Source organism: Aliidiomarina sedimenti (assembly GCF_003986955.1).
Classification (GTDB): Bacteria; Pseudomonadota; Gammaproteobacteria; order Enterobacterales; family Alteromonadaceae; genus Aliidiomarina; species Aliidiomarina sedimenti.
This window is the reverse complement of record NZ_PIPN01000004.1, coordinates 57,672-115,342: the sequence shown is the minus strand read 5'-3', so window position 1 is coordinate 115,342 and position 57,671 is coordinate 57,672. Positions and strand designations below refer to the sequence as shown.

The window sequence follows — 57,671 nt, the reverse complement described above, 5'->3', positions numbered from 1 at the left end:
ATCTGCTCCCGCATTTGTTCAATCAGAACCTTCAGCTCAACACCGGCGGCGGTGATGTCGGCGTTGATTGACTTGGAGCCGAGGGTGTTCGCTTCGCGGTTGAATTCCTGCATCATGAAGTCGAGGCGGCGGCCGCAGGCGCCACCTTTGTCGAGGGCGATGCGTGCTTCTTTGATGTGGGAGTCGAGGCGGTCGAGCTCTTCGGCGACGTCGCTTTTTTGCGCCAGCATGACCATTTCCTGTTCGATGCGTTGCGGGTCGAGTTCGATCGACGCCTCCTTGAACTTGGTCAGTAAGCGCTCACGTTGCCACTCGAGTACGGTTGGCATGTGGCCGCGAACAAAGACGACTTGTTTGTGAATGCCGTCTAAACGGTCTTCAATCAGTTTGCGCATGTTGGCGCCTTCGGCGGCACGGGCGCTAATAAAGTCGTCCATGGCGGTGTCGAAACCGGCCATCAGTTCGCTTTGCAGGCTGTCCATGTCGAGTTCAGGGGCGTTGATAACGCCAGGCCAGCGCAATACGTCGATGGGGTTCATACTGCCGTTACCACCGCTTGACTGCACCCATTCAGCGCTACGAATCACGGCTTTGGCGAGGTCTTCGTTGATCACCAGTTCGGTGGACGCGCCTTCATTGGCATTAAAGCGCAGGTTGCATTCAACTTTGCCGCGCGCCAGGCGTTTACGCAGGCGGTCACGCAAGCCGGTTTCGAGGCCGCGGAATTGCTCGGGTAAACGGAAGAAGGTTTCAAGGTAACGCTGGTTAACGGAACGCAGTTCCCACACGGCGCTGCCCCAGTCGCCTTTGATTTCGTGGCGGGCGTAGGCGGTCATGCTGCAGATCATAAGAGGCTGTCCTTTTACTAAGTAGTATTGTAAGTCATCAACTTATGGCCACACTCGATTGGTTTGGGTGGCCGTAATGGGCTAAGTATACCTGCGTCAGGCGGGCAAAAACAGCAGTGGCATGGCGCTTGCTGGCCAAAATGCCTATAATGGGCGCGTTTTCGACCCCTATTCCACTTATCATCTGCAACGAGGTATCTTATGCGCCCTGACGGCCGTACAGCTCAACAAATTCGCCCGGTAACTATTACCCGCAACTACACTCGTCACGCAGAAGGCAGCGTGCTGATTGAGTTTGGCGACACCAAAGTACTCTGCAACGCTACCGTTGAAACCGGCGTACCACGTTTCTTAAAAGGCAAAGGCCAGGGCTGGATAACGGCCGAGTACGGCATGCTGCCACGCGCCACCCATACCCGCTCCGGCCGTGAAGCCAGCCGCGGTAAGCAAGGCGGTCGCACCCTTGAAATTCAACGTCTGATTGGCCGCTCACTGCGCGCCGCGGTCGACTTAAGCGCCCTTGGCGAGCACACCATCACAGTTGACTGTGACGTCATTCAGGCCGATGGCGGCACCCGCACTGCTTCCATTACTGGTGCCTGCGTGGCCCTGGTCGATGCGCTGAACCATATGCGCAACAAAGGTATGATTAAAGTGAACCCGCTGCAAACCATGGTCGCGGCGATTTCTGTCGGTATCTACAAAGGCGACGCTATATCTGACCTGCAGTATGAAGAAGACTCAGCGGCTGACACCGATATGAACGTGGTGATGACAGACACCGGCAAAATGATTGAAGTGCAGGGCACTGCAGAAGGTGAACCCTTCAGCATGGACGAGATGAATGCCATGATTGACCTGGCCCGCCACTCAATTCGTGAACTCAACGAGATCCAAAAAGAGGCGCTGAATTAATGAAAGACTATCAACGCGAGTTTATTGAATTTGCCTTAAGCAAAGGCGTGCTCAAATTCGGTGAGTTCACCTTGAAGTCTGGCCGCACCAGCCCGTACTTTTTCAATGCCGGGCTGTTTAATTCCGGCGCTGATTTAGCCCGTCTGGGCCGCTACTATTCGGCGGCCCTGCAGGACTCAGGTGTCGAGTTTGATGTCTTGTTTGGTCCCGCGTACAAAGGCATTCCTATCGCCAGTGCGACCGCAATCAGCCTGTTCGAGCACCACAACAAAGATGTCCCGTACTGCTTTAACCGCAAAGAAAAGAAAGACCACGGTGAAGGCGGTAACCTGGTGGGTGCGGACTTGAAAGGGCGGATTATGCTGGTGGATGACGTAATTACCGCCGGTACCGCGATTCGTGAGTCAATGGACATTGTGCAAGCCAACGGCGCCAGCCTGGCTGGTGTGCTGATTGCTTTGGACCGACAGGAAAAAGGCAAAGGCGAGCTGAGTGCGATTCAGGAAGTGGAGCGTGACTACAAGGCGAAAGTAATTGCCATTGTTACGCTTGGCGACCTGATTACCTACCTCAGCGAGCAGCCTGGTCAGGACGAAAACCTGGCGAAAGTCAGCGCTTACCGCGAGCAATACGGCATTTAGCCTGGCAGCATAAACCAGGCCCAGATGGCAACGAAGCTAACCACAGCGGCGGTGCCACAACAAATGAAGGCGGTGGTGCTGCCACCGCCTAATTTGAAATCATGAAACGCGTGACGAATGCGGTGCGCTGCATGAAACGCCGGTAAAAAAATCACCGCGCCGGTAAAAACCAGGCCCCACAGACTGCTGTAATACCCCTGCAACTGAGCCAGGCTGATGTCGATAATGCCAAGCGGCCATAACACCCCAAATATCAGCGCTACCGCCGGCACGAAAACGGCAAAGCAAACGCCCCCGGCACTAAATAACAGCCACCACAGCGGTTCAAAATGCAGGCCCTGGCGACGGGACGGTTTCGGCATATGGTTACTCACGACTGGCCTCCGAAGGCGAACAGCCAGATAAACAGCGCCACGACCAGCCACACCGCGCCCCACTGGGCGAGTACCAGATAGCGTGCCGGTAGTTGATAATTACCCACACGGATCGGCATCACCCGCGGAAATAACACGAAGAAGGTGGCTGCATGATAGAGGCTGGTCGTCAGCGCCAGGGTATGGACCAGGATCACCAGCGGATTGCTCATAAAAGCCTGCCAGTGTTGAAAGCGCTCTGGGTCCTGCAAACTGAATGCTCCGGCGAGCAGCGAGCAAAGCAAAAACGCCAGCGGTATTACAGTCGCTTCGCGCAGCATGTAGGCTTTAAAGAAACGATGCTTTAGCCACCAGCTACCCGTTAATTGCGGTTTGTAGCTCATTGCCCGGCGCCTCCAATGGCACGTCCGCTAAACAGCTGAATTAGCATGCTCTTCGCCGACTCTACTTTGCCCTGGTTTACCGCGGCAGCGGGATCGACCCCTTTCGGGCAGACCTCCGAGCAAAAACCAACGAAGGTACAGCTCCACACCCCATTTTTGCTGTTCAATGGCGCCATACGCTGGGCTTTGCCGCTGTCACGACTGTCGAGGTTATAACGGTGAGCCAGCGCAATCGCGGCGGGGCCGGTGAATTCGGGGTTTAAGCCAAACTGCGGACAGGCGGCATAACACAGACCGCAATTGATGCAATTGGCAAACTGCTGATAACGTGCCATTTGCGCCGGGGTTTGCCGGTTCGGTTGAGAACTGTCTGCTGCGTTCTTACCCTCAATCAGATATGGCTTAACCGCTTCGAGGTGCCGCAGAAAGCTGTCCATATTCACCACCAGGTCGCGCTCAACGGGCAAGTGCGCCAGCGGTTCAATGATAAGATCATTGGGGTAATTACGCAGGAAGTCCTTACAGCCCAGCTTAGGTATGCCATTCACCATCACCCCGCAGGAACCGCAAATCGCCATCCGGCACGACCAGCGAAAACTCAGCGTGGGGTCGAGGGATTCCTTAATGTAATTAAGCGCATCCAATACCGAGGTGCTGTCAGTTACCGGCACCTGAAAGCTTTGCAGAAAAGGCTGCGGCGACTCTTCCGGCAAATAGCGCAAGACCTGTATGCTACGCATGCTGACCTCCGTCGCTTCCCTCAGCACCACTTCCTTTCAAACCACTTCCTTTCGAACCATAGTGCCGCTCCCCCGGCGCCGACAAATGGGTATCGACATCCTGCCACTCGAGGCGGGCAGGCGCTGCTCCCTGATAAAACACCTGCGAATGCTTTAAATACTGCTGGTCATTACGTTGCTGGCAGCTGTCGTCCAGCCGCTGATGCGCACCACGCGATTCACGCCGTTGCAATGCCGCCAGGCAGGTGGCTTCTGCCACATCCAGTGAGCAGCCAAGCTCAAGGCAATGCAGCAGATCGGTGTTGTAAATTTGACTCTGATCCCCCAGCTGGACCCGCTCATAGCGTTCGCGCAAACCGCGTATGCTCTGCAATGCCTGAGTTAAGCCCGCTTCGTCACGGTAAATGCCACAACCCTCTTCCATCACCTTAAGCAACTCTGCTTTTAGCTCCGGCCAGCGTGGACGGCCGGGTTCACCGCCACGCATCATCGACTCAAGACGCTCCTGCCACTGGCTACCGAGCTGACGAATGCTCTCAGCGCCGTCCTTGCATGGACTATCACCGAGTGCCCGCTGCATGGCCTTCTTGCCAGCAAGATGGCCGAACACCAGGAGTTCAGTTAACGAGTTGGAGCCCAGCCTATTGGCACCGTGTAACCCGACGGAGGCGCACTCACCGGCGGCAAACAGGCCACGAATACTGGTTTCACAGTCGGCGTTGGTTTCAATGCCACCCATGGTGTAATGCACTGCCGGGCGGATCGGTATCGGTGATTTGGCGGGATCGACATTGACGTAGGCCTTGGCCAACTCGCAAATAAAAGGCAGGCGTTCCTGCAAATACGCCTCTCCGAGGTGGCGCAGATCAAGATAAACTACATCACTGTCACCATGCTTGCCGGTACGCCCGGCCTGCTGTTCGTGCCAGAACGCCTGCGACAGCTTGTCGCGCGGACCCAGTTCCATGTACTTGTTTTGAGGTTCACCCAGCGGCGTTTCCGGGCCTAAGCCGTAGTCCTGCAGATAACGATAGCCATCTTTATTGGTCAGCACGCCGCCTTCGCCACGGCTGGCTTCGGTGATCAGGATGCCTGAGCCGGGCAGGCCGGTTGGGTGGTATTGCACAAACTCCATATCGCGCAACGCCACCCCGCGGCGATAGGCGATGGCCATACCATCGCCGGTAACAATGCCGCCATTGGTGTTAAAACGAAACAGCCGCCCAGCACCGCCAGTCGCCATGATCACTGACTTAGCCCGCAGTAAATGCAATTCGCCGCTGCTTATCTCGAGGGCAATCACGCCACAGGCCTGATTATCTTCAACCAGTAAGTCGAGTACAAAATACTCATCGAAGCGCTGGATCTGCGGGTATTTCAGGGACGTCTGATAAAGGGTGTGGAGCATATGAAAGCCGGTTTTATCGGCGGCAAACCAGGTGCGTTCGGTCTTCATTCCGCCAAAGCGCCGCACCTGCACGTCGCCGCTGGCCTGACGGCTCCAGGGACAACCCCAGCGTTCCATTTGCACCAGTTCAGCGTGGGCATGGCGGACAAAATAGTCAACTACACCCTGCTCAGCCAACCAGTCACCACCGGCAACGGTGTCGTCAAAGTGCGATTGCAGGCTGTCATCGCCACGGGTAACTGCCGCTGCGCCGCCTTCCGCGGCCACCGTGTGTGAGCGCATGGGGTAGACTTTTGAAACCAGCCCCACCGCATTGCCGCCAGTCTCGGCTGCCGCAATTGCAGCTCGCAACCCGGCGCCTCCGCCTCCAACCACTACCACATCGAAAGTATGTACTTGCATTGTTTGTGTCCTTAGCGGTCAACCAACAAGCCTACGGTGATCAACAGCGGGTACAAATGGACGAACGCGACATTCAGCCCCAGCAGCCTGACATGCTCAGGAATATGCAATGCATAGCGCAACACGCCGCGTGTCAGCGGAACTAACAACACCAGGCTGCACAGGCCAAGTAAACTCCAGACCGGCAACCAGCCAAACCCCACTGCCAATGGCAACAGAGCGACTGCCAGCCAGTGGAAGACTGCAAATACTCGTGCGCTTATGCGACGGCCCGCAACAATGGGTAAATGGCGGCGACCTACACTGGCGTCTGCTTCAATATCCGGAAACTGATTCAGCAGCAACAGGTTGCTAACCAGCAACGTCATCATAGTAGCCAGAGTCCAGGCACCAGCGCTTAGCGTCGCGCTAAATACCCAGATAGCACCCAGCGTCATCAGTAAGCCGAACCCTATTCCGGGCGCCAGCAGGCAGGCCAGTGGTGAACGATTCAGATACTGAGTATAGGCGTAAATAATTAGCACGCCGGGGAGACCTATCAGCAGCAGTGCGGCACCATGCTGCCAGACCAGATACAAGCCGCCAGCGCTTACCAGCAGCAGCGCAGTCACGGCGATTAATAGCGCAGCGGATGCCAGATGGGGGGCAACCACCAGGGTGCCACTACCACCACTAAAGGGGGTCGGCCTGGTTTTGAAATCCAGTCCGGATTTGAAGTCGAAGTATTCATTGAAGGCGTTAACACTGACATGGGCCGCCAGCCCGATCACAACTACCAGAATGGCGTCCCACAGGGATATAAGGCTGCCTTGTTGCAGGCTAAAAGCCAGCGCAAGGGCAATACAGACCAGTGTCAGGGTTAAAAACCCCGGTCGTGCGACGGCGAAAACTCGATGCATAGTTAGACTTGATGGTTATTTAAACACCCCTCAAGTCTAACCCATCAAGGTAAGGCGTCCATTGATGCAGAACATAGTTCGGACGCCATGCCCGACCAACTGCTGGCTTTACTCAGCCTGCCGCGCGACACCGAGGGTGCCATTGGTCACCTGGCAACGTCCTTCGGCACGCAGGGTTTCCGTCGCCTCGCTCACTTGCATCAGGAACACGAATTCGTCCTGCAGCAGTTCCATTTTCTGACGCCCTTCACATAACCGCGCGATGTTGTCGTAGACACCGGTGTCGTCAAGAAACCGAGTGGTTACTGACGAGGGCCGTGAGCCTTCCTGTTGCGCCAACTGCACATCTTCTACCTGGTTCTGGCGCAGAGCTCCGCTGCTCTGGTCACGCAAAAAGTGGAACGCACCGCCAACCATCTGCTGATTACCGGTTGCCTGCTCAACAAACAGCACGCCGTTGTCACCCTGCACTTCAAACTCACCGCTACGGGTGTCAACCAGCAGCGCCGTGGCGCGATCAATACCTGTGGCGAGTGGCGTCGCTGTATCAGCAGCGAGGCGTAACATGCGCGCCTGACGACCACGCTCCGACACTTCGGTATCGATTAAACCAAACGGATAGAAGGCTAAACCACCCATCGCGTGATAGGTCAGGCTGTTCGGGCTGACCCCGCGCGGGCAACTGTCATCCTGATTACAGCCCACCGATGGCGCTGGGCGTGACAGCGATCCTTCTTTCATCGCCTGACGACTGCTGCCATTGGTCACCATAATCGCCGATGACATGGCGCTGGCTGAATTGCCGGCAGCCGCAATGGTTAACTGGCCGCTGTTGAATTCATCCACCAGCGCATTAAGCAAATCGGTCGCATTGCCATTGCGGTTAAAGAACGCCTGGCGCAATAAGGTCTGATTGCCATCGGCAAAGAACACACCATCGGCTTCGGCGATAGCGTCCTGCCAGGCATCTTTGTTAGTGCAAAATGCCATTTGCTGTTGATGCAAGTCCGCGTGGACGCGGGCGCGGTCATAAGTGCCAAGAACGTCCCGACGCAGCGAATCAAGGCTGTCACAGGCGTCGTTTTGCTGCGCTTCAAGCACGCTGGCATCAATTGGTAACCACTTAACGGTGGCGCCCGCTGCGCTCAACGCGCGCTGATAGCTTTGTAAACTGCCCAAGGGGTCACGCTGCGCGGCAGTTACCACATAGACAACCGGCCCGCCGTCGCTGTCACTGTTGGCCGCAGTCAGTTCTACATAGCGGCGCAGCAAGTTTGCACTGGCATCTTTCGTTTCATCCAGGTTCACATGCTCGACCAGACCTTCTAAGGTCGGCAGTTCAAGGCCATCTAAAACCCGGTGAAATTCGTTTTCAGACATGCGACTCAGCATATCCAGGTGAGCACGCGAGCGAAAGCGCTCAACCAAACGCTTTTCATTGACGACACCATAGCCAAAATAATCCGCCAGCGTTTCCAACGCTTCGTTCAGCTCGGCACGCATTTCGTCGCGCTCTTCCGGCCAGACGGACTGACGCATGGTCTGACGACGGCGGACATCACTGAGGTTAAAAAGCCGCGCGGTGCGCATCTCATTGGCCTCGATCCAGTCAACTGACTCACAGGCGTCCTGATTCATGCTTGAACAGATCTGCGGAGCACTCCCCATTAGCATCAGGTTGTAGTTCGCGGTCTCTTCACTGGTACTGGCGTTGGCGAATCCTGCCACCAGCAGTAAGCTCGCAGTACAGACGATGTGGTTCGCCCATTGTTTAATTGAATTTGTCATTACTACCTCGTTTTTGCCTGTCTGTGGGACTCTGCCAGCGGCTGTCAGTTCCCTCTTTCGCTGCATTCGCAGGGCTGATGTGAGTTTCTTACAGCGCTCCGGCGAAACCCTGTTGACGCCAGGCTTCGTAACTAATAATCGAAACTGAATTGGCCAGATTAAGGCTTCTTGATGTGGCCTGCATTGGAATGCGGATACGCATCTCCGGCGCAAAGGCTTCACGCACCTCATCCGGCAAGCCCGCGGTTTCTGAGCCGAACAATAAAATATCGTCCGCCTGGTACGCAACGTCGCTGTAGTTACGGCTGCCTTTGGTGGTGCAGGCAAACATGCGGCGCCCCTGCATCGCTTCACTAAACGCGGCGAAATCCGGGTAGCGTTTTACATTCGCCAGGTCGTGGTAATCCAGACCGGCGCGGCGCAATTTTTTTTCTTCAAAATCAAAGCCCAGGGGTTCAATCAAATGCAGACTACAACCATTGTTCGCGCATAAGCGAATGATATTTCCGCAATTGGCTGGCATCACCGGGTTATGAAGGGCAATGTGAAACATTAAAAGTATACCTTGTTTTAGGGTTCGGGTCAGACGCGCCGCTGTGCTCTTTTAGGTCGCCGTGGTGCTGAAAAGCTTTGTTCCAGTGGCTCTGCAAACTGATGCTCGCGCAAAAACTGCAGCGCCGTCGCCAGCGCTGGACCGCGAATGCTATCCGTTTCCATCAGAATTTCATGGTAACTGCCGTTGATCACCTCCAGCCGGGTCGCCGGGTGCGCTGACATCCCGACAAAGACCCGCTGAGGTTGCGGGCTGACGATGGGGTCCAGCTCAGCCTGCAGCACCAGCACCGGCACACGGATTAACCGCGCTGCCTCTGGCAACTCTGCCATTGCCTGCAGCGACTGCATCAGCCACTGCACGGTAGGACCACCCAATTGAATTTCTGCATGCTGCTGATACATAGCGCGAAACCAATTGTAACGGTTTTCGCTGTGGGTCAGTTCATTATCTGCGAAGGGCACGTCGGCATAGTCACGCATGCCGATGAAGTAACGTGGCCGATCACCAAACAGCTGCTTGTTGAACCAATGGCCAATGCGGATCAGCCAGTGGGCCACGCTTTGTGGCCAGGGCCGGGTATGCACGCCCATCATAGGGGCACTGAGTACCACACTACTAAAGGGGTGCGGGTAATGCGCCATGTACAGACAGGCTATCGCGCTCCCCATGGAGTGGGCCAGTAACTGGCAGCTTTGCTCGCCAATTCGCGGTTTTAGAGCCAGTATAAAGTCGGAAAAGTCGCGCACAAACTCGTCAAACTGAGTCACATGGCCATGCTGAGGGTGTTCACTTAAGCGGTCAGAAAAGCCTTGCCCACGATGGTCCAGTGTTGCCACCGAGTAGCCCTGGGCCGCCAATTCCAGCATTAGCTCTTGGTACTTTAAATAGGTTTCGATGCGGCCCGGCGAAATAATCATCCAACCCTTGCTCTGCGGATGTTCAAACACCGCGTAATGGAGCAAAACGTCATCCGCTGAGTACAGCGTTTCCACCACCACTTCCGACCAGAACTGGCTTAATACAGTGGCCGACCAATGCTGCCAGCCAGCGTCACTGTCTGCGGGCCGTGCATCCAGCCACTGCTGATACGGTGTTGATGGTGACGATGCGGACGCTGAATCGGTCATGGGCTCTCCCTGGCGGCAATCACGGAATTGGGGTGAATTAAGGCTTTAAGGGTAAACTTAAACGTACCTCAAGACCACCGTCAGGATGATTGCTCGCTTCCAGCTTGCCACTTAGCACCGCCGTGGCCCGTAAACACAACGCCAGGCCGAGGCCCACGCCAGCACCGTGGTGGCGCGACGGGTCAGCACGAAAGAAAGGCACAAATAGCTGATCCAGGGTCGCTTCATCCACCCCGGGGCCCTGATCATGAATGCTGAGTTGCAGATGATGTTTAGTAACGTCTGCGTCAATCAGCACTTTGCCGTCATCAGGACCATACTGAAACGCGTTGCGCACCAGGTTTTCAATAATCAGGCGCAGTAGGATCGGGTCTGTGGCTAGAGTCGGCAGCCCTTCATGGGGGTAGATAATACGGTTGCGATAGACGTCGTTTTCATAAATAAGGTCGCTTTCCAGCTCTTTTAACATCGCAGCTGGCGAGACGTCTTCCCGCTCCAGTTTGCTAATGCCGTTTTCAAGCCGCGATAACCATAAAATACTATCAATAATTCGCGATAAACGCAGAATATCCTTTTCCAGCATTTTCCAGTGCGTGGAACCGCGCAGCTCCGGAGTTTCGAGTAGATCCAGTGCCACTTGCAGCCGCGCCAGGGGTGAACGCAGTTCGTGCGAGACATCACTGAGCAGACGTCGTTGTGCATCACGCGAGGTGGCCAGCTCAACCGCGGTGGTGCGTAATGTTCGCGCCAGTTCACCCAGTTCGTCACGGCGCCGGGGCAACCGTGCCAGGTTCGGGTTGGCACTGCCCGCTGCAATTTCTCGTGTGGCCGTGCGCAACCGGCGTAAGGGGCGCACAAACCATATCCCGAGGATCAGCGCCCCTATGCCGCTCATGGCGACAGCCATCCACAGCAAGTTTGGCAGTAAGTCCTGATTATCCCGCGCTGCCAGCTCGGCAACTTCTTCACCCGTCATTGGGCGGCTGATAATCAGACGTGCCTCGCCCATAAAGAAAGGCCCGGCGACATATTGACCACGCACCGCTATCTGCAGCGGTTCGTTCTCTAAATCAATCAGACTGAGGGCCGCCCGCGCGACTGCCTGCGACAACCCCTGAGTCATTTCGAGACCGCCTTCGTCGCCCTCGTTTTTACGTGCAACGACACGGTACTCGCCCACCAGTAAGCGTCCCGGTTGCAGCAGGTTGTAGTTGTCGACTTCTTCAAGGATAGGGCGCAGGGTGCGCTCAAAATCAGTGCCCGCCGCTTCCGGTTGCGGCGGGCGGGTAAGGTAAAACGCAGACGTAAAGGCCGCTAAAGTAGCGGCCAGAAGTAAAAACCAGAAGAGTGCCAACAATCGCAAGGTCAGCGATTGATACCACCTCGTCGTATGATTTTTCATTAAGCCCGGTCTTCTACCCGATACCCCCGGCCCCGAACCGTCTGAATACGCTCGGGACGATTAGGCAGCTTCTTACGGATATTACTGATATGAACATCCAGCGAGCGGTCGAAGGGACCTAGTGCCCGGCCTAACGCAAGGTTGGAAAGGCTTTCTTTAGTCACCAGCTGACCATGGTGGGCGAGCAGGCAACGCAAAATATCAAACTCAGTCGGTGTCAGTTCAAGCGGTTTCTCGTCACAGCTGACTTCGGCCGCAACCGTATCCATGGAAAAACCAGAGAACACCAGCTTCTCGTCCACTGGCAATGTCTGATTACTGCGTGAACGGCGCAGTAGCGCTTTAATACGTGCTAATAGTTCACGCGGATAAAATGGTTTAGCCAGGTAGTCGTCAGCTCCCAATTCCAAACCAACAACCCGATCAACATCGTCACCACGGGCGGTGAGCATCAGGACATTGGTTTGGATTTGGCGCTCGCGCAACTTCTTCAGCAGTTGCAAGCCATCAATTTTCGGTAACATGATATCCAGCAAGATAAGATCGAACTTGCCTTCAGTCGCAATTTTTAAACCTGATTCGCCATCCTGAGCGGTGGTCAACTGCATTCCGTCCTTTGCCAGAAATTCAGTTAACATGGAGCCCAGGTCGACATCGTCATCAATTAACAATATATCTGCCACAACGGTATCCTTTTTAAAACCCTGCAGGTGCATTTCGATGAATGTCACCCTATCTAAATCGTCGAACTAAGCATAGCTCAATCAATCGATTTTACCGAAACTTTACGAATTCAGTTTGCGGCTCAAGGTGTTACGTCCCCAACCGAGAAGTTTAGCCGCTTTCTGCCGATGTCCGCCAGTTGATTTTAGAGCTATTTTAATCGCACTCGTGGTAAAGCGCTGCTCAAAGTCCTGGAAAGCCCCTTCTTTTCCATCATCAAAGGCCTCGGATAAGGCCTGCTCTAATGCTGACTGCCAGTCAGTTGTATGCTCCTGTTGCACATCGGTATCCAGATCCGGAGGCAGATCCTGCAACCGAATGTCATCGCCCGGTGCCATTACAGTGAGCCAGCGACAGGTGTTTTCCAGTTGTCGGACATTCCCCGGCCAGGGGGCGTTCTGCAACGCGATTGCCGCCTCCCGGGTTAAATTTTTTGGCCCGGTGCCAAGTTCTGACGCCGCCCGCTTCAGAAAGTGCCGCGCCAGCGTCGGAATATCTTCGCGCCGCTCCGAAAGGGTTGGTAAGCGGATATGGATAACGTTCAGACGGTGGTAAAGATCTTCGCGGAAGGTCCCTTGTTGCACGGCCTTACGCAGATCCTGGTGGGTCGCAGCAATAATTCGCACATCGACCTTAACCAACTGATGGCTGCCCACCGGATAGAACTGTCCCTCCGCCAAAACTCGTAGTAAACGAGTCTGAACCGCCAGCGGCATGTCACCAATTTCGTCCAGAAATAAGGTGCCACCATTGGCCTGCTGGAAGCGCCCCGAGCGTTTTTGCAAGGCGCCGGTAAAAGCGCCTTTTTCATGACCGAATAATTCAGACTCAATTAGTTCTGCCGGAATTGCCGCCATATTGAGGGCCACAAAAGGCTGGTCAGAGCGACTGCTATGTTTATGCAGCGCATGAGCGACTAGTTCTTTACCAGTGCCGGAGGCGCCGGTGAGCAAGACGCTGATACTGGAGCTCGCCAGCCGACCAATGGCGCGAAATACTTCCTGCATCGCAGGCGCTTCGCCGATAATTTCACTGACTTTGTCCTTCGCAAGCGCCTGAATCCGTTTTTGTGAGGGCTTCTGCTGCTTCTGCACGGCGCGCTCTGCAACCTGCAATACCTCAACTAAATCGAACGGTTTTGCCAGATACTCGAAGGCACCGCCTTTAAAGGCACTCACGGCGCTATCCAGATCCGAATGTGCCGTCATCACCAGCACCGGCACCTCCGGTGCCGACACCTTCAGTTGCGCCAATAACTCCATCCCATCGGTGCCAGGCATGCGTACATCCGTCAGTACCACGTCCGGGCCACTACCATCGCGTCGTGATTTTTCGCACGCAGCCAGCATCGAATCGGCCTCAGCAAACATTTTTACCTGCCAGTTGTTGTCGGCGAAGGCGCGCTCCAGCACCCAGCGCATTGACTCATCATCATCCACAATCCAGATTTGTTGGCTCATGCGTTGCTCTCCTGCATACCTTCGATGTGAGTGCTTTCTATGCGACTGTTTTCAGGATCCGTCGGCTGGGGATAGGGTAAGTAGATTAAAAATTCGGTGTGCCCCGGGCGACTCGACACTTCTATTTTGCCGGCGTGCTGATGAACCAGCGACTGTGCTATCGACAAGCCAAGTCCACTGCCTCCTTCACGCCCGCTCACCAGCGGGTAGAACAAGGTGTCTTTTAATTCAGCTGGCACTCCCGGCCCGGTATCCGTCACCGCCAGAAGCAAACACTGGCGATATCGTTTGCCATAGATAGTCTCCTGATGTGCTATGCGGGTTCGTACACTGACCTCACCTTGCGACCCGACGGCGTAGACCGCATTTTTAACAATGTTCAGCAGCACCTGTTCGATTTGATGCTCAACCACCGCGATGGGCGGTAAACTGGGATCGTAATCCTTGGTCAGCATCACCGCTTCAGGTTTGTCCAACTCCACCACCTGGATCACCTGTTCGATCAGTTGGTGGACATTGGTTTCCTCCCGTTGCCCCGGCTGGTTCGGCCCCAGCAAGCGGTCGACTAATTCCCGTAGTCGGTCCGACTGCTTGATAATCAGTGAGGTGTAGTCCTCCAGGCCCGGTTCTCTTAGCTTCAGACTCAACAACTGGGCGGCGCCGCGAATGCCCCCTAACGGGTTTTTGATTTCATGTGCCAACCCGCGGATGAGTTGCTGAGCGGCGGCCAGCTGGTGCTGTTGCACCTGCTCCTGATTCAGGCGCCGGATCAAATCGACCTGGCGCAGTTCCAGCAACTGACCGCCTGCACCATTGTCGAGCGTGCAGGGCGAAACCACTAACTCAACGGTCATTTGCTTGCCATCATGCAGCACCCAGACTACATCGGAATCAGACAGGCTTTGTTGATTTGCCATCGCATCATGGAGTAACTGGAATTCGAGACTGCTGTATCGTAACAGGCTCTCCAGTGGTGCTCCCTGCAAGCGTCGTGAACTACCCGCAAGCAACGACTCTGCCGCTGCGTTGGCAAACTGAATGTGGCCGCGACGGTCGAGAATAACCACTGCAGTTACCAGTTGTTCGAGGATAGGTTGCACAGGCATAACGGTCATTTATCCATTGATTCAGGTTGCACGGATTTAAGTGCACTATTTTGGTGCAAATTGCATTGGCAGGCAACACAGACAAAAAAACCGGCCGTACACGCGGGTGCAGGCCGGTTTTCTCTGTTACAGACTGGTAATTACAGGCTGTAGTACATATCAAACTCGACCGGATGAGTGGTTTTATTCAAGGTTTCCACTTCCTGCTGCTTAAGATCTACATACGCATCCAGCATGCTGTCGGTAAATACGCCACCCACAGTCAGGAACGAACGGTCTTTATCCAGTTCCTGCAATGCTTCTTCCAGCGACGTCGCTACCTTTGGAATTTCGGCGGCTTCTTCGGCTGGCAGGTCATACAGGTCTTTATCCATAGCATCGCCAGGGTGGATCTTGTTCTGGATCCCGTCGAGGCCCGCCATCATCAACGCAGCAAACGCCAGGTAAGGGTTTGCGGTTGGATCAGGGAAACGTGCTTCGATCCGGCGTCCTTTTGCATTTGGTACCACAGGGATACGAATCGATGCCGAACGGTTACGCGCGGAATAGGCCAGCATAACTGGTGCTTCATAGCCCGGGACCAGACGCTTGTACGAGTTGGTCGACGGGTTGGTAAACGCATTCAGTGCTTTGGCGTGCTTGATAATACCGCCAATGAAATACAGTGCCAGTTCAGACAACCCGCCGTACTTGTCACCGGCGAACAGGTTCTTACCGTCTTTGCCGAGCGACATATGCACGTGCATACCTGAACCGTTATCGCCTACGATAGGCTTTGGCATGAAGGTCGCTGTCTTGCCATATGCATGTGACACGTTGTGCACTACATACTTAAAGATTTGCATCTCATCGGCTTTCTTGGTCAGCGTGTTGAAGCGGGTCGCCACTTCGTTCTGTCCCGCTGTCGCTACTTCATGGTGATGCGCCTCAACCACAAGACCCATTTCTTCCATGGTTTCGCACATCAGGCTGCGAATATCATGCGACGAGTCGACCGGTGGTACCGGGAAATACCCGCCTTTAACGCCAGGACGGTGAGCCAGGTTGCCTTCAGCATAATCAGCACCTGAATTCCATTTCGCTTCTTCTGAGTCGATCTTATAGAATGAGCCGCTCATGTCGGTCTGGAAACGAACGTCATCGAAAATGAAAAACTCAGGCTCAGGACCAAACAACGCGGTGTCTGCCAGGCCGGTTGAGGCAAGATACTCTTCAGCACGCTTGGCGATAGAACGCGGGTCACGGTCGTAGCCCTGCATGGTGTCAGGCTCAAGAATATCGCAACGAACATTCAACGTCAGCGCGTCAGAAAACGGGTCTATGACCGCTGACTCTGGATCTGGCTTCAGCACCATGTCCGACTCGTTAATGCCTTTCCACCCGGAAATTGACGACCCGTCGAACATTTTACCTTCTTCAAAGAAGTCCTCGTCCACCAACGCGGCCGGGATAGTAACGTGTTGCTCTTTACCTTTGGTGTCAGTAAAGCGCAGATCTACGAATTTAATTTCCTGCTTTTCTATTTGCTTTAGAACGTCTTGAACGGACATGCCGATCCTCCAGGTGTTTATAAAAGTATTCTTTAAACAATTACTTAGCTTGGTGCATTAGCCTGACTAAAGCAATCCTCGCACCAACTTTAAGAATTCCTTAGAGAACAATAGCTTATTCAGAGAATAATGCCACATCTGTGATTCAAAACGGAGTGGATGCACCAAACAAAGCCAATCAATGCACCAATTTAGTGCGCATGTTTTCGTGGACTTTAGAAAATAATTTAGAGAAGTAGCGCGCTTACCTGTATAATCTGCGACCAGTTTTTCACCCGCTCGCCTGCTTAAGAACACCATTATGTTCTGACAGGGGCACAATGTAAGAAGTACTTTATGACCGATTTAGTAAACGGTAAAGAAATCAGTAAGTTACGTAACATCGCTATCATCGCCCACGTTGACCACGGCAAGACGACTTTGGTCGATAAGTTGCTCCAGCAGTCTGGTACTCTGGAAAGCCGTGGTGAATTAGTAGAGCGTATAATGGATTCAAATGACCTCGAAAAAGAGCGGGGCATCACCATTTTAGCTAAGAACACCGCCATTAACTGGCATGATTACCACATTAATATTCTCGACACCCCGGGTCACGCCGACTTTGGTGGTGAAGTAGAGCGCGTTCTGTCAATGGCAGACTCAGTCCTGCTGCTGGTCGACGCGGTTGACGGCCCAATGCCGCAAACGCGTTTTGTGACCCAAAAAGCGTTCTCGCACGGTCTTAAGCCGATCGTTGTCATCAACAAGGTTGACCGTCCGGGCGCACGTCCTGACTGGGTCGTCGACCAGGTATTTGATTTGTTTGATAACCTCGGTGCTACTGACGAACAGCTCGACTTCCCGATTGTATACGCATCAGCGTTACAGGGTTGGGCGTCAATGGAGCTGGAGAATCCAACTGAAGACATGACTCAGTTGTTCCAGGCGATTGTCGACAAGGTATCTCCACCAGCGGCAGATGCTGATGGTCCATTGCAAATGCAAATCTCGCAGCTTGATTACTCAAGCTACATGGGTGTTATCGGCATCGGCCGTGTAACCCGCGGCAGCATTAAGCTTAACCAGCAAGTGACTATTGTCAGCGCTGACGGCACCTCGCGTAACGGCAAGGTTGGTAAAGTATTTGGTTACCTGGGTCTTGACCGTATCGAGTCAGACGGTGCCGGTGCAGGCGACATTTGTGCTATTACCGGTCTCGGCGAACTGCGTATTTCTGATACCGTATGTGCGGTCGGTGAAGCTGAAGTGATGAAGCCACTGACGGTTGACGAGCCAACTGTGACCATGACGTTCCAGGTCAACACGTCACCATTTGCCGGTAAAGAAGGCAAGTATGTCACTTCACGTCAAATCCTCGAGCGTTTGCAACAGGAACTGAAGCACAACGTAGCCCTGCGTGTCGAAGAGACAGCAAACCCTGATAAATTCAAAGTATCAGGCCGTGGTGAACTTCACCTGGGTGTTCTGATTGAGAACATGCGTCGTGAAGGCTTCGAACTTGCGGTGTCACGTCCTGAAGTTATCGTCAAAGAAGAAGACGGCGTTAAACTTGAGCCTATCGAAAACCTGACTGTAGATATCGAAGATCAGCATCAGGGTTCGGTAATGGAAGCACTGGGTCTGCGTAAAGCTGAAATGACCAATATGCAACCAGACGGCAAAGGTCGTGTACGTATCGACTTCCAGGTACCAAGCCGTGGTTTGATCGGCTTCCAGACTGAGTTCATGAGCTTAACTTCAGGCACTGGTCTGGTTTACCACTCGTTCGATCATTATGGCCCGCACAAAGGTGGCCGTATCGGTCAGCGCGTTAACGGTGTACTGATTTCAAATGCTCAGGGTAAAGCACTGACGTATTCGTTGTTTAACCTGCAGGAACGTGGTCGCTTGTTCTCTGGTCACGGTGACGAAGTCTACGAAGGTCAGGTTATCGGTATTCATAACCGCGCTAACGACCTCACTGTAAACTGTCTGAAAGGTAAGCAGCTGACCAACGTACGTGCCTCTGGTACGGACGATGCGCAGGTCCTTAGCCCGCCAATCCGTTTGAGTCTTGAGCAGGCGCTTGAGTTCATCGACAACGATGAGCTGGTTGAAATTACGCCGCAGTCAATTCGTGTTCGCAAGAAGTTGCTGACCGAAAACGAGCGCAAGCGCGCTGGCCGCGAGAGTAAATAACCCGCAATAACTCGCTATAAAAACTAATGACCCGCCGTCAGCTGTATAACTGACGGCGGGTCATTTTTTTATGGGTGACGAAAACTTGGTTTATGCGTCGACCAGTATCACGCCAAAGAGCACAGCACAGTAGTGCAAGGCGCTTCCTGCCAGGACAAACAGATGCCAGACCGCATGGTGATATAACATCTGCTTGCGAACGTAAAAAATCACCCCCAGCGAATAACTTAAACCACCAGCAAGCAGGAACAACAGCCCCACCATAGGTACCATATCCAGCATGGGCTTGATTACCACCACCGCCATCCAGCCCAGCCCAAGATACAAGCTAAGTGATAACCACTTGATACGTTCTTTCTTTAACGTCTCCAGCAGAATACCCGCTATTGCAATCCCCCAGACCACACCAAACAGACTCCAGCCCCAGGGTCCGTGCAGACTGACCAGAGCAAAGGGGGTATAGGTGCCTGCGATCAGAACAAATATCATCGAGTGGTCAAGCAATTGGAAGAAACGCTTCGCTTTTGGGTGGGGAATGGCGTGATACAAGGTCGACGAACTGTACAGTAGTATCAGCGAGACGCCGTACACGATGCTGCTGATAAGATGCCAGTGATTGCCATACTCAAGGGAAAGCCAGATCAAAAACCCTAAGCCGACTGCACTTAAAATGACGCCAATGCCGTGTGAGACCGAGTGAGCGATTTCCTCGCCGATCGAATATTTAACCGAACTCATACTGCTTCCTTTTATTACCTGTTAATGCTGTTCACCAGATTGCCTGGCAAGGCTATCAAGTTTCAGCGTACAGGTGTTAGCTTAATTATATTCCTGATCGATGTATTTTAGTTTTTTTAGAAATAAATCGGCATCGCGCTGAGTGCTGTAATCCAGATTGTAGGTATTGTGAAAGCCAGTTTGCAGCTTGGTATTATGGCCTTCAAGATAGACCGTGTAGCCGTCATGGTCGGTAAACGCGGTAATACCTTCCAGCTGATGGCCAAGCTCGTTGCGTTGGCCATGTTCAACAATTTTCTCGTACACATTCAGAATCTGCCGCGTTTCCAGTTCGTTTTTCATACTCTGTTCCCCATCTGCTCTCAGAATAGCCCATTAAAAAAGCCAGGCCCATCCAACAAGATGGCACCTGGCTTATAGTCTTGCAAGCGAACTTTTATCCTCAGGACACTAGCTTTCGTTCGTTGTCTCTTTGCCGAAACGTTGCTCAATCCACTGATAAAAAACAGGAATAAAGAAAATCGAGACGAACGTCGCCAATAGCATGCCACCGACTACGCCGACGCCCACCGCGTTGCGTGCGGCCGCACCGGCACCTGAACTGACCGCCAGCGGCAACGAGCCAAGAATAAATGCCAGCGAGGTCATCAGAATAGGGCGGAAACGCTGACGACAGGCTTCCAGCGCGGCATCACGTACGTTCATGCCGCGTTTGCGGTTAAGCACCGCGAATTCGGTAATCAGAATCGCGTTCTTCGCCGCCAGACCAATCAACACCAGCATACCAACCTGGAAGTAAATGTTATTCTGCATGCCGGCCACCCAGGTCGCCAGGGCGGCCCCGAAAGCGGCAAACGGAATCGCAGTTAACACCACCAGTGGCAAGGTCCAGCGCTCATACTGAGCCGCCAAAAGCAGGAATACAATCAGAATGCCAAACAGGAACGCTGCAGCGCCCGCACCTCCACTTGCTTGCTCCTGTTGCGATGCACCGGTCCAGAACAACTGATAACCCGCCTGCGGGTCGAACAGGTCATCCGCTACCATTTGCAACGCACTGATCGCCTGACCCGTTGAATACCCGGGAGCAGGCTCACCAATAATCCGCGCCGCCGGCCGGTTATTGTACCGATGCACAGTATCGGGGCCTGTCGTCCGGTCAAGGCGGACAATGGCATTCAGTGGCACCATTTCCCCATCGCTGGAGCGTACAAAGGTCGTCGCTAAGTCTTCCGGGCCGGCGCGATAGGATGACTCCGCACTCATATAAACGCGCCAGGCACGGCCCAGATAATTAAAGTCATTAACATAAGAGCGGCCATACACACGGCTCATCGCAGAGAAAATATCAGTAATATTGACCCCCATGGATTTTGCCCGCTCCCGGTCGACCACGGCGATATAACGAGGTACATCAAGATTCAGCGTGGTGCGTACGCCCTGCAACTCTGGCCGCAGGTTGGCGGAGTTACTCAATTGCTCAACCCGGTTCATCAGCTCGTCGGTGTCGCCTTCCATCGACACCACCAGATAGGCTTCGATCCCCCCGGTGGTGGAGATGCCCGAGATGGGCGGCGGATTAAAGGCATTAATGGTCGCCTCAGGGTAGTCCTGGCCAAGCTGGTTAATATGCTGTGCAAACTGCTGGCTACTGTCCTCGCCAAGGTCTCGGTCGTCCCAGGCTTTCAGGGTTAAGAAACTGGCACCAACATTGGCCCGGGTATTGCCGTTGACCATGTCGTAACCGATAAAGGTCAGCGCGCTGTCAACGATCGCTTCGTTGCGGAGAACTTCATTCCACTCGATAGAAAACTCGGTGGTACGCTCCAGCGACGCACCTTCGGAAAGTTGGTGCGAGACCAGTATGTAGCCCTGGTCTTCATCCGGCACCAGGCCGCCCGGCAACTGCGAGAAAATACTGTAGGCGAGCGCCGACATAACGATGAAGATCGACACTGCTAATCCGGTTCGCTTAAGCAAAAAGCGGACGCCGTCGGTATAGCGATTAGTAACCTTGTCGAAGAACACGTTGAAGTGACGTAGCAACTTCGGCGGACGTTCTTCTTCCTGCTTCAGGATTTGTGCACAAAGTGCCGGCGACAGAGTCAGACCGACGATACCTGACAACACCACCGATACTGCAATGGTTAACGCAAACTGCTGGTACATTACCCCGGCCAGTCCACCCAAAAAGGCAACCGGAATAAACACCGACACCAGCACCAGGACCATGGTCACTATGGGACCGGAGACCTCTTCCATCGCTTCATGGGCAGCTTCTTTCGGAGTTAGTCCTTTTTCACGCATCAGGCGCTCGACGTTTTCCAGCACTACGATGGCGTCATCCACCACAATACCTATCGCCAGGACCACTGCCAGTAACGTCAGCAGGTTAATACTGAAGCCAAAGACAAACATTCCGGCGAAGGCGCCGATCAGGGCGACCGGAATGGCGACCAACGGAATTAGCGTGGCACGCCAGCGCTGCAGGAACAGATAAATAACCCCAACCACCAGCAACAGTGCCTGGATTAGAGTAATCAGCACCTGTTGAATAGAAACTTTAACGAATTCGGTGGTATCAAAGGCAATGTTGTAGTCGACCCCATCAGGGAAGTTGTGACTCATTCGCTCCATCACATCATCGACCGCTTCAGATACTTCAAGGGCATTGGCACCCGGGCGCAGGTTTATCCCAATCGGGACCACGGTTTCGCCATTCTGGATGGCATCGAAGTTGTAGTTCGACGCCCCCAGTTCAATCCGGGCGACATCCGACAGACGCACCACCGAGCCATCCGGATTAGCCCGTAAAATCACGTCTTCAAAGTCTTCCGGCGAAGAAAAACGGCCTTCAGTGCCAATCGGCAGGCTGAGTTCCTGCGGGTTTTCCGGGTTGGGCGCATCACCAAAGCGGCCGGCGGCAAACATCGCATTCTGCTCATTGATAGCGGCACTGACATCACTTGGCACCAGCCCATAGTTGGCCAGTTGATCCGGCCGCAACCAGACCCGCATCGCATAGGTTTTAGAGCCAAAAAAAGTGGCTGAGGCAACCCCGTTCACCCGGCTTAATTCGTCCTGCACGGTAAGGGTGGCGTAGTTATTCAAATACAACGAATCGCGGCTGCCATCCGGCGAGGTAATCGCAACAATCTTCAGGATAGCGGCGGACTCTTTGCTAATCCGCACACCACCGCGTTGTACCTCTTCCGGTAAGCGGCTCATAGCGCGCTGCACCGCTGAATCGACATCGATCGCCGCCTGGTCCACATCCGTACCGACTTCAAATACAACACGAATACTGACCGCGCCACTGTCATCTGCCGACGACGTCATGTACAGCATGTTTTCGACGCCGTTTATATACAACTCGAGAGTTGCAGCAACCGCTTCCGAGGACGCCTGCGCAGTCGCGCCTGAATAGCTCGCGCTAACCACAACCTGCGGGGGGACAATTTGCGGGTACTGCTGAACAGGAAGGTTACGAAGTGATAGCAGACCGGCAAGGACAATCAATATTGACAACACCGCCGCTGTAACCGGGCGGCGGATAAAGGTATTTGAAATCATTCCGCATCAACCTTGTCTGCCTGCACCCGGGCGCCTGGGCGCAGCATGGAAAGGCCTTCAACTACGACCCTGTCCCCTGCGGCCAGCCCTTGCTCAATCAGATGGCGACTACCGACACGAACCCCGAGAATGACTTCACGTACCTGAATACTGTCATTGGCATCGACAATGTACACGACCGAGCGACTACCGGACTGAATCACCGCACGCTGCGGCACCGCTATGGCGTCCGCAATATCAATCCGTGGCAGCTGCACACGAACGAACTGACCGGGCAACAAATCCATTTCCGGGTTTGGGATCACCGCTCGGACTTCAAGTGAACCAGTACTACTGGTCACCACCCGACTGACGTAGTCAATGTGGCCTTCCAGCGGGTGAGTGGTACCGTCCTGCAGGACCAGGCGGGCGCTTGGTTTGTCTTCTATGCTGCCGTCCACAGACGTATTGGCTAACAGGTAACGCGCCGCGATATCATTCTCAGCCACGGAAAAATTAACGTACAAAGGGTCCAGTCGGGTAATGGTGGCAAGCACTTCACCTTCGCTAATCACATTGCCCGGTGAAACCCGCTCCCGCCCGGCAACCCCTTCAATAGGTGCCCGCACGTCAGTGTAGTTAAAGCGCAGCTCTGCGTCGCGAACGCTGGCCTGAGCCGCGGTTAATTCAGCTTCCCCGAGTTCGAACGCTGACTGGGCCTGGTCTCGTTCACGGCCACTAATAGCCCCATCCGAAAATAAGTTCTCAACCCGCTGCCAGTCGCGTTGTGCCGCATTGAAGGTCGCTTCGGCACTAGCTAAGTCGGAGCGTGCCCGTTGCAATTCAACTTCATAAGGGGCTTTCTCGACGCTGAACATCAACTGGTCCTGCTGCACCAACTGGCCTTCTTCGAAATCGCGGGACTCGAGCAGGCCTTCCACCCGTGAACGGACTTCGGTCACCATGGAGCCCTGCGTGTTGCCAGGAAATGTGCGGTCAAGACGGAGGTCTTCAGTATCGACTTCAATCACCAGAACGCGGGGCAGGTTAACCGGATCCGGCTGCGGTGCCGCATTGCTGTCTGAACAAGCGCTGAGGGTGCATAGCAACACGCCACCCGCCAATTTAATGAGGTAGTTCAAGGTCATAGTGCTTCCTTAGCAAACTCTGATATAAGCGGCAGTCTACCGAGGTAACGCGACCAATGCCCTTGATTTTACGGCATCTTTACATTGAAACAGCGGATTTTTACTGGTCACGGTGCGGGTGATTGCTGCCTGAACTTTGCTGATAAAAGCGATGCGTGAAGACAAATGCATGAATAACTGACAGGACATACAACACGGGTCCGGCGGCGTAGCCACCCATAAAAGCACCACTATTGGCACCCACCATGGCTAAAATAGCCAGTACAAATAACAACAGGCTTAAGGCGACTTGCAGGCCTGCACGGGCAAGAAAAACTGCCAGCGGGGGCAGAATTAAAGCAATAAAATAATTCATCGGGCTTCCTTAAAGAAGTCTAAGTATACGCTGCGGTCTAATCATGAACCTTTTTCAGGCAGACGGCAACTAGTAGGGCAGCGGGCTCCCGTCCCAGAACCAGAAACCGCCGCTTTGCGCGGGCGTCAGACCTTCCGCGACCTTAGCAATTCGCTCAGCACTTTGCTCAGCGCTGTAAAGCTTGTCTGCGGCGATGCGTTGTTGAAACGGTTGGGACAGCCCGGTGTCAGTGGTTCCAGGGTGGACAACTGCAAGACAGAGCGCTTTGTGCGTACGCCGAAACTCAATGGCAGCGGTTTTATAGAGCATATTCAACGCCGCCTTGGAGGCTCGATAGCCATACCAGCCGCCAAGCTGATTGTCGCTAATGCTGCCTACTTTGGCACCTAGCTGAAGCAGTGTGCATGGGTGGGATTTGGGAAGTAATGGCTTGAGTGCCTGCAATAGTAATACAGGCAAGCTGGCATTGATTTCGAAGTAGGTCTGCAGCTGCTCCATCGTCAGTGCTTCAATCCGTCGTTCAGGCTGCCATTCGCTCTGGTGCAGCCAGCCAATCGCCGAAATAACCACATCCGGCTGCATCGCCTCGTCGCCGAGCGCTGAAAATACCTGCTGATATCCAGCCAGTGTACCCTCGACCTGCCACCAACGAGCTTCAGCCGGCAAGTCTGCCGGCTCAGCCTGTCTGCTGATCGCTTCAACTGAAGCGCCTCGCTTCAGGTACTCGTTAACCAGAGCACGCCCCAGGCCTCCACCGGCACCAATCACTATCACGCGCATAACCTTTCCTTTTGCAGTCATGTTCCGCTCATGTTCAGAAGGTTATACGCAATCAGGTCCGATTTAGCTTAAGAAACGTTTAATTCGAAGGTGACGGGGCCGTCATTCACCAGATGGACTTTCATGTCGGCGGCGAACTGCCCGCTGGCAACGGGGAGCCCAAGTTCAGTTAGCCGCTGACAAAAGACTTCATACATTGGCTCTGCCAGCGCTGGCTCGGCGGCACTGGAAAAGCTGGGTCGCCGCCCTTTGCGGGTATCGGCCGCGAGAGTAAATTGTGACACCACCAGCACCGAACCGTTGATATCCCCTACATCGAGATTCATTTTACCCTCAGCATCACTGAACATGCGGTAGGTCGCTACACGCTCTGCCAGGCGCCTTGCTTTGCTTTCGTCGTCTGCTTTTTCTACCCCAAGCAACACCAACAGACCCTGGTCTATCGCACCGACGGTTTGCTCCTCAACCACAACCCGAGCCTCACTGACTCGCTGAATCAGAGCTTTCATAGTTACTCCCTGCTCTCTTTTTCCCGGTCTTTTGATTTTTCTTCACTGTTTTCTATATCGTCTTCATCCAGATCCAGTAAATGGTGATGGTCTGTATCCGGATCCTTTTTTTCTTCCTCAGAGAGCTCTTCATCCGCCCGCAGATATTCCTCGACGGTTGCAGTGACCTCGGCGCCCAGCAAAATAATGTTCCACGACAGATAGATCCACACGATAAGAATCGGTACTGTCGCCACCGCACCGTATACCCGTTCGTAGGTAGGAAAGTACTGCAGATAAAGGCTAAAACCATTCTTGCCAAACTCAAACAGCACAGCAGCGACTAAAGCACCCCAGATTGCATGCCGTGCTTTAACCACTTTATTCGGTACCAGAACGTAAACCAGCAGGAATGCGACCGTGGTTGTAATCAGCGGGAGCAAGGTCAGCATCAATGAATTAACGCCGCGCACGTATTGATCGGCTGCCGCGGTTAAGGTTAGTAAGTACGAGCTTGCTGCGATACTGAGGCCAATCAGAATCGGCCCCATGGTCAGAATCATCCAATAGACCGCCAGCGACACGATGAGACGGCGCTTTTTGGTAATCCGCCAGATTCGGTTGAGTGATTTATCAATATTGCTCATCAGCATGATAGCGACGATGAACAGAAAGGAGACACCAATTGCCGAGAGCTGGCGGGCGTTCTCAACGAAGGTCGCAATATACTCTTCCAGCGCTTCACTGGTGGAGGGCACCAGATTAGCCAGCACCACCCTTTGCAAGGTGTCGCGTAAGTCTTCAAACGCCGGTAAACTTGCCATTACGGCCACGGTCACCGCCATCAACGGGACCAGCGAGAGCATGGTGACATAGGTCAGATGCCCGGCTGTGACCGTGACTTTATCGTGTCCGCAGCGCTCGACAAGTGACTTGAGGAACTCTACGCCATGTTTACTGCCGCCAAAGAAGTGTTTCTTTACCTTCTGCCAATCGGTCATAGGTATCCTTAGTCCAGACAACGTATGGTATGTATCTGATTGCCAAAACCAGGCACCCGATCCATGCTGTGCTGAAAGGTTCCTGGTGCCAGCAACTGACGGAAAAAACTCTCACTGTTATCGCCTTGTGGCTGCTTCAGCGCTAACCAGTTAACAACCAGCGTGCCACCCTCTGCAAGGTGGTTTAAGCACCTTTCCAACACCTCTGATTGTACTACATCATAGACATCACATAGGATCAGCTCAAACTTTCGCGTGCCGCTGAGCTTATTCAGAAAGGCGGTGCAGTCGGCCAGCACAATTTGCTGGCGTGAATTGAATTCGAAGTCTGCAGCCAGGCTTTGCGGTGAAAAATAGTCCCAGTACAGATTTATGATCTCAGCACTATGCTCCACACTGGTCCAGTGTAAGTCTGGTCGCTGGTAGTTAACATGACGCAACGCGCTGCCCCCGCCAAGACCCAGCTCAAGCACCCGCGCACCCTCAGGGAGATCATCGAGAACCTGCAGCATGCGCTGCTGGTGAGGAAATACAATAGCTTGCGGATCAGCCAACGCCATTACGCTTTGAATATCTCCATTCATTAGCATAAAGCGATACACTTGATTCTCCAGCACCACTACTCTAACCTCAGGGTCCCTGGAAAGGTACACCAGCGTAGTCGACGCGAGCTCATGTTCGAAATCTGCGGCCTGCACTAAAACACGTTCCGTATATAAGACTAAACTCAGGGCATCAGTTTACGGTATTCATCTGCGATCAGGAAGCTATGCGTTACACCATCATCACTCCCTCAACTCCCCAGGAACTGGAACAGTATTTCCAGTTACGCTGGAAAATATTGCGCCAGCCGTTTAAGCGCCCGCGTGGTTCTGAGCATGACGAATATGATCAGGTCAGCGAGCATTGTATGCTGCTGGACGCCGACAAAGCTCCAATTGGCATCGGCCGTCTTCATTTTAACAGCCCGGAAGAAGCGCAGATCCGTTTTATGGCGGTCAAACCGGATATTCAGGGCGAGGGGCACGGCGTACGTATTATTCAGCATCTGGAGCTGCGCGCACGTGACCAGGGGGCGGCGCGGGTCATTATTAATTCACGCGATACCACCCTGGGCTTTTACCTCAAATGCGGTTATGAGCTAAAAGAAGAAGCGGACACGATGCAAAACCCGATGGCGGAGCATCAGCTGGTTAAATACATTGATGCTACCAATCATATTATTTACCGACCGCAATGGTGCCATGAGCTGCAGCAAACCTGGCAGCAACGCATCCCCATTAGTGATGCCATGGGTATTCGTATTTTCCAGTACACGGGCCGCGAATTCGAATGCCGGGCGTTACTGGCACGCAATATCAATGTGCATGACACCATGTTCGCTGGCAGCATTTATTCGTTAGCGACATTAACCGGCTGGGGCATGGTCCAGCTGCAACTGCAGGAAAAGGCATTGCAAGGTGGCGTGGTGCTGGCGGAAGGGTCAATCAAGTATCTTAAACCGCTGGGTGAAGAACCTCGTGCGGTGGTGGAGCTGGACGATATGCACGGCGACATGCAATTGCTTAAGCAGGGTAAGAACGCGCATATAAACGTGGATGTCACTGTCTATGACAATGACACCCCCGTGGCGTATTTTAATGGCCGTTATGTGGTGATGGCGCCTCGCGATTAAGCCGTCGCCTGCCCGAGACTGGGGCCCATACTGATGTACGAGCTTAACTCACCACTTAAAACTAAGCGACCAATCGCTTCGATATCCGGCGAAAAGTAACGATCTTCACTATAAAAGCTCACTTCGCGGCGAACCGTCGCATGCACTTTTTCGAGCAGCGGTGACGAGGTTAACGGACGACGGAAGTCGACCCCCTGCGCTGCCGCTAATAATTCGACCGCCAGTATGTGTGCAGTGTTGCCAGCAATGTCCTGCAATCGACGTGCGGCAAAGGTCGCCATCGACACATGGTCTTCCTGGTTCGCACTGGTCGGTAAGCTATCTACGGATGCCGGGTGCGCCAGACTTTTGTTTTCAGACGCCAGCGCGGCGGCAGTTACCTGCGCCAGCATAAATCCTGAATTGACTCCACCGTTTTCAACCAGAAATGGCGGCAGATTACTCAGGTTCTGGTCGATCAGCAGCGCCATCCGGCGCTCCGACAGGCTACCAATTTCACTGCAGGCAATCGCCAGGGCATCCGCAGCCAGCGCCACGGGTTCAGCGTGGAAATTACCGCCCGACAGAATATCGTTGTCATCGGCAAACACCAGCGGGTTATCGGTGACTCCGTTTGCTTCACATTCCAGTACACTGGCATTAAAGCAAAGCTGGTCGTAAATAGCGCCCATAACCTGGGGCTGACAACGCAATGAATAGGGGTCCTGAACCTTGCCGCAATTCTCATGCGACGAGCCAATCTCACTCTCTTCAGTGAGGATCTCGCGCAACGCGGCCGCGACCTTAATTTGTCCGCTCTGACCACGCACCGCATGAATTCGCGGGTCAAATGGAGTACGTGAACCCAGTGCAGCCTCGACACTCATTGCACCGGTTAACACAGCGGCGTTGAAAATATCTTCAATCGCAAACAAACTGTGTAAAGCCAGAGCGGTCGACGCCTGAGTCCCGTTTAGTAACGCCAGACCTTCTTTCGGCGCCAGCTCCATCGGCTCAAGTCCGGCGTGCTTCAGGCCTTCGGCGGAGCTCATCACTTCACCTTTATAACGCACCTTGCCTTCACCTAATAACGGCAGTACCAGATGCGCCAGGGGTGCCAGATCGCCACTTGCGCCGACCGAGCCTTTTTCCGGAATACAGGGGTAGACCTCATGCTCAAGCAGAGCACTCAGTGCATCCATCACCTGCAGTCGCACACCGGAATATCCACGCGCCAGCGAGTTGATTTTTAGCACCAGCATCAGACGCACTACGGCATCTTTCATAAAATTGCCAACGCCCGCGGCATGCGAAAGCACTATCTTACGCTGCAGTTCGGTTAGCTCTTCCGGTTTAATCCGGGTATTCGCCAGCAGTCCGAAGCCTGTATTGATTCCGTATACCACGCGCCCTTCGGCCAGCACCCGGGCAACCGTTTCTGCCGATTGCTGAATGCTGGTGCGTGTTTCGTTATTGAGCGTTAAGGTGACCGCTTCGCGGTCAAACTGACGTAACTGACTTAAGGTCAGCGCACCAGGCTGTAATTCAAATTTAATCATGATTGCTTACTCTTTGTCTTATTCAGCATTGGTAAATCCAGGCCCTGCTCGTCTGCGCAGCGCTTCGCAATATCGTAGCCGGCGTCGGCGTGGCGCATAACGCCGGTCGCAGGGTCATTCCATAACACCCGCGCCAGACGGGCGTCTGCTTCATCGCTGCCATCGGCAACAATCACCACTCCGGCATGCTGGGAATAACCCATGCCGACACCGCCGCCATGGTGCAGGCTGACCCAGGTGGCGCCTCCTGCTGTACTTAATAACGCATTTAATAATGGCCAGTCAGATACCGCATCAGAGCCATCAAGCATGGCTTCAGTTTCGCGGTTCGGGCTGGCTACTGAGCCGGAGTCGAGGTGGTCACGGCCGATCACCACCGGTGCTTTCAACTCGCCGCTCTTAACCATGTCGTTAAAAGCCCGCGCAATACGCGCCCGGTCTTTTAAGCCGATCCAGCAAATTCGTGACGGCAGGCCCTGAAACGCAATACGCTCTCTGGCCATGTCCAGCCAGTTATGCAAATGGGCATCATCGGGGATAAGCTCTTTCACTTTGGCATCGGTTTTGTAAATATCTTCCGGGTCACCTGACAGCGCCACCCAGCGGAAGGGGCCAATCCCTTCACAAAACAGCGGGCGAATATAGGCGGGTACGAAACCGGGGAAGTCGAATGCATTTTCAACCCCTTCGTCTTTCGCCATCTGGCGGATATTGTTGCCGTAATCAAGTACCGCGGCGCCGCGATCCTGCATGGTCAGCATCGCTTTAACCTGCACCGCCATCGATTGCTTGGCAGCTGTGACCACAGCAGCCGGGTCGCTTTCGCGCTTATCCGCCGCCTCCTGCATGCTCCAGCCTTGCGGCAGGTAGCCATTTAAAGGGTCATGAGCTGAGGTCTGATCGGTCACTACATCCGGCGTCACATTGCGTTGCACCAGTTCATCGTAAACATCTGCAGCATTCGCGACCAGACCGACTGAAATCGCCTTGCCGTCGGTTTTTGCCTGCTCCAGCTTGGCCAGTGCATCATCCAGATCCGTCGCTTTGACATCGACATAGCGGGTCCGCAGACGAAAATCGATGCGGCTCTCATCGACGTCACAGGCGAGCATCGAAAAGCCTGCCATGGTCGCAGCCAGTGGCTGCGCGCCACCCATTCCACCAAGCCCACCAGTAAGTACCCACTTACCTGAAGCTTCTCCATTAAAGTGCTGCCGCGCTACCGCGCCAAAAGTCTCGTAGGTGCCCTGCACAATGCCCTGAGAGCCAATATAGATCCACGAACCAGCGGTCATCTGGCCGTACATCATCAAACCTTTTTTATCCAGTTCGTTAAAGTGGTCCCAGTTCGCCCAGTTCGGCACCAGATTCGAGTTAGCAATAAGCACCCGTGGCGCGTCTGTATGGGTTTTGAAGACACCCACTGGTTTGCCGCTTTGCACCAGTAACGACTCATCGTCTTCAAGCCGATCCAGCACTTCAACAATGGTATCAAAACACTGCCAGTCGCGGGCTGCACGACCAATACCGCCGTACACCACCAGACCTTGCGGATGCTCGGCAACCTCTGGGTCGAGGTTATTCATTAACATCCGTTTGGCGGCTTCAGTCAGCCAGCTTTTCGCGGTTTTTTCAGATCCGCGCGGCGCTCGTACCACACGCGTGGGGTCAAAACGGGAATCTTTCATGGTTACTCCTGCTGCGGTTAGCTCCGCTTACTTTTTTGTTTGTGTTTTCAGCACTTTGGCTTTCTGAGAAAAGGTCATATGTCCGCCTAGGCGGAAACGGCTGCCTGGGTGGGTGAGCACGGCCTGACTGACCATGCCTTCGCGCGCCCAGGTGCGCCGCTGAATTTGTAAACAGGGTTCTGCCTGATCCAGATCCAGCCATTGCTGCTGCATACTGGTCGGCGACACCGCTTCAATCTGGTGACTGGCCTCGGTTAACGGGGTCACTTCACACAGATATTCATGCGGCGTACGCAGGGTAAAGTCCTGCTCAAGGTAGTGGGGCACCAACGCTGGATTTATATGGCGGTCTTCGACCTGCACCGCATGCCCATTTTCAAAATGGGTGATCACCGAATGCCAGACTTTAGCGCCCTGCTGCAGACCGAATAGTGTGGCTAAGCCTGGTTCCGCATCAACCTCTTCCAACAACCGGACCACCGCATGGTGACGGTGTTTACGCAAACGGATCTCATCAGCAATGTTGCGAATGGTCAGCAAGGCCGACTGAGATTTCAGCGGGGCAACAAAGGTACCGGCGCCACGGGTCCGGACCACCAGCCCTTCATCGGATAATTCCTGCAGTGCCCGGCGCGCCGTCATCCGGCTCACCTGGAACTCTTTAGCTAGCTGGTTTTCTGAACTGACAGGGTGATGTTCCGGCCATTCACCCGATTCAATCTTGCGATACACAGCTTGTTTAATATGATCATATTTCATCGGTTCTTTACCCTGGCAAACAAACTTGTCTTGATGTTGTATATACAATAGCATGTAGCAACGATGCAGGAAAAGCAAATTAGGAGACATTATGCCGCGCACAGTTATTCACAACGTGACCCTGGCCACCATGCAGCAGGGAGCTGACCGTTCAGCCGGTTTCGGTCTGGTAGAGAACGGCGCGCTGGTCATTGAGGGCGAACAGATTCTTTGGTGCGGTCCGCAGGACGAGCTCCCGCAGCAACCTGAAGACGCGACGAACGTGGATGGTCACGGCGGTGTATTGAGCCCCGGTCTGATTGACTGCCATACCCACCTGGTGTGGGCCGGTTCACGCGCCAATGAGTTTTCGATGCGCTTGCATGGTGCCAGTTACGAAGAGATCGCTAACGCCGGGGGAGGCATCTTATCGACCGTCCGCGCCACCCGCGCCGCCAGCGAAGATGAGCTGTATCAGTTAGCCGCCGTACGCGCCGCAGCATTAATTGACCAGGGGGTGACGGAGCTGGAGATCAAGTCTGGTTATGGTCTTGATACGGAAACCGAGCTTAAACAGTTACGGGTCGCGCGGCGTTTGGGCGCGACGCTGCCGATTAACGTGCATACCACCTTCCTCGCCGCGCATGCGTTACCGGAAGAATACAAGGACAACAGCGACGGCTACATTGAATACATTTGTGAGCAGATGCTGCCACAGGCGGTCGCCGAAGGTCTGGTCGATGCGGTGGATGTGTTTTGCGAACGAATTGGTTTTTCCAGAGCGCAAACCGAGCGTGTATTTAAAGCGGCACAAGGCTTTAACCTGCCAGTCAAACTGCATGCCGAGCAGCTCAGTGATCAGGACGGCGCAGCGCTGGTGGCTGACTACCAAGGGCTCTCCGCCGACCACCTTGAATACCTGTCAGAGCAGGGTATAGCTGCGATGAAACAAGCCGGTACGGTCGCTGTGTTATTACCCGGTGCGTTTTACTTCTTACGTGAAACCAAATACCCGCCGATCGATGCCTTGCGTGCAGCGGGAGTGCCTATTGCGATTGCCACAGATGCCAACCCAGGCTCGTCGCCGATTCATAACGCTCAGTTAATGCTGCACATGGCGTCGACAATTTTCCGCCTGACCCCGGAAGAAGCCCTGGCCGGCATGACCTGTCACGCAGCCAAGGCGTTAGGACAAAACGAAAGTGGAGTGTTGCAGGCAGGTAAGCAGGCGAATCTGGTGTTGTGGAATGTCGCAGAGCCTGCCGAGCTATGTTACCAGTTTGGCGTGAACCCGTTACGTCAGCGCTGGTTTAAAGGGCGCGCTGTTCACGACCAAACAAGTACGCCAGGGTAAGCTCCGTCAGTAACTGACCACTTGCCATTAAGCCAGCCGCTTGCCCTGCCGGATGCCGCGCTGGCGCTGCCTCAGCAAGGTGTACGTAATGAACCTGAGGCAGGCTGGCGAGGCGGGAGACAAAGCGATACCCCTGGGCCATGCTGACACCTGTGTAGTTCAGAGCGCTGGCCGGGGCCTGCATAATAGCATCGACATCGACTTCAATACCGGTCGGCTGGTCCCAGCTTTTCGCCAGGGCGCTGACCTCTTCGAGTGCGTCGACAAACTGCATATCATAAAGACGATGAATGCTGTGGTAGCTAAACCCTGCATCTGCCATTTGCTTAAGGCTGGTTGCGGAGTTTTTCCCTTCATGCAGCGACACCACATGATAATTCGACAATGCCCCTTCCATGTACGCATAGCTAAAGCCGTTGCCGCTATGGCGTCCTTCACGGGGGCGAAAATCAGCGTGCGGGTCCAGATTTACACTGCCGCAACGCTGCTTCTGACTTTCATACAAGGCGGTTAGTAGTGGGTAGGCATTGTTATGCCCACCACCAATTAAGATCACTTCATAGCCGGCGTCGAAGAGCGGTCGTAAAACCTGCAGCACACGCTGGTCAACCTGCGCACAGAGTTCACGTAAACGATTCAGATCCTGTGCGTCGGCAGCATCCAGATCGGCCGCCTCAGCCATCAGATCGTCGCAGTCAACATGGCCCAGCAAAAGTAGTTCGTGTACCGGCATGGCGGGAGTCGCCTGCAAGTTCAAAAAGGAAGTTAAAAATGCCTGCCAGCCCCCGTCAGAGCCACCCCGGCCACAGTTAGCCCGCGGTCCAATCGACTCAGGCACGCCGAGCAACGCCACTTTGCAACCATCAGCAAGGTGGCTGGTCAACAGGTCGTTGAAGTCATCGCCTTCACGCAGGCAGGCGATAGCCTGACCAATTTTGGTCTCCTGCTCGCGTGTTTTAACGAAGGGTTGCGGGTTAGTGCGCCGAAGGTACTCAGCCATGTCGCACCCGATTACTCGAGATCGAGTGGCTCAGGAGACAAAATAACCCCTGTGGTGTCGGCGTAGATGTGATCGTCCGGTAAAAAAGTTACACCACCAAAGTTAACCGGAAGGTCGCTTTCTCCTGTTCCCTCTGCCGGGGCCCCCACCGGAATTGAGGCAATTGCCTGGACGCCAATATCAAGATCTTCAATAGCATCTACGTCGCGTACACAGCCATAACAAATAATACCTTCCCAGTCGTTCTCCAGTGCCAGTTCAGCGATGCCGATATCAATCAGCGCACGCCGCAGCGAACCACCGCCATCAACCAAAAGCACTTTACCGAGGCCGTTTTCCTGTAACGTGGATTCGATAAGCCCTTTATCTTCATAACACTTAATGGTGACGATTTGCCCGCCAAACGAAGAGCGACCACCATAGTTAACAAACATGGGTTCAACTACATCGACTGCGTCAGCGTATAAGTCACAAAGTTCTGAAGTATTGTATTCCATAGTAATGGCTACCTAATGCACAAGGAGGAAGGCCCTCAGTATAAACCCTATAGGAAGCAGATATAAACCCATCCACCGAATTAAAGATGTTGGTTGATTTTACTGGCGAAACCTCTGTACAGTCGGGGTATACAAAAAAATAACAACCAAAGACTCTATGATGTTTCAGAACCTGGCTATGGCAACTGTCAGTTACTCGGCCCAAGCGCTTTTGCTGCTTGGCTTTGGTCTGTTGTTGCGTCACTATTACAGGCACTACCACCGCAGCTACCTGCGGTTCTGGTCCTATGCCTCGTTCTACTACAGTGCCAGTACCTGTTTTGCCCTGGTGCGCATGGGTGCGCTGGGCAATGCTGACATTGCCGCCGCACTCACCCCTTATTTTATCCTCGCCCAACTGGCGTCACTCTATGTGGCCTTAAGTTTATTGGCTATTGGGGTCTTTGACATCGTTCACGAACGTCCACCGGCGACACGCAAACGCCGTTATTTCTACCTCACCAGCATTCTCCTTGCCGGGCTGCTCATGCTGCCAGCGGCGTTCAGCGCAGAGACTACGTGGATGTGGTTTCTTCGTGACACCATGATGTTCTTAGTCAGTGGTGTGTCATTGCTGAGCATTGGCATGCTGATATATACCCAGGGCCCGGCGTCAATAGGACCTCGACTGATTGCCGCCGCCTTTGCTCTAATTGGGGTTAAAAACCTGACGCTGGTTCAAATCAGTCTGTTCAGCGCCGACTTCAGTATCAGTAGTGCGCTCTGGGCATTGCAGGGGGTTTTCAATCTGGCCTGCATCGCTGCTGCTGCAGTGGGTATCATTATCTGGCTACTCGAAGCTGAACGAACGCGCACACTCTCGGCCTTACAGCAGGCCGAATACCTCAACACCCACGACGCACTGACCGGCATCGAAAATCGCGAAGAACTAATGAGTAAAATGCCGTCTTTCATTGATGCCAGTCGCAGCAATGGTCGTCATTTAAGTATCTTCCTGGTCGGTATTAACCGCTTTAAAGCCATTAACGATACGCTCGGTATCCGCGGCGGCGACCGTGCTCTGATCGAAGTGAGTCAACGCCTGCAGGGCATTACCCCGCGGCCTCTTGCCATCGCCCGGATGAGCGGGGATGTGTTTGTGATCCTCTTCGACCACCTTAAGCGACGCAGCCTGATTGAAGGACTTGGCGCACAAATTCAGCGCCACGTTCAGGCGCCCATGCAGATCGACAAACGCGCAGTCACTTTAAGTTGTGGTGTCGGTATTGCACGTTATCCGCAAAACGGGGTGCATGCTGATACTCTGCTAAGCAAGGCCAATATGGCACTGGCCCAGTCCAAACAAAGCGATACCAAACCCGTGGTTTTTTACCGCCGCGGCATGGATGACAGCTACATCCGTCTGATTGATATTGAGCCGGAACTGAAGCAGGCGTTCGCCAACAACGAATTCACCTTGCATCTGCAGCCGCTTTTCAACAACAGCGGCAGCCTGTTATCCAGTTTCGAAGCGCTGGTTCGCTGGCAGCATCCGCAGCGTGGCCTCATCGCTCCGAGCCAGTTTTTACCCTTTATTGAAGAGCTGGGCCTGGCCACCCGGCTCGATGACTGGGTTTTAGAACACTGCGCGCAGCTACTCTCGCGGTGGCGGGCCCTGGGCAATGAGGTATTGCCGGTGGCGGTGAATATCAGTGCTCGCCATTTTCAGAACCCTGAGCTGGTAATTAAACTCAAATCCCTGTTTCGTCGTTACCAGCTGAATTACAGCGATATTGAACTGGAAATTACTGAAAACGTCGCCATGACCGACCTTCAGGCCGGGCTCAACGTGTTGCAGCAATTGCAGGAACTAGGGATCAGGGTTTCCATCGACGACTTCGGCACCGGTTATTCATCACTTGCTTATCTGCGCCGCTTACCGGTCGACAAGATAAAAATTGACCGCAGTTTCATTAACGAATTACTTGGTGAGCACCAGGACTCGGGTGGCAATATTGTCAGAACCCTGATCGAACTCAGTCATGGTTTAAAGAAGCGGGTTGTGGCCGAAGGCGTGGAAAGCGCAGCGCAACTCGAATTGCTTAGCCAGATGCAATGCGACCAAATGCAGGGCTACCATTTGAGCCCACCTATCAACTTAAAAATGGCGCTGGAAATGCTCCAGTCGCATTGGAAAACTCAGTCCGCTAACGAAAAAATGGCGCCCACCGGCGCCATTTAGAAAGTCTGCCCACCCTCGTAAATTAGAGGATAAAGCGACTCAGATCTTCGTTATCAGCAAGCTCATCAAGCGACTTATTAACGTAGTCAGTATCAATAACCACTTTCTCGCCACTCATTTCGCTGGCCTTAAAGGAGACCTCTTCCATCAGGTGCTCGAGCACCGTATGCAGACGTCGGGCCCCAATATTCTCGGTTTTCTCGTTAACCTGCCAGGCGATCTGAGCAATTCGCTCGATACCATCCGGAGTAAATTCAATCGACACCCCTTCAGTTTGCATCAAGGCCTGATACTGCATCGTCAGTGATGCTCTTGGCTCTGTCAGAATGCGTACAAAGTCACCCGTGGTCAGCGCTTTTAACTCAACCCGGATAGGTAAACGGCCCTGCAATTCAGGGATCAGATCCGAAGGTTTCGACATCTGGAACGCACCGGAAGCAATAAACAAAATATGATCCGTTTTTACCATGCCGTGTTTGGTGTTGACCGTGGTGCCTTCGACCAGGGGTAATAAGTCGCGCTGGACGCCTTCACGGGATACATCCGGCCCACTACCGCTGTCCCCACGCTTACAAATCTTATCCACCTCATCGAGAAAGACGATACCGTTCTGCTCGACTGACTCAATTGCCTTTTCTTTCAGCTCTTCCGGATTGACCATTTTGGCGGCCTCTTCTTCGACCAGCTGTTTAAAGGCATCTTTAATCTTAACTTTGCGCTTCTTGGTCTTGCCGCCGGACATGTTCTGGAACATATTCTGCAACTGGGAGGTCATTTCTTCCATCCCCGGAGGGGCCATAATCTCGACCCCCATCTGCGGCATGGCTAAATCGATTTCGATTTCTTTATCGTCGAGCTGACCTTCACGCAACTTCTTGCGGAACGCCTGGCGGGTACCAGTGTCTTCCTTCGGCGCTTCTTCCTCGTCTTCGCCCCAGGTATTCTGCCGTGCTTTGGGTAACAGCGCATCGAGAATGCGCTCTTCGGCAGCGTCTTCTGCACGATGACGAACACGGCCCATTTCCTGCTCTCGCACCTGTTTAATCGCAGTGTCGGTTAGATCACGAATAATCGAGTCTATTTCCTTACCGACATAACCCACTTCGGTAAACTTGGTCGCTTCAACCTTAATAAAGGGGGCGTTGGCAAGTTTCGCCAGGCGTCGCGCGATTTCCGTTTTACCCACACCGGTCGGACCGATCATCAGAATATTCTTCGGCGTGACTTCCTGACGCAAATCCTCGCCCAGCTGCATCCGGCGCCAGCGATTACGCAACGCCACCGACACGGCGCGCTTGGCATCGTCCTGGCCAATAATAAATCGGTTCAGTTCATCAACTATTTCACGGGGTGTCATATTCGACATCAAAACTACTCCTTCAAGTGGGGCTAGGCCGTGGGATCGTTCTTAGCAGGCTCGGCATCAAGAACTTCAATGGTCTGGAATCGGTTAGTATAGACACAAATGTCGCCGGCAATGGTTAAGGCCTTCTGCACAATCTCCGGCGCGGCTAACTCGGTGTTTTCAAGCAGTGCACGGGCAGATGCCTGGGCATAGGGACCACCGGAACCGATGGCAATCAAATCGTCCTCAGGCTGAACCACGTCGCCGTTACCGGTGATAATTAATGAAGTGGTTTTATCGGCGACTGCCAGCAATGCTTCTAACTTGCGCAGCGCTCGGTCCGTTCGCCATTCTTTAGCCAGCTCAACCGCAGCGCGGGTTAAATGGCCCTGATACATTTCCAGTTTGGCCTCGAAACGCTCAAACAGGGTGAAAGCATCGGCGGTACCACCGGCAAAGCCGGCCAATACCTGGTCGTTGTACAGACGACGCACCTTGCGTGCGTTGCCTTTCATTACGGTATTACCGAGGGAAACCTGGCCGTCGCCGCCAATCGCAACTTTGTCGCCGCGGCGTACTGAAACTATCGTTGTCATAATCCGTCCTCTCTCTTCACATTGATTAAAAGATGAGGACGACCGGCAGAAAAATCAATGGCAGCGTGTTAATCGAGGTTCCACAACCAGATCTGGCAGCCATGAATGCCACCACGACGAAGCTGGTTATTGACCGACTGAGCGGAGCGTAAGTTCTCAAATGGCCCCAGAATAACCCGGAACCAGATCCCATGCTCTGCACTTTCGGTGCGTCTGACCTGAGACTCAAAACCGTTCATAGCAATGCTTGCACGCAGAGTCTGCGCATCGTTTTCGCGCCGGAAGGAGCCGCACTGCATTAAACGCCGCGCCGATTCTGCACGCTCTGGCACAATCACTTCAACTTCATGGTTCTCAAGCTCTTCAATGTAACGCCAGCGTTCCTGTGGCGCCTGGGGTAAGTCTTCCAGAGTGCTTTGTGCAGGCACCTCAACGGCTTCGACCTCACTACTTTCCTGCTCTTCCTGCAGCAGGAATGGCGCATCCGGCCCGCTTGGCTCGCCGCTACTGCGGAGCCAGAGTAGAAACGCGATAAAAGCCGCTATAAAAAGCAGCAGAGCAACCAGAGTGCGGCGCTGCCGGGCACGTGCTAACTGCGCCTGACGCGCTTTGCTAGACCCGCGCGAGGCAGGTTTGCGCCCCGGCTTTTTGCCTTTTGGCTTGCCCTTGGGCTTTTTATCGGCGTAGTCGATAGCCACCTGATTACATCCGTTTCAAGGTTGGAATGCCGAGTAACTGCAGGCCTTGTTGCAAGGTTCGTGCGGTTAACGCAGCCAGCTTAAGGCGGCTCGCCTTAAGCGCTTCGTCTTCGTTACTCAGAATCGGGCAGGCTTCATAAAACGACGAAAAAGCACCAGCCAGTTCAAACAGATAGCCACACAGGAAATGCGGCATGCCTTTGTTAGCAACACTGGCAATAATTTCCGGGAACTGCGCCAGCTTGTTAGCTAGTGCAGTGTCCTGCTCGGCCGCCAGAATAATCGCACCATTCACATCATTCAGTTGCATACCGGCTTTGTGGAAGATACTGCTGACCCGGGTAAATGCGTATAAAAGGTAGGGCGCTGTGTTTCCTTCGAAACTGATCATGGTGTCCCAGTCGAAGACGTAGTCGCTGGTCCGGTTTTTCGACAGATCGGCATATTTAACGGCGGCAATACCCACCACCGAAGCCACCTCAGCCTGCTCGCTTTCACTGAGGTCAGTGCCTTTCGCTGCAATCAGTACCTGCGCGCGACGCTCTGCTTCGGTCAGTAAATCTGACAGCTTGGTGACACCACCGTCACGGCTTTTGAACGGGCGCCCGTCCTTGCCCATTACCATCCCAAAGCCCATGTGCTCGAGCTGCAAACTGTCGCTGGCCAAACCGGCTTTGCGCGACAAGGTAAAAATTTGGTTAAAGTGCAGCGACTGGCGCGCGTCGACCACATAAATGGCGCGATCCGCCTTTAAGGTCTGAGCACGGTAACGCACCGCGGCCAGATCCGTGGTCGCATAGAGGAAGCCACCATCTTTTTTCTGCACAATCACTGGCAGCGGCTCGTCTTCTTTGCCCTTAAATTCATCCATAAAGACGCACTGAGCGCCCTGGTCTTCGACCAGCAGCCCTTTCTCACGCAGCACCTCAACGATATTGTGGAGCTGATCGTTATAGGCACTTTCTGCCATCACATCATCGCGCGTCAGCTTCACGCCCAGCCGGTCATAGACCTGCTGGCAATGGGTAAGCGAAATATCGATAAACTGCCGCCACAGGCTCAGGCAATAGTCATCCCCACCCTGCAATTTAACCACCAAGGCGCGGGCACGGTCAGCGAATTCAGGCTCCGCGTCAAAGCGCTTCTTCGATGCTTTGTAAAAAGTTTCCAGATCTGACAGCTGCAGCGCCACGTCATTGGACTCACTCTGCACGTCTTCCATATGCGCCAGTAACATGCCGAACTGGGTGCCCCAGTCACCGACGTGGTTCTGTCGGATAACGTTGTGCCCCTGTAATTCCAGAGTTCGCGAGACAGCGTCACCAATAATGGTTGAGCGCAAATGGCCCACGTGCATTTCCTTCGCCAGGTTTGGTGACGAATAGTCAATCACGATAGTTTGCTGGGTACCGGCACTGCCCACGCCTAAACGCTCGTCCTGCCAGGCGTTCTCTAACTGGTCGATAATTCGTTGATGATTAATTTTAAAGTTAATAAAGCCCGGGCCTGCAATATCACATTGCGCCAGCACGTCGTTTTCAGGCAGCGCGTCAATAATCGCCTGGGCCAGCTCCCGCGGGTTCTTTTTCGCAGGTTTTGCCAGGGTCAGGGCGAGATTACAGGCGAAGTCCCCATGACTTTTGTCACGCGGCCTGTCCAACTGAATCCGGGGCGTGACGTCAGCGTCCAGCATGCCTTGATCTTTCAGTGTCTCAACGGCAGCCTGTAAGAGGGCTTCAATGTGCTGTTTCATGGCAGCTTACAACCTTAAAATTAGTAGAATCGATTAAAAATCAGCGGCCGCTAGTTTAATCGCTACGCTGTTTAAAAAAAACCTGCGGCGGCGTAAAAAAGCTATCAAATCCGTTTAAGCACACGGATTTAGGTGACCTTTGCCAGCTTTAGGTAAAGTCCTGGGGGTCAATATCCAGTGACCAGCGCGCTTTGCGTGTTTGCGGTAATGTTTCCAGAGTACCACGCGCCTGCTGCAATAACGCATGCAGATCTTTTCGCTGCGCGGCATGCAGTAGCAACTGGTAGCGAAAACGTCCGGCACGGCGCGGCATCGGCGCAGGCATCGGCCCCAGTACATGGACCTGCGGAGTTTTCTGCTGCATGGCCGCCTGCAAAACCTGCGACATAGCTTGCAACAGATTCTGCGCGTCCATTTCCTGCGTCGCTTCAGCCCGGATCAGCGCCATACTCGCGGCGGGCGGAAGCAGCGCCAGCTGTCGTTCGCTTAAGGCGCTACGGGCAAAGTCATGATAGCCGTTATTAACCAGCTCCTGCACCAAAGGGTGTTCCGGATGATGGGTTTGCAGTACCACCACACCCGGTTTACTGGCTCGTCCGGCTCGGCCCGCGACCTGCGTATACAGCTGGCCGAGGCGTTCAGCGGCGCGAAAGTCATTGCTGTACAAGGCGCCATCGACATCCAGTAAGGCCACCAGAGTCACATCGGGAAAATGGTGCCCTTTGGCCAGCATTTGGGTGCCAATCAGGATCGGGTATTCACCGCTGGCCGCCGCGTCCAGATGCGCTGCCAGCTGGCCTTTGCGTCGCGTGCTGTCGCGGTCAATCCGCAGTACCGGGTAATCCGGCAGCCGCTCCTGCAATGCGCTCTCCAGCTGCTCCGTGCCTAGCCCCTGAGTAATCAGCTGAGGGCTTCCACAGCTATGACACTGACGTGGAATGGCCCGCTCAGCGCCACAATGGTGACATTGCAATTTATGCGCCTGTTGATGCACGGTAAAAGGGCGCTGGCAACGCGCGCATTCACCAACCCAGCCGCATTCGTGGCACAGTAAAGCGCTGGCAAAACCGCGACGGTTCAAAAACAGCAGCACCTGATTGCCTGCTTTAAGGTGCTGCTCCATTCGCGCCAGCAGGCTTTCACTCAAACCATGCTGCAAACGCTCCTGCTTAAGGTCAATCAAGGCATGGCGCGCCATTTGCGCATTCCCCGCCCGCTGCTTCAGTTGCAAATGACGATATTTCCCCGCCAGCGCATTGGCCAGGCTTTCCAGCGATGGCGTGGCGCTGCCCAGGATCAGGTTAACCTTTGCATCGTGGGCCCGCTTAACCGCCAGATCACGCGCATTGTAGCGAAAGCCATCCTGTTGCTTGAACGAACTATCATGCTCTTCATCCAGAATGATCATGCCCAGCGCTTTGCACGGGGTGAAAATTGCTGAGCGGGTACCAATAATAATCGCCGCTTCGTTATCCCGGGCCTGCAACCAGCCCTGCAAACGCTCGTTGTCGGTCAGGCCCGAATGCAGGGCTACCACCGGCACGTTAAAACGCTGTTCGAAGCGGCGTACCGTTTGCGGAGTCAGGCCAATTTCAGGCACCAGCACCAGGATCTGCTCGCCGCGTTCAAGCACCTTTTGCATCGCTTGCAGGTAAACCTCAGTTTTCCCGCTACCGGTTACTCCTTCGAGTAACCAGACATGAGCTTCCCGGGCGGAAATACTTTGTGTCAGCGCAGCCACCGCCACCGCCTGTTCCTGGTTCAGCGTGAGCGCGTCCTCTCCAGCAGCGAAGCGCCAGCCGGTTAAGTCAGGGGCGTGCTCTTCCGCCACTATCAACCCTTTGTTTTGTAATGCTTTAAGGGCTGATGCGCTGAAGTCCTGGCGACGGATATCAGTCGCGCTTAACGGTTTCTCACGCAGGGCGGCGAGTAGCCGTTGTTGTTGCGCGGCTCGTTTGAAGTCATCCAGACTGACCTGTTCACCTTCATGGCTGAGGCGAAAACGTCGTACTGTCTGATAGCTTGCGGCCTCGCCCTGGCGCAAAGCCGCGGGTGCTGCGTGGGTCAGAACTTCGCCTAAAGGGTGATGATAATAACTGGCGGCAAACTGGAGCAGTTTCCACATAGCGGCCGGAAACAGGCTTTCCTGCTCCAGAACTGCAGTCACAGCCTTTAATTTTTCCACCGCGATATCCGGCGTTACGTCGAGTGCAACAACGAAACCAATTAACTGGCGTGAAGCAAATGGCACTTTAACCCGCGCCCCGGGCTTTACGCCCGCCAGCAATGCGCTATCTATCTGATAATCAAATAAACGCATCATGGGAACCGGCAACGCTATCCGGATAATGGTCACAACGTAATCCTCAGTTAACTACAGGAATCCATGCTATCGCGTTCCTGCGATGCGTGCACTTTGCTATGCTGTTGCATGATCAGGATAAAAACAGGAAAGCAGTCTATGCAAGGGGCTAAGCGTCAGTCATTGTACAAAATTTTGCTGGCATTACTGACAATTGTTGCACTTAGCATGCTTTGGCGCTGGGCTATTGACCATGGCTGGATGGATCAGGCGCAGCTTACTGACTGGTTAAGTCAGTGGCAGCAGCAACCCTATTGGTTAATTGGTCTTTATCTGACTGCACTCTATGTGGTATTGCTGCAACTGTTCTTCCCGCTGACCATTCTGGTGGTGGTGACGGGAGCGCTGTTCGGCCCGTTCTGGGGCTCTGTGTTCGCCAGCCTGGGCACGCTCAGTTCATCTGCGCTGTGTTACTGGGTCGGTCTCGCCGTCGGCGAGGCACCGTTACGCCGGCTGCAAGGCCGCTTAATCAAGCGGGCGTCAAGCTACATGAGTCAGCGCAGTGTGCGCACCATGATTATCATTAACCTGTTGCCGATCGCGCCGTTTACCCTGACGAACCTGCTCGCAGGTGCAGTCAAGATGCCATTTATGCGCTACATGCTGGGCTCCGCTATCGGCATCGTACCCGGGCTGATTGCCGTCACTGTTTTTGGCGCACAACTGACCCAACTGGCCACCGCTGCGTCCAGGCGTGAATGGTTAGTCGCCCTTGGCACCGGTGTACTGGCTCTGGCGGCGCTCTGGCTGATTAATTTTTATGTTCGTCAGCGGCGCGCGCCGCCATCACCTCAGCATAAAACTGATTGATGTTCTCGGCGAAAATACGGATATCGTACCCAGCGGCATAGTCGCGCGCGGCAGCAGCACAGGCGCTGTAATGTTCAGCGTCGGTGAGCAGCGTGGTCGCTGCGCCGACCCAGCGATCGACTCGTTCCGGCACTTTGTAGCCCGTTTTACCATTGATGACGACATCGTCAATGCCGCTCGCACGCACAGCCACCACCGGCAGGGCACAGCTCATTGCTTCGAGAATAACCATGCCCTGAGTTTCAGATTTCGAGGCGAAGACAAATAAATCCGCCAGGCGATAATGCAGCGCCACTTCCTCCGGTGGCACCGCACCACAAAAGATCACATGGCTATCGATCGCATATTCCGCCGCCAGCGCTTCCAGTTCAGCTTGCTGAGGGCCGCTGCCTACCAGCAATAAATAAACAGGCTCGTCGTATTGTTTAACCAGCTCAGCAAAGGCGAGCAATAAAAATTCAAGGTTCTTCTCAGCGCCCAGGCGCGACACACTAACCAGCACCCTGGCATCCGTCGGCAGCTGGTAGCGGGTCCGTAATGCATTTACTTTGTCGTCCGCCAGACTCTCGCAGGCCTTGCTGTCGATACCAGTCGGCTGCACCATAATCCGCGTCTTCACGCCGATCATGCGCAGATACTCTTCAACCGACCAGGTTGGTACCACGACCCCATCGCAACGATTACAAAAGTGCTTCACCAGTTGGTGCGAGATCAGATTGCGGAACAACCGGCTCGGCAGCGGGACGTAATGGGCGTACATTTCGAGCCGCGTATGGTAGGTGTAAATGACCGGTACTTTCAGCCGTTTACCTATCCACAGGCCCAGCCTGCCGAGTCCGAACGGGTGATGAACATGAATAAGATCCGGTTTAAACCGCCGCGCCGCCGTCCGTGCCGAGCGGGATAAAATATTCGCATAACGAAAATCGGCATTCTTGCCGAAAGCAAACAGGGTACGGACCCGGGTTACTTCATGGTCATGGCTGCTTTTTTGCGCATACTGCGGTGCCATAACTGAAATTGCATGCCCTTGCTTGCGCAGGCCGTTGACCAGACGCTGAATAGAGACAGTGACCCCCGATACAAAGGGAAAATAATTATTGGTCAGCATTAGCACCCGTTTGCTCTGATTCAGATAGGGCGAGGTGTCGAGGGTGAAATCAGGATAGTAATTGCGCTCAACGAAGATCAGCTGATACAGCTTCACACCGATTGCTATCAGCAGCGCTAAAATGAGCAGAAAGCGGATATAACTGACATACAGAAAGGTTAACAGCGCCGACCAGGCACTGCCCAGTGAGCGTTGCCAGCTGGCTTCGACCACATTGACTTCAACCGGCTCGATATCAAGCCCTTGCGGGCCTGAGCGGACACGAACATAGTGATGATAGCTGTCTTCCTGATCGAGGATCAGGCCACCCGCTCCACCAGTGGTGACGTAGCGCACCCCCTCATCGGTAAAGTCGCGATACAGCGGCAAGTTTGCCGAAAATACCGCATCGACCTGATGCTCACGGAACAACTGGCGTAACGCGGACAACGACTGTGCATCAATACTATGTTCAGCGTAATGCTCCGCATGATCGTCATCGCCTTTCTCAACCACCCGATGTACCGGCAAACCAGTAAAAACGATATGGAAACGACTGTCACTCTGGCTCAGTAATTGATCCAGCCAGCGTAACTGCCACTGCATGCCAGTGGTGCCGGTCAGATCAAGAAATATGAGCTGGCTCAGGCCCGCCTGCAGTGAGAAAAAGTGTGGGCCGAGCTTGTCGTAGTAACGCATACTGCCAAACGCGGTGGCTTCGTTTTCACCGAAACTGAGTACATATGGCAAGCGCAGCTCTTGAAACACTTCGTAGGCCTGGCGGTAACTTTCCTCGCTGCCGCCTGCCACGGCATTGCCCGCCGAGACCACAAACTGAGCAGAACTGGAATTAATCTGCGGCAGAATTTCCTCTGCAAAGGTCCGTACCGAGCTTTTAACATCGCCTACCACAACAAATTCGATGCTGTCCGTGTCGGCAGTGTCGTGTTCTATGGTGCTAATGGCTTCTGCCTGGGCGAAGCGAACCTCATTGTCAATCAGGTTGAGATAGAGCCAAAACGCACTCATCAGTATAATGAGACTCCAAACCACGTAATAAACGACTCTCAAAGGTGTTTTTTTGTTCATTAACTGATTAGTTTCCTTCGCTACATCAATGGCGTATAGGCTAGACGTTAGCGGCCGCTTTGGAAAGCTTGATCATTGGCCCCGCTCAGGGTAAAATCCGCCGCTCTTTTAACCAAGCTAGTTGCGCATGGTGTTCGTGGAAAGCACGGATGGCGATGCGGCCCATTATATGAGGTAATCCCATGCAACAAGGTATTCATCCAAAGTACGAAGCCATCAAGGTAACTTGCTCTTGTGGCCATGCATTCGAAACCCGCTCTACTCGTTGCGAAGATTTGCACGTAGACGTATGTTCAGAATGTCACCCGTTCTACACTGGTAAGCAGAAAGTTCTGGATACTGGTGGACGCGTCGACCGCTTCAAGAAACGTTTTGGTGCACTTAAGTCTAAGTAAGCCAGAGTTTCAGCGAAAAAAGGTTGCCTCCGGGCAACCTTTTTTTGTGTCTGTTTTACGCCCCTCGGCATGCAGGTAAGATTTGTTATGGCAGACAAAAGGACTACACTAGGCCATATAGACTTAGCTCCCAACCTCTTGTTGGGCTTTGAATTCTTAACCACAGCAGGCGCATTCCATGACCGATTTTCGTCAACAAGCTCTCGACTACCACGCCAAACCCGTTCCCGGAAAAATTAGCATTGAACTGACGAAACCCGCTGAAACCAGTAAGGATCTAGCCCTGGCCTACAGCCCCGGGGTCGCCGAACCGGTGCGGGCCATTGCCGAGAACCCAGATGATGTCTATCGCTACACCGCCAAAGGCAACATGGTAGCGGTGATTAGCAATGGAACCGCGATTCTCGGCCTGGGGAATTTAGGCCCGCTGGCGTCCAAGCCAGTGATGGAAGGTAAAGCATTGTTATTCAAACGTTTTGCCGGACTTGATTCGATCGACATCGAAGTCAAGCACCGAACCACCCAGGACTTTATCAACACCGTGGCCAATATCGCCGATACCTTTGGTGGCATCAACCTGGAAGACATTAAAGCGCCGGAGTGCTTTGAAATAGAGCAGGCGCTCATTGAACGCTGTGATATTCCGGTGTTCCATGACGACCAACACGGCACCGCCATTGTCACCGCGGCTGGTTTGCTCAACGCACTGGAGATCCGCAACAAGTCGCTCGAACACGCGAAAATTGTCTGTATGGGCGCCGGCGCTGCGGCTATTGCCTGCATGGAGCTACTGATAAAATGCGGCGCGCAGCGTGAAAATATCTACATGCTCGACTCGAAAGGCGTGATTCATACTCGTCGCGACGATCTTAACCAATACAAACAATTGTTCGCCAATAACACTGACAAGCGTACTCTGCAGGAAGTCATTGAAGGCGCTGATATTTTCGTCGGGGTTTCGGGGCCAGACCTGTTTGGTGCTGAGGATTTGCGCTTAATGGCTGAAAACCCAGTGGTCTTTGCCTGCTCGAATCCGGACCCGGAAATCCGTCCGGAGCTGGCACTGGCAACCCGCAGTGATGTGATCATGGCAACTGGCCGTTCGGATTATCCGAACCAGGTCAACAACGTGCTGTGCTTCCCATTTATGTTCCGCGGCGCGCTGGATGTAAGAGCGAGTGCTATTAATGATGAGATGAAGCTGGCCGCGGTCGAAGCAATTCGTCAGTTAGCGAAAGAGCCGGTGTCTGCGGAAGTGGTTAAAGCGGCAGGCGCGGAGAAGCTCGAATTTGGCCCGGAATACATCATTCCGAAGCCAATTGATCCGCGGCTTTGCGCCCGGGTTGCAAAAGCGGTCGCCGAAGCGGCCGTGGCCTCGGGTGTCGCCCGCATCGATTTACCTGCGAACTACATGCAACGTTAGTCACCGCACGCCAGGGCATGCGGTGCATGCCCTAGGCTTCGCCTTCGTCCCTGCCAAGGTGATCATCTAACCCGTCCTGCATACCATGCGGAGCGAATATTTCTATCCAGTAACCATCCGGGTCCTGAATAAAGGCAAGGTTATTCATTTTGCCATCTTCCGGGCGTTTTACATATGTCACCCCGAGTGCGTCAAAGCGGGCACAGGCCTGGCTTAAATCCGGTACTGCGAAACCAATATGACCAAAGCCTTTCGGCTCACTATTGCCATTATGGTAGGCCACCTCGTCGTTCTCTTTATCGCCCCAGTTGTAGGTCAGCTCAAGCATTGCCGGACGGCCGAAGGTTTGTTCCAGCCGCGTCGCATCATCCGATGACCAGTTGCTCAGCTCATCCTGTGGAATGGCGGCGAGAAAATACAGGGTAAACTTCATTTCAGGAAACGGCAGCTTCTTCACCAGCGTCATGCCGAGGACCCGGCTGTAAAAGTCCAGGGTACGTTCGGGATCTTTAATCCTAAGCATGGTCTGGTTAAACACGTAGTCGTTGGTTTCACTGTCACGCGCTTCACATAGGCCTGGTGCAGTTTCAAAATGCCGACTCATCGCAGTCTCCTTTTTCGGTATCGTCGTAGTCACTATGGGATCAGTATACTACTCGTCATCACCGTATAGATCATCCGGGCCAATCTCGATACCACGCTCAGCCAGAATTTTGCGCACGTCGGCAGGTATTTTATGCGGGTTGTCTTTGCGCAGGTCGTCATCTTCCGGCAACGGCTGGCCAGTGAAGGCATGCAAAAAGGCTTCACAAAGCAGTTCACTGTTGGTGGCGTGGCGCAGATTGTTGACCTGACGACGGGTGCGTTCATCGGTAAGAACTTTAAGTACCCGGGTGGGAATGGAAACCGTGACTTTCTTCACCTGCTCGCTTTTTTTACCGTGCTCAGCGTAAGGATATATGTACTCACCATTCCATTGCATGGACTTAACCTCTTTTGTTATAAGCTTATGACAACGCAATTATCGCTTTTTTTGACGCTTCTGGCCATCTAAACTTCTATTTAACTTTAGCTTTGGGTATCCTTTCGCCTACTATTATCCCTTTCGATTTGTAATATGTGAGTGCAGTAGATGAGCAAAAGCCCAGCGGTAACCGATGAACGTGTAGCAGCCATTGCCGACCAGGTTCAGGTACATAAGTTTGGTGGCAGTAGCCTGGCTGATGCATATTGTTATCGTCGCGTGGCTCGTATCGTCACTGAATACGCCGGGGCCAATGATCTGGTGGTGGTATCCGCCGCCGGAGATACCACCAACCGCATCCTCGCATTAATCGACGCCAGACAGCATCAACCAGACTATGCGGCGACCCTGTTGCAGGCGCTAAAAAGTTATCAGCAAGGGTTAATTGAAGAACTGCTGTCAGGGCGCAGCCAGGATGATGTATTCAACCTGTCCGACACCGATTTTCAACGCCTGCAACGGTGGCTGGTGGGTGAGGAAAGTATTCCGACTGCCGAGCTCTGTGCCTACGGTGAACTCTGGTCCGCGCGCTTGCTCGCAGCGTTATTGCAAAAGCAGGGCACCCGCGCCGATTACATCGACAGCCGCACATTTCTCGCGGCCACAGATGCCGCTGAGCCGGTTATTGATGTAGCGAGTAGCCGACAGGCGCTGCTCAAACGCATTGCCCCTCATGCGGGCACCCGGTTTATTGTGACTGGTTTCATCTGTGCCGAATCCGGCAGCGGACGCACGCTGCTGCTGGGTCGCAATGGCAGCGATTATTCAGCCACCTTGATTGGCAGCCTGATCGACGTGCGTCAGGTTACGATCTGGAAAGATGTCGCCGGCGTGTATTCTGCCGATCCGCGTAAAGTGGAGCGGGTGGTGAGCTTGCCGTCGCTGGACTGGTCCGAAGCAGAGGAGCTGGCGCGCTTAGGCAGCCCGGTACTGCATCCAAGAACCTTTCAGCCAGTTAATCGCGAACGTATGATTATCAATGTCCGTTCGAGTCTGAAGGTCGAGAATCAGCAGACCCGGATTGGCCAGTACGACTTTACCGAGGCCAAAGCCAAAGTGCTGACCTCGCTCAGTGAAGTGGTTTTATACAGCATCCCGGTGGCCAGACAGGATGTGATTAAGAACTTCGAATCGCTCAACCTGACCCCGCTGGTAAGCTGGACCGAAGCCGAGTCCGCTGAGAAGTTCTATGCGTTTCATCAAAACCACCTTGAGTACGTTCAGCAGTGGCTGACAGAGCAGGATGCTGAGCATTACGTGCGCGAAGTATCGGGCTACAGCATGGTGGCACTGGTCGGCGCGCGTATTGCTGAAAGCGAACAGTTCAGGGTCCTCAAACGGGAAGTCGAAGAGCAGCAGCTACGTAAATTTCTGGTCGCCGACAATAAGAACTCCGCAATTGCGCTGCTCGGCCAGAAGCTTGATCAACGGCTGTTAAACCGACTCCATAGCCTGCTGTTCAACTTCCGTAAGAGCATTGGCGTGCTCGTGCTGGGTCGCGGCAATATCGGCAGTCAGTGGCTGGATATGTTCCGCCAACAACGCGACCGCCTGAATGAAAACGTTGATGTACGAATTATGGGCATCGCCAACTCAACCCGTCTCTGGCTTGACTACAGCGGCGTTGATTTGCAGGACTGGCAGGACAATTTCGAACGTCTGGCGCGCCCCTACGTATTAACGGAGCTGCTTCGCGAACTGCCGAATGCGCCCTACGATGAGCTGGTGGTAATGGACCTTACCGACGCCCGTGAAGTGGCCCGGATGTATCCAAGTTTCTTCGCCAACGGCATGCACATCATCGGCGCCAACAAACGCGCCGGTGCTGCAGAAGAGGCTTTGTACCGGGAAATCCGCACCATTCAGCACGAATACAAACGCGAATGGCTGTACAACACCACGGTGGGTGCCGGGTTGCCGCTCAATTATGCGCTCAATGACCTGATCCGCTCCGGTGACCACATTCGCAGTATCGCCGGTATATTCTCCGGCACCATGAGCTGGCTGTTCGAGAAGTTCGACGGCAAGGTTAAGTTCAGCGAGCTGGTGCAGGAAGCAAAAACCACCGGCTTAACCGAACCGGATCCGCGCGAAGACTTATCCTGCCACGATATCGTGCGTAAATTATTGATTGTGGCCCGTGACATTGGCGCTCAACTGGACTGGCAGGACGTCGAAGTAAACAGTTTGCTGCCCTGGCAGCTGCAGAATGTCAGCCCTGAAGAGTTTTGGGAGCGTATCGAAGAGCTTGATGCACCGATGCAGCAGCTATGGGATGAGGCGCAAAAGGACGGCAAGGTGCCCCGTTTAATGGCCAGTTTCTCGGTGGACAATGAGCGCAGCTACGCCCGGGTTGGTATCGAGTTCATCGCAGAAGGCGATATGCTCGCCAATTTGATTCCGGGTGAGAACATTTTCGTCATACACAGTGACTGGTATCAGGAAATGCCCCTTGTTATCAGTGGCCCGGGGGCCGGGCGCCATGTCACAGCGGGCGGCGTGCAGTCCGATCTGCACCAGCTACTAGCCCGTCTTGCCGCAACCTAAGCGACAAGACGGCTGCTTCAAAACAACTCGTCGTCGTCATCCTCAAACAAACGCGGCGAGTTGCCCTCTATATCCACGAACTCAGTCGGCTCAGTGCCAGAAATGAAATATTCAAACAAGCTGGTGTAATCAGACTGATTGCTCAGCTTACCTGTCTTATCGTCAATCCGCACCGAGACAATATCAGTTGGCAAATCAAAGGGGTCGAAAGCGAAATCTTCCATCGCTACCTGCATAAAGTCGATCCAGCCTGGTAATGCGGTGGTCGCACCCGCCTCAGACCCAACGATTGGCTGCCGGTCACGGCCAAGGTTAGGGTTCAGCGATGCCCGCCCTAGCGAATACTCGAGATTATCGAAACCGACCCAGGTACTAACCACTAAGCCACTGCCATAACCCACGAACCAGGCATCATTGACGTCATTGGTGGTACCGGTTTTACCGGAAATATTGCGGTTACGCAGCGTCTGTGCCCGCCATGCGGTGCCATTCCAGCCAGTTTGATTGGGCCAGCTACCACCGCCCCACACCGCTGAGGTTAGCGCATCACTCACCAGGAAGGCGGTTTGCTCGGACAGCACTCGCGGCGCCTGCGGCAGTTCATGTTCCCACCAGTTTTCATAGAGGTCCTGCAGCACACAGTCGGCACAGGTCTGGACCGGATTAGCCACTTCCAGCACGTCGCCGTTGACGTCTTCAATACGCGCCACGAAATGCGGTTCCACCAGATAGCCGCCGTTGGCAAACACCGCAAAGCCACGCGTTAATTCAAGTGGGGTAAATGACGCAGAACCTAAGGATAGCGATTCGTTACGCGGAATGTCCGCGGCTTCAAACCCAAACTGTTGCATGAAATCGGCGGTACGATCGACCCCTACCGAGCGGATCAGGCGGACTGAAACGACGTTTTTTGACCGTGCCAGTGCCTTGCGCAGGCGAATCGGCCCGTCATAGACTTCAGGTGAATTTCGTGGCCGCCAGGCAGACCCTGATCCCGGGTTCCACTGGGTAATAGGCGCATCATTCATAATCGTGGCCAGGGTGTAGCCATCTTCGATCGCCGCCGCATAGATAAACGGCTTTATGGTTGAACCTACCTGACGCTCTGCCTGCAAAGCGCGGTTATACTGGCTCATCTGAAAACTGTAACCACCCACCACGGCAGCAAGTGCGCCGTTATTTGGATGCATGGCGACCAGCGCCGAGCTCGGTCCGGGAATTTGTGCCAGCTTGTAGGGTGCATCCGGTTCTGAACGGCGTACCCAGATATGGTCGCCTGCGCGCAAAATATCACTGGCTTGATCCGGTGCTTCACCCTGAGTGCTCTCATCAATATACGGTCGTGCCCAATCCAGAGCGGCCCAGTCGAGTTCAATTTCGCTGGTGCCTGACACCCCTTCGCGGACCAGAATCACGGCACTTTGCTCTCTGACCTCAGTCACCACCGCCGGGTGCAAAGGACCATACATTGGCTGCCGATTGAGGTATGCAGTGATCTCCTCCACTGACCAGGGCTCGACGCCCCGGTTTTCAGGGATGACCATGGTCTCAGGGTTGATCAAATTCTGCTGTTGCTGGTCCGCCTCTTCACTCGCCGTAAACTCGCCCCACAACCGGTTCACCGGCCCACGATAGCCATGTCGCTCATCATAGGCGTGCAGGTTGTCACGCACGGCCTTTTCCGCCGCCAGCTGATGCTTTGACTCTACCGTGGTGTAAACCCGATACCCACTGGTATACGCCTGCTCGGCGCCAAAACGCTCAACCATATTGTGGCGTACCATTTCAGCCAGGTAGGGCGCCGAAACTTCAATAGTGGCACCATGCAGACGCGCGGTGACAGGAGCATCATAAGCAACCTGATAGGCTTCTTCGCTAATATAGCCTTCATCCAGCATCCGGCGCAGCACGATCCGACGACGTTCAACCGAAGCAGGAGGGTTTGAAATTGGGTTGAGAATTGAAGGCCCTTTCGGCAATCCTGAGATAGTTGCTATTTCCGCCAGGGTGAGTTCATCCAGCGAACGACCGTAATAGACTTCTGCCGCGGCCCCAACACCGTAGGCACGGTGCCCCAGCGCCAGCTTGTTCAGATACAATTCAAGAATTTCGTCTTTGCTGAGCAATTGCTCGATATGGATCGCGATGAAGGCTTCTTTTATTTTGCGCATCCACGCCCGTTCGCGGGTCAGAAAGAAATTCCGCGCCAGCTGCATGGTAATGGTACTCGCACCTTCGCGGATAGAGCCCGTGGTGACCAGCACGCTAAACGCACGCGCAACACCAATAGGGTCAACGCCGAAATGCTCGTAAAAACGGCTGTCCTCAGTGGCTAAAATCGCATCTTTTAACTGCTGCGGAATTTCGTCCAGGGTAAGCGGAATACGCCGTTGCTCACCAAATTGTGAGATCAGCTTGCCATCTGCTGTGAAAACCTGCATCGGTATCTGCAAGCGAACATCGCGTAAGGTTTCAACACTGGGTAATTCAGGCTTCACATAATAATAAAGCGCGACCACGCTACCCAGGCCAAAAATGATCAGGGTCAGCAACGTCAGCAGCAAATATTTAAGAAACTTCAAGGCAGGCCCCATTTAGCGCAGAGTAAGGTGCAAAACAATCCGGCATTATACTGATTTTCGCGTTAAATTTAACCAATTTCGACCATTCAGCGATTACTTACAGAATTGGCGCTCTGCTTCGCGGCGCGAACATCTATGCTTAATCCCATCTCCTCCCAGTGTACACAGCGGACAACTGACAGGACGTCAAATTAAGGATGTTATATTTATAAAAGGATACGTAGCATGGCGCTTTGGCACGCTTTACGACATTCAGGTAAAGGTAATCGCCTCGGTATTGTCTGGACTGACGACCATGTCAGTATCGCGGTTATAAAAATAAAAAAAGCAAAAAGCGGACCGCAGATAAAAAAAGGACTGGGAGGCGAGTTTGAATTACTCGCTTTAACCCAGTCATATGCTCTCTCTCACATTGCTAGGATAGTCGCTCAATTTAAAAGTTCAGCCAGCATTGCATTATTTTTACCTTGCTCAGCACTCACTCACCTCGAATTAGCACTGCCGCAGGATGTCCCAGTCGCTGAGCTCGACTCGACGCTCGGATTTCTCCTCGAACAACAGGGGTTTGCTCCATTAGACACTTTCATCTGGGACGCAGAAAAAATTACTACCAGCGAGATCACGAACGACACTGAACAGCGCTATCAGGTGGTGCTGATCAACCAAGATAAACTGCAGGACTTCTATCGCGCACTTAACCTCAACCCCCGGCAAGTCAGGTTTGCAGGGGCACCGCCTTCCCCTTTTGACGGCGACGAGACAACGTTAGCAGACTCGGTTAGCGGTCCGTGGTTGTGCACGGCCAGTCGTGATATCGCGCTCAGTGCTTTGTTGGGAACGAGGTCATTGTGTTGAACCTGGCCCGGCCGCAACGAATTCGACTACGCCAGCAGGTTCGTATCGCTCAGGCACAGCTTGGCACTATGCTGATATTGATTGTGGCTGTTATCGGACCACGACTGGGCGCTGAGACATCTTCTGTCGCCGTTGTAAGACCAGCGGAAACGCCGGCCATTGTGGCAGAGCCCCTTGCTCAGCACCCGCTTGCTGCGCATGCGCGGTTATGGCTACTGACGCTTTCCTCGCTCCCCGTCGCTGCCGAACTGAAGACGATTCAGTTTGCCCGTGGTGCAACAGCAAACTGGCAATTAACGCTGGAAGCAGACAACACACTCTGGCTCAGCGACTGGTTAACCATGTTTAGTACCACCCTGCAACAGCAACAGTGGACGACGCAACTGGTGAGCAGCAATTCCCATGGCGCCGGTTACCTGATTGTGATTGAGGTTAACGGGCCATGACTAGCCTTAACCATGGTCTTTATCACCTCGGTTATCGCTGGAGCCTGGTCACCCCCCGGGTCCGCTGGCTAGCCGTGGCATTGCTGGCCGTGGTCGCATGGCTGATAGCCTATGTCGCCGATGCGCCAGATCCAAAGCATGCAGAGCATCAAATTGCGGTGGCCACGCTCGCCCGCCCCACCGCGTTACCGGATAAAGCGCCGCAAATGGCGTTGCCTGAACTGTCACTGTCGGCGTTGCAAGATGCTTTGCAGGCGCTCGATTCACCCTCATTAACGATTCGCGATCAGCACTATCAACTTAGTGCCAACGGTGGACTGTCAGAGCTAACAGCATTCATGGCAAACCTTGCCACCTCCTCGCACAGCCCGGGTCGCTACCAGCTAGTCTTGCCTGATCAGAGTCAGGCTGCAGATAACCGCGGTCGGGCCAAGGCTCAGCTTACCCTCTCCCTGCAGCCAGGCCAGTTTATAGCCGCTGATCAGCGCGCTTTTTCCGAGTTAACCGACTGGTTAAATGATGCGGATCGCCATGAAGCAGCTCATTCATCAACGCCCAGCAACTGCCAATCGCCATTACCGCCGCAGCTAATTGTTACCGCAAACTGGCCTCAACGCGACTACGTTGTGGTCGTCTATCAGGGGCAAACCCGGCGCTTGCAATTAAATCAAGTACTTGAAAATAGCTGGCAACTGAAGCGAATACGCCGCGATTGGTTAGAATTTCAATGGACCAGTCAAAATCCTGTCTGTCAACAAATGCACCGCGTGGCGGTTGCCATTTAGCGGTCTTTTTGCCATAATCGCGTGTCTTTTTTGCAAGTTCAGGGGTGCTAATTAAACACTCGTTTCTTTTGGTAAGTAACAGCTATTAAGTGAAGTAAACAAAGATATGGCTGAAAAACGTAACATTTTCTTAGTTGGCCCGATGGGCGCAGGTAAAAGCACCATTGGCCGTCAAATCGCACGCTCGCTCCACCTTGACTTCTATGACTCTGACGCTGAGATCGAAAAACGAACTGGCGCGGATATTAGTTGGGTGTTTGAGCTTGAAGGGGAAGCAGGCTTCCGCACGCGCGAAGAGAAAGTCATTGAAGAATTGACCGAACACATGGGCATTGTCCTTGCTACTGGTGGCGGTTCGATTGTCAGTAAAGAAAACCGTAACCGTTTATCGGCACGCGGCATCGTGGTGTACCTCAAAACCACCATCGACAAGCAAGTCGCCCGCACCGAACGGGACAAACGCCGTCCGCTCATCGCTGAAGCAGAGAATCCTCGCGAAGTGCTGGAAGACCTGGCTGAAACGCGTGACCCGCTGTACGAAGAAATTGCCGATGTAGTGGTGGAAACTGACGATCAAAGTGCTAAAGTCGTAGCCACT

The 57,671-nt window shown here is 53.8% G+C and carries 51 protein-coding genes (2 of these 51 cut by a window edge); 14 read left to right on the top strand and 37 right to left on the bottom strand.

What is annotated here, in order from left to right; translation table 11 throughout:
- Positions 1–848 carry the 5' portion of a YicC/YloC family endoribonuclease gene (locus CWE12_RS09580; RefSeq protein WP_126789493.1) on the bottom strand. 16 nt of this gene lie to the left of the window's left edge, so only the first 848 of its 864 coding nucleotides appear in the window; the start codon lies at positions 846–848; its stop codon lies beyond the left edge, outside the window.
- Between the two features lie 201 nt (positions 849–1,049).
- On the opposite strand from CWE12_RS09580, the gene rph reads away from it, so the two are divergent.
- Entirely contained in the window at positions 1,050–1,763 is a 714-nt protein-coding gene (gene rph / locus CWE12_RS09575; protein ID WP_126789492.1) for a ribonuclease PH, read from the top strand.
- Positions 1,763–2,404 carry an orotate phosphoribosyltransferase gene (gene pyrE, locus CWE12_RS09570; RefSeq protein WP_126789491.1) on the top strand — a complete coding sequence of 214 codons (642 nt, stop codon included), beginning with the start codon at positions 1,763–1,765 and terminating at the stop codon, positions 2,402–2,404. The genes rph and pyrE overlap by 1 nt, the downstream gene beginning before the upstream one ends.
- On the opposite strand, the gene frdD is transcribed toward pyrE, so the two are convergent.
- The 13 genes from frdD to glnA all read right to left on the bottom strand — a co-directional run bounded on the left by frdD (position 2,401) and on the right by glnA (position 16,322).
- Positions 2,401–2,766, bottom strand: coding sequence for a fumarate reductase subunit FrdD (gene frdD / locus CWE12_RS09565; protein ID WP_126789490.1), 366 nt, complete (start codon positions 2,764–2,766; stop codon positions 2,401–2,403). The two genes, pyrE and frdD, sit on opposite strands and share 4 nt — an antisense overlap.
- A gap of 8 nt (positions 2,767–2,774) precedes the next feature.
- Positions 2,775–3,161 carry a fumarate reductase subunit C gene (locus CWE12_RS09560; RefSeq protein WP_126789489.1) on the bottom strand — a complete coding sequence of 129 codons (387 nt, stop codon included), beginning with the start codon at positions 3,159–3,161 and terminating at the stop codon, positions 2,775–2,777.
- Positions 3,158–3,901, bottom strand: a complete 744-nt coding sequence (locus CWE12_RS09555; RefSeq protein ID WP_126789488.1) for a succinate dehydrogenase/fumarate reductase iron-sulfur subunit — start codon at positions 3,899–3,901, stop codon at positions 3,158–3,160. Before CWE12_RS09555 ends, CWE12_RS09560 begins: the two co-directional genes overlap by 4 nt.
- Positions 3,894–5,711 (bottom strand): fumarate reductase (quinol) flavoprotein subunit, encoded by a 1,818-nt coding sequence (gene frdA, locus CWE12_RS09550; protein WP_126789487.1) that lies wholly within the window; start codon positions 5,709–5,711, stop codon positions 3,894–3,896. Before frdA ends, CWE12_RS09555 begins: the two co-directional genes overlap by 8 nt.
- Before the next feature lie 11 nt (positions 5,712–5,722).
- Positions 5,723–6,610: a prenyltransferase gene (locus tag CWE12_RS09545; RefSeq protein WP_126789486.1), complete on the bottom strand. Its 888-nt coding sequence runs from the start codon at positions 6,608–6,610 to the stop codon at positions 5,723–5,725.
- Between the two features lie 108 nt (positions 6,611–6,718).
- Positions 6,719–8,398, bottom strand: coding sequence for a type 1 glutamine amidotransferase family protein (locus tag CWE12_RS09540; protein WP_126789485.1), 1,680 nt, complete (start codon positions 8,396–8,398; stop codon positions 6,719–6,721).
- An 88-nt stretch (positions 8,399–8,486) separates the two neighbouring features.
- Positions 8,487–8,951, bottom strand: coding sequence for a tRNA (cytidine(34)-2'-O)-methyltransferase (locus CWE12_RS09535; RefSeq protein WP_126789484.1), 465 nt, complete (start codon positions 8,949–8,951; stop codon positions 8,487–8,489).
- 29 nt (positions 8,952–8,980) lie between these two features.
- Positions 8,981–10,081: an alpha/beta fold hydrolase gene (locus tag CWE12_RS09530; protein ID WP_126789483.1), complete on the bottom strand. Its 1,101-nt coding sequence runs from the start codon at positions 10,079–10,081 to the stop codon at positions 8,981–8,983.
- 37 nt (positions 10,082–10,118) lie between these two features.
- Positions 10,119–11,483 carry a sensor histidine kinase gene (locus CWE12_RS09525; RefSeq protein WP_126789482.1) on the bottom strand — a complete coding sequence of 455 codons (1,365 nt, stop codon included), beginning with the start codon at positions 11,481–11,483 and terminating at the stop codon, positions 10,119–10,121.
- Positions 11,483–12,166, bottom strand: a complete 684-nt coding sequence (locus CWE12_RS09520; protein ID WP_198675729.1) for a response regulator transcription factor — start codon at positions 12,164–12,166, stop codon at positions 11,483–11,485. Before CWE12_RS09520 ends, CWE12_RS09525 begins: the two co-directional genes overlap by 1 nt.
- Before the next feature lie 102 nt (positions 12,167–12,268).
- Positions 12,269–13,666: a nitrogen regulation protein NR(I) gene (ntrC, locus tag CWE12_RS09515; RefSeq protein WP_126789480.1), complete on the bottom strand. Its 1,398-nt coding sequence runs from the start codon at positions 13,664–13,666 to the stop codon at positions 12,269–12,271.
- The gene (glnL, locus tag CWE12_RS09510) at positions 13,663–14,772 is read right to left on the bottom strand and encodes a nitrogen regulation protein NR(II) (protein WP_126789479.1); all 1,110 of its coding nucleotides are present in this window, start codon (positions 14,770–14,772) and stop codon (positions 13,663–13,665) included. Before glnL ends, ntrC begins: the two co-directional genes overlap by 4 nt.
- 140 nt (positions 14,773–14,912) lie before the next feature.
- Positions 14,913–16,322, bottom strand: coding sequence for a glutamate--ammonia ligase (gene glnA / locus CWE12_RS09505; protein ID WP_126789478.1), 1,410 nt, complete (start codon positions 16,320–16,322; stop codon positions 14,913–14,915).
- 336 nt (positions 16,323–16,658) lie between these two features.
- Here glnA and typA point away from each other — a divergent pair, with 336 nt between their 5' ends.
- Positions 16,659–18,500: a translational GTPase TypA gene (gene typA, locus CWE12_RS09500; protein WP_126789477.1), complete on the top strand. Its 1,842-nt coding sequence runs from the start codon at positions 16,659–16,661 to the stop codon at positions 18,498–18,500.
- A 90-nt stretch (positions 18,501–18,590) separates the two neighbouring features.
- Here the strand turns inward: typA and trhA are convergent, their stop codons facing one another.
- The 9 genes from trhA to CWE12_RS09455 all read right to left on the bottom strand — a co-directional run bounded on the left by trhA (position 18,591) and on the right by CWE12_RS09455 (position 27,260).
- Positions 18,591–19,238, bottom strand: a complete 648-nt coding sequence (gene trhA / locus CWE12_RS09495) for a PAQR family membrane homeostasis protein TrhA (RefSeq protein ID WP_126789476.1) — start codon at positions 19,236–19,238, stop codon at positions 18,591–18,593.
- 81 nt (positions 19,239–19,319) lie between these two features.
- Entirely contained in the window at positions 19,320–19,580 is a 261-nt protein-coding gene (locus CWE12_RS09490) for a DUF3081 family protein (RefSeq protein ID WP_126789475.1), read from the bottom strand.
- 108 nt (positions 19,581–19,688) lie between these two features.
- A complete protein-coding gene (locus tag CWE12_RS09485) occupies positions 19,689–22,811 on the bottom strand; it encodes an efflux RND transporter permease subunit (RefSeq protein WP_126789474.1) in 3,123 nt (1,040 codons plus the stop codon).
- Complete coding sequence (locus CWE12_RS09480) at positions 22,808–23,938, bottom strand: efflux RND transporter periplasmic adaptor subunit (protein ID WP_126789473.1); 1,131 nt, start codon at positions 23,936–23,938, stop codon at positions 22,808–22,810. Before CWE12_RS09480 ends, CWE12_RS09485 begins: the two co-directional genes overlap by 4 nt.
- A gap of 100 nt (positions 23,939–24,038) precedes the next feature.
- A complete protein-coding gene (locus tag CWE12_RS09475; protein ID WP_126789472.1) occupies positions 24,039–24,293 on the bottom strand; it encodes a YqaE/Pmp3 family membrane protein in 255 nt (84 codons plus the stop codon).
- A gap of 69 nt (positions 24,294–24,362) precedes the next feature.
- Complete coding sequence (locus CWE12_RS09470) at positions 24,363–25,073, bottom strand: SDR family NAD(P)-dependent oxidoreductase (protein ID WP_157981958.1); 711 nt, start codon at positions 25,071–25,073, stop codon at positions 24,363–24,365.
- Between the two features lie 68 nt (positions 25,074–25,141).
- Positions 25,142–25,582, bottom strand: a complete 441-nt coding sequence (gene dtd, locus CWE12_RS09465) for a D-aminoacyl-tRNA deacylase (RefSeq protein ID WP_126789470.1) — start codon at positions 25,580–25,582, stop codon at positions 25,142–25,144.
- Positions 25,583–25,584: 2 nt separating this feature from the next.
- Positions 25,585–26,568, bottom strand: a complete 984-nt coding sequence (locus CWE12_RS09460) for a virulence factor BrkB family protein (RefSeq protein WP_420836639.1) — start codon at positions 26,566–26,568, stop codon at positions 25,585–25,587.
- A 2-nt stretch (positions 26,569–26,570) separates the two neighbouring features.
- On the bottom strand, positions 26,571–27,260 hold the full coding sequence (locus tag CWE12_RS09455) for a spermidine synthase (protein ID WP_126789468.1): 690 nt from the start codon (positions 27,258–27,260) through the stop codon (positions 26,571–26,573).
- Between the two features lie 71 nt (positions 27,261–27,331).
- Between CWE12_RS09455 and CWE12_RS09450 the strand changes: the two genes are divergently transcribed.
- Entirely contained in the window at positions 27,332–28,237 is a 906-nt protein-coding gene (locus CWE12_RS09450) for a bifunctional GNAT family N-acetyltransferase/hotdog fold thioesterase (protein WP_126789467.1), read from the top strand.
- Here CWE12_RS09450 and hutH read toward each other — a convergent pair.
- Genes hutH through hutC form a run of 3 tightly spaced genes read right to left on the bottom strand, consistent with a single transcriptional unit; the run spans position 28,234 to position 32,222 of the window.
- Positions 28,234–29,775, bottom strand: a complete 1,542-nt coding sequence (hutH, locus tag CWE12_RS09445; RefSeq protein ID WP_126789466.1) for a histidine ammonia-lyase — start codon at positions 29,773–29,775, stop codon at positions 28,234–28,236. The two genes, CWE12_RS09450 and hutH, sit on opposite strands and share 4 nt — an antisense overlap.
- The gene (gene hutU, locus CWE12_RS09440; RefSeq protein ID WP_126789465.1) at positions 29,772–31,463 is read right to left on the bottom strand and encodes a urocanate hydratase; all 1,692 of its coding nucleotides are present in this window, start codon (positions 31,461–31,463) and stop codon (positions 29,772–29,774) included. The genes hutH and hutU overlap by 4 nt, the downstream gene beginning before the upstream one ends.
- 27 nt (positions 31,464–31,490) lie before the next feature.
- Complete coding sequence (gene hutC, locus CWE12_RS09435; RefSeq protein WP_126789464.1) at positions 31,491–32,222, bottom strand: histidine utilization repressor; 732 nt, start codon at positions 32,220–32,222, stop codon at positions 31,491–31,493.
- Positions 32,223–32,313: 91 nt separating this feature from the next.
- Between hutC and hutI the strand changes: the two genes are divergently transcribed.
- On the top strand, positions 32,314–33,555 hold the full coding sequence (gene hutI / locus CWE12_RS09430) for an imidazolonepropionase (protein WP_126789463.1): 1,242 nt from the start codon (positions 32,314–32,316) through the stop codon (positions 33,553–33,555).
- Here hutI and CWE12_RS09425 read toward each other — a convergent pair.
- Together CWE12_RS09425 and rraA are read right to left on the bottom strand one after the other, a co-directional pair.
- Positions 33,512–34,555, bottom strand: a complete 1,044-nt coding sequence (locus tag CWE12_RS09425) for a formimidoylglutamase (protein WP_126789462.1) — start codon at positions 34,553–34,555, stop codon at positions 33,512–33,514. The genes hutI and CWE12_RS09425 overlap by 44 nt on opposite strands.
- Before the next feature lie 11 nt (positions 34,556–34,566).
- Positions 34,567–35,052 carry a ribonuclease E activity regulator RraA gene (rraA, locus tag CWE12_RS09420; protein ID WP_126789461.1) on the bottom strand — a complete coding sequence of 162 codons (486 nt, stop codon included), beginning with the start codon at positions 35,050–35,052 and terminating at the stop codon, positions 34,567–34,569.
- A gap of 157 nt (positions 35,053–35,209) precedes the next feature.
- Here rraA and CWE12_RS09415 point away from each other — a divergent pair, with 157 nt between their 5' ends.
- Complete coding sequence (locus CWE12_RS09415) at positions 35,210–37,273, top strand: putative bifunctional diguanylate cyclase/phosphodiesterase (RefSeq protein WP_126789460.1); 2,064 nt, start codon at positions 35,210–35,212, stop codon at positions 37,271–37,273.
- A gap of 22 nt (positions 37,274–37,295) precedes the next feature.
- On the opposite strand, the gene hslU is transcribed toward CWE12_RS09415, so the two are convergent.
- The 5 genes from hslU to priA all read right to left on the bottom strand — a co-directional run bounded on the left by hslU (position 37,296) and on the right by priA (position 44,021).
- Positions 37,296–38,639: an ATP-dependent protease ATPase subunit HslU gene (gene hslU / locus CWE12_RS09410; RefSeq protein ID WP_126789459.1), complete on the bottom strand. Its 1,344-nt coding sequence runs from the start codon at positions 38,637–38,639 to the stop codon at positions 37,296–37,298.
- 23 nt (positions 38,640–38,662) lie between these two features.
- Entirely contained in the window at positions 38,663–39,214 is a 552-nt protein-coding gene (gene hslV, locus CWE12_RS09405; RefSeq protein WP_126789458.1) for an ATP-dependent protease subunit HslV, read from the bottom strand.
- 68 nt (positions 39,215–39,282) lie between these two features.
- The gene (locus tag CWE12_RS09400; protein ID WP_126789457.1) at positions 39,283–39,912 is read right to left on the bottom strand and encodes an SPOR domain-containing protein; all 630 of its coding nucleotides are present in this window, start codon (positions 39,910–39,912) and stop codon (positions 39,283–39,285) included.
- A 4-nt stretch (positions 39,913–39,916) separates the two neighbouring features.
- The gene (argS, locus tag CWE12_RS09395; protein WP_126789456.1) at positions 39,917–41,665 is read right to left on the bottom strand and encodes an arginine--tRNA ligase; all 1,749 of its coding nucleotides are present in this window, start codon (positions 41,663–41,665) and stop codon (positions 39,917–39,919) included.
- Between the two features lie 148 nt (positions 41,666–41,813).
- Complete coding sequence (priA, locus tag CWE12_RS09390; protein ID WP_126789455.1) at positions 41,814–44,021, bottom strand: primosomal protein N'; 2,208 nt, start codon at positions 44,019–44,021, stop codon at positions 41,814–41,816.
- Between the two features lie 105 nt (positions 44,022–44,126).
- Here priA and CWE12_RS09385 point away from each other — a divergent pair, with 105 nt between their 5' ends.
- The gene (locus CWE12_RS09385; protein WP_157981957.1) at positions 44,127–44,837 is read left to right on the top strand and encodes a TVP38/TMEM64 family protein; all 711 of its coding nucleotides are present in this window, start codon (positions 44,127–44,129) and stop codon (positions 44,835–44,837) included.
- On the opposite strand, the gene CWE12_RS09380 is transcribed toward CWE12_RS09385, so the two are convergent.
- Positions 44,779–46,956 (bottom strand): glycosyltransferase, encoded by a 2,178-nt coding sequence (locus CWE12_RS09380; RefSeq protein WP_198675728.1) that lies wholly within the window; start codon positions 46,954–46,956, stop codon positions 44,779–44,781. The two genes, CWE12_RS09385 and CWE12_RS09380, sit on opposite strands and share 59 nt — an antisense overlap.
- A 242-nt stretch (positions 46,957–47,198) precedes the next feature.
- Between CWE12_RS09380 and rpmE the strand changes: the two genes are divergently transcribed.
- Both rpmE and CWE12_RS09370 read left to right on the top strand, forming a co-directional pair.
- A complete protein-coding gene (rpmE, locus tag CWE12_RS09375; protein WP_126789452.1) occupies positions 47,199–47,411 on the top strand; it encodes a 50S ribosomal protein L31 in 213 nt (70 codons plus the stop codon).
- A gap of 178 nt (positions 47,412–47,589) precedes the next feature.
- Positions 47,590–48,834 carry a malic enzyme-like NAD(P)-binding protein gene (locus tag CWE12_RS09370; RefSeq protein WP_126789451.1) on the top strand — a complete coding sequence of 415 codons (1,245 nt, stop codon included), beginning with the start codon at positions 47,590–47,592 and terminating at the stop codon, positions 48,832–48,834.
- Between the two features lie 31 nt (positions 48,835–48,865).
- On the opposite strand, the gene gloA is transcribed toward CWE12_RS09370, so the two are convergent.
- Positions 48,866–49,438, bottom strand: a complete 573-nt coding sequence (gene gloA, locus CWE12_RS09365; protein ID WP_126789450.1) for a lactoylglutathione lyase — start codon at positions 49,436–49,438, stop codon at positions 48,866–48,868.
- Positions 49,439–49,486: 48 nt separating this feature from the next.
- Positions 49,487–49,816: a met regulon transcriptional regulator MetJ gene (metJ, locus tag CWE12_RS09360; protein ID WP_126789449.1), complete on the bottom strand. Its 330-nt coding sequence runs from the start codon at positions 49,814–49,816 to the stop codon at positions 49,487–49,489.
- A gap of 150 nt (positions 49,817–49,966) precedes the next feature.
- Here metJ and metL point away from each other — a divergent pair, with 150 nt between their 5' ends.
- Positions 49,967–52,405, top strand: a complete 2,439-nt coding sequence (metL, locus tag CWE12_RS09355) for a bifunctional aspartate kinase/homoserine dehydrogenase II (RefSeq protein WP_126789448.1) — start codon at positions 49,967–49,969, stop codon at positions 52,403–52,405.
- 17 nt (positions 52,406–52,422) lie between these two features.
- On the opposite strand, the gene CWE12_RS09350 is transcribed toward metL, so the two are convergent.
- A complete protein-coding gene (locus CWE12_RS09350; protein WP_126789447.1) occupies positions 52,423–54,987 on the bottom strand; it encodes a penicillin-binding protein 1A in 2,565 nt (854 codons plus the stop codon).
- A 225-nt stretch (positions 54,988–55,212) separates the two neighbouring features.
- Here CWE12_RS09350 and CWE12_RS09345 point away from each other — a divergent pair, with 225 nt between their 5' ends.
- From CWE12_RS09345 to aroK, 4 genes are all read left to right on the top strand, one after another.
- On the top strand, positions 55,213–55,842 hold the full coding sequence (locus tag CWE12_RS09345) for a hypothetical protein (RefSeq protein WP_126789446.1): 630 nt from the start codon (positions 55,213–55,215) through the stop codon (positions 55,840–55,842).
- Complete coding sequence (locus CWE12_RS09340) at positions 55,836–56,288, top strand: hypothetical protein (RefSeq protein WP_126789445.1); 453 nt, start codon at positions 55,836–55,838, stop codon at positions 56,286–56,288. Before CWE12_RS09345 ends, CWE12_RS09340 begins: the two co-directional genes overlap by 7 nt.
- Entirely contained in the window at positions 56,285–57,073 is a 789-nt protein-coding gene (locus CWE12_RS09335; protein WP_126789444.1) for a hypothetical protein, read from the top strand. Before CWE12_RS09340 ends, CWE12_RS09335 begins: the two co-directional genes overlap by 4 nt.
- 106 nt (positions 57,074–57,179) lie before the next feature.
- On the top strand, positions 57,180–57,671 hold the 5' portion of the coding sequence (gene aroK / locus CWE12_RS09330) for a shikimate kinase AroK (protein ID WP_126789443.1). It continues 27 nt past the right edge of the window; only the first 492 of its 519 coding nucleotides appear in the window; it begins with the start codon at positions 57,180–57,182; its stop codon lies beyond the right edge, outside the window.

What these genes read in the sequence shown, in the direction of transcription:
- rph (WP_126789492.1), top strand. Translation starts at nt 1,050, where the DNA reads ATGCGCCCTGACGGCCGTACAGCTCAACAAATTCGCCCGGTAACTATT.
- pyrE (WP_126789491.1), top strand. Translation starts at nt 1,763, where the DNA reads ATGAAAGACTATCAACGCGAGTTTATTGAATTTGCCTTAAGCAAAGGC.
- frdD (WP_126789490.1), bottom strand. Translation starts at nt 2,766, where the DNA reads ATGCCGAAACCGTCCCGTCGCCAGGGCCTGCATTTTGAACCGCTGTGG.
- CWE12_RS09560 (WP_126789489.1), bottom strand. Translation starts at nt 3,161, where the DNA reads ATGAGCTACAAACCGCAATTAACGGGTAGCTGGTGGCTAAAGCATCGT.
- CWE12_RS09555 (WP_126789488.1), bottom strand. Translation starts at nt 3,901, where the DNA reads ATGCGTAGCATACAGGTCTTGCGCTATTTGCCGGAAGAGTCGCCGCAG.
- frdA (WP_126789487.1), bottom strand. Translation starts at nt 5,711, where the DNA reads ATGCAAGTACATACTTTCGATGTGGTAGTGGTTGGAGGCGGAGGCGCC.
- CWE12_RS09545 (WP_126789486.1), bottom strand. Translation starts at nt 6,610, where the DNA reads ATGCATCGAGTTTTCGCCGTCGCACGACCGGGGTTTTTAACCCTGACA.
- CWE12_RS09540 (WP_126789485.1), bottom strand. Translation starts at nt 8,398, where the DNA reads ATGACAAATTCAATTAAACAATGGGCGAACCACATCGTCTGTACTGCG.
- CWE12_RS09535 (WP_126789484.1), bottom strand. Translation starts at nt 8,951, where the DNA reads ATGTTTCACATTGCCCTTCATAACCCGGTGATGCCAGCCAATTGCGGA.
- CWE12_RS09530 (WP_126789483.1), bottom strand. Translation starts at nt 10,081, where the DNA reads ATGACCGATTCAGCGTCCGCATCGTCACCATCAACACCGTATCAGCAG.
- CWE12_RS09525 (WP_126789482.1), bottom strand. Translation starts at nt 11,483, where the DNA reads ATGAAAAATCATACGACGAGGTGGTATCAATCGCTGACCTTGCGATTG.
- ntrC (WP_126789480.1), bottom strand. Translation starts at nt 13,666, where the DNA reads ATGAGCCAACAAATCTGGATTGTGGATGATGATGAGTCAATGCGCTGG.
- glnL (WP_126789479.1), bottom strand. Translation starts at nt 14,772, where the DNA reads ATGCCTGTGCAACCTATCCTCGAACAACTGGTAACTGCAGTGGTTATT.
- glnA (WP_126789478.1), bottom strand. Translation starts at nt 16,322, where the DNA reads ATGTCCGTTCAAGACGTTCTAAAGCAAATAGAAAAGCAGGAAATTAAA.
- typA (WP_126789477.1), top strand. Translation starts at nt 16,659, where the DNA reads ATGACCGATTTAGTAAACGGTAAAGAAATCAGTAAGTTACGTAACATC.
- trhA (WP_126789476.1), bottom strand. Translation starts at nt 19,238, where the DNA reads ATGAGTTCGGTTAAATATTCGATCGGCGAGGAAATCGCTCACTCGGTC.
- CWE12_RS09490 (WP_126789475.1), bottom strand. Translation starts at nt 19,580, where the DNA reads ATGAAAAACGAACTGGAAACGCGGCAGATTCTGAATGTGTACGAGAAA.
- CWE12_RS09485 (WP_126789474.1), bottom strand. Translation starts at nt 22,811, where the DNA reads ATGATTTCAAATACCTTTATCCGCCGCCCGGTTACAGCGGCGGTGTTG.
- CWE12_RS09480 (WP_126789473.1), bottom strand. Translation starts at nt 23,938, where the DNA reads ATGACCTTGAACTACCTCATTAAATTGGCGGGTGGCGTGTTGCTATGC.
- CWE12_RS09475 (WP_126789472.1), bottom strand. Translation starts at nt 24,293, where the DNA reads ATGAATTATTTTATTGCTTTAATTCTGCCCCCGCTGGCAGTTTTTCTT.
- CWE12_RS09470 (WP_157981958.1), bottom strand. Translation starts at nt 25,073, where the DNA reads ATGCGCGTGATAGTGATTGGTGCCGGTGGAGGCCTGGGGCGTGCTCTG.
- dtd (WP_126789470.1), bottom strand. Translation starts at nt 25,582, where the DNA reads ATGAAAGCTCTGATTCAGCGAGTCAGTGAGGCTCGGGTTGTGGTTGAG.
- CWE12_RS09450 (WP_126789467.1), top strand. Translation starts at nt 27,332, where the DNA reads ATGCGTTACACCATCATCACTCCCTCAACTCCCCAGGAACTGGAACAG.
- hutH (WP_126789466.1), bottom strand. Translation starts at nt 29,775, where the DNA reads ATGATTAAATTTGAATTACAGCCTGGTGCGCTGACCTTAAGTCAGTTA.
- hutU (WP_126789465.1), bottom strand. Translation starts at nt 31,463, where the DNA reads ATGAAAGATTCCCGTTTTGACCCCACGCGTGTGGTACGAGCGCCGCGC.
- hutC (WP_126789464.1), bottom strand. Translation starts at nt 32,222, where the DNA reads ATGAAATATGATCATATTAAACAAGCTGTGTATCGCAAGATTGAATCG.
- hutI (WP_126789463.1), top strand. Translation starts at nt 32,314, where the DNA reads ATGCCGCGCACAGTTATTCACAACGTGACCCTGGCCACCATGCAGCAG.
- CWE12_RS09425 (WP_126789462.1), bottom strand. Translation starts at nt 34,555, where the DNA reads ATGGCTGAGTACCTTCGGCGCACTAACCCGCAACCCTTCGTTAAAACA.
- rraA (WP_126789461.1), bottom strand. Translation starts at nt 35,052, where the DNA reads ATGGAATACAATACTTCAGAACTTTGTGACTTATACGCTGACGCAGTC.
- CWE12_RS09415 (WP_126789460.1), top strand. Translation starts at nt 35,210, where the DNA reads ATGATGTTTCAGAACCTGGCTATGGCAACTGTCAGTTACTCGGCCCAA.
- hslU (WP_126789459.1), bottom strand. Translation starts at nt 38,639, where the DNA reads ATGTCGAATATGACACCCCGTGAAATAGTTGATGAACTGAACCGATTT.
- hslV (WP_126789458.1), bottom strand. Translation starts at nt 39,214, where the DNA reads ATGACAACGATAGTTTCAGTACGCCGCGGCGACAAAGTTGCGATTGGC.
- argS (WP_126789456.1), bottom strand. Translation starts at nt 41,665, where the DNA reads ATGAAACAGCACATTGAAGCCCTCTTACAGGCTGCCGTTGAGACACTG.
- CWE12_RS09385 (WP_157981957.1), top strand. Translation starts at nt 44,127, where the DNA reads ATGCAAGGGGCTAAGCGTCAGTCATTGTACAAAATTTTGCTGGCATTA.
- CWE12_RS09380 (WP_198675728.1), bottom strand. Translation starts at nt 46,956, where the DNA reads ATGAGTGCGTTTTGGCTCTATCTCAACCTGATTGACAATGAGGTTCGC.
- rpmE (WP_126789452.1), top strand. Translation starts at nt 47,199, where the DNA reads ATGCAACAAGGTATTCATCCAAAGTACGAAGCCATCAAGGTAACTTGC.
- CWE12_RS09370 (WP_126789451.1), top strand. Translation starts at nt 47,590, where the DNA reads ATGACCGATTTTCGTCAACAAGCTCTCGACTACCACGCCAAACCCGTT.
- gloA (WP_126789450.1), bottom strand. Translation starts at nt 49,438, where the DNA reads ATGAGTCGGCATTTTGAAACTGCACCAGGCCTATGTGAAGCGCGTGAC.
- metJ (WP_126789449.1), bottom strand. Translation starts at nt 49,816, where the DNA reads ATGCAATGGAATGGTGAGTACATATATCCTTACGCTGAGCACGGTAAA.
- metL (WP_126789448.1), top strand. Translation starts at nt 49,967, where the DNA reads ATGAGCAAAAGCCCAGCGGTAACCGATGAACGTGTAGCAGCCATTGCC.
- CWE12_RS09345 (WP_126789446.1), top strand. Translation starts at nt 55,213, where the DNA reads ATGGCGCTTTGGCACGCTTTACGACATTCAGGTAAAGGTAATCGCCTC.
- CWE12_RS09335 (WP_126789444.1), top strand. Translation starts at nt 56,285, where the DNA reads ATGACTAGCCTTAACCATGGTCTTTATCACCTCGGTTATCGCTGGAGC.